Source organism: Xenorhabdus lircayensis (assembly GCF_016306625.1).
Lineage (GTDB): Bacteria > Pseudomonadota > Gammaproteobacteria > Enterobacterales > Enterobacteriaceae > Xenorhabdus > Xenorhabdus lircayensis.
Genome location: NZ_JACOII010000028.1, coordinates 115,343 through 157,524, shown reverse-complemented (window position 1 = coordinate 157,524; position 42,182 = coordinate 115,343). Strand labels below are relative to the sequence as shown.

General features: G+C 42.3%; 39 protein-coding genes and 1 other annotated feature. Of the genes, 12 read left to right on the top strand and 27 right to left on the bottom strand.

Going from position 1 to position 42,182, the window contains the following annotated elements:
- Both H8A87_RS07505 and H8A87_RS07500 read right to left on the bottom strand, forming a co-directional pair.
- Positions 1-1,053, bottom strand: a 1,053-nt coding sequence (locus H8A87_RS07505) for a phage tail protein (RefSeq protein WP_198689353.1), incomplete at its 3' end; no start/stop codon positions are given.
- Between the two features lie 413 nt (positions 1,054-1,466).
- On the bottom strand, positions 1,467-3,047 hold the full coding sequence (locus tag H8A87_RS07500; protein WP_198689352.1) for a TerC family protein: 1,581 nt from the start codon (positions 3,045-3,047) through the stop codon (positions 1,467-1,469).
- A gap of 282 nt (positions 3,048-3,329) precedes the next feature.
- Here H8A87_RS07500 and gndA point away from each other — a divergent pair, with 282 nt between their 5' ends.
- Complete coding sequence (gene gndA / locus H8A87_RS07495; RefSeq protein ID WP_198689351.1) at positions 3,330-4,736, top strand: NADP-dependent phosphogluconate dehydrogenase; 1,407 nt, start codon at positions 3,330-3,332, stop codon at positions 4,734-4,736.
- A 317-nt stretch (positions 4,737-5,053) separates the two neighbouring features.
- On the opposite strand, the gene H8A87_RS07490 is transcribed toward gndA, so the two are convergent.
- Complete coding sequence (locus H8A87_RS07490) at positions 5,054-5,548, bottom strand: YbaK/prolyl-tRNA synthetase associated domain-containing protein (protein WP_198689350.1); 495 nt, start codon at positions 5,546-5,548, stop codon at positions 5,054-5,056.
- A gap of 169 nt (positions 5,549-5,717) precedes the next feature.
- Here H8A87_RS07490 and yiaY point away from each other — a divergent pair, with 169 nt between their 5' ends.
- Complete coding sequence (gene yiaY, locus H8A87_RS07485) at positions 5,718-6,878, top strand: L-threonine dehydrogenase (RefSeq protein WP_198689349.1); 1,161 nt, start codon at positions 5,718-5,720, stop codon at positions 6,876-6,878.
- A gap of 438 nt (positions 6,879-7,316) precedes the next feature.
- Positions 7,317-8,231, top strand: a complete 915-nt coding sequence (locus H8A87_RS07480; protein ID WP_198689348.1) for a YopJ family acetyltransferase — start codon at positions 7,317-7,319, stop codon at positions 8,229-8,231.
- 383 nt (positions 8,232-8,614) lie between these two features.
- On the opposite strand, the gene hisIE is transcribed toward H8A87_RS07480, so the two are convergent.
- From hisIE to hisL, 9 genes are all read right to left on the bottom strand, one after another.
- Entirely contained in the window at positions 8,615-9,250 is a 636-nt protein-coding gene (gene hisIE / locus H8A87_RS07475; protein ID WP_198689347.1) for a bifunctional phosphoribosyl-AMP cyclohydrolase/phosphoribosyl-ATP diphosphatase HisIE, read from the bottom strand.
- Positions 9,244-10,020, bottom strand: coding sequence for an imidazole glycerol phosphate synthase subunit HisF (gene hisF, locus H8A87_RS07470; RefSeq protein WP_198689346.1), 777 nt, complete (start codon positions 10,018-10,020; stop codon positions 9,244-9,246). The genes hisIE and hisF overlap by 7 nt, the downstream gene beginning before the upstream one ends.
- Entirely contained in the window at positions 10,002-10,739 is a 738-nt protein-coding gene (gene hisA / locus H8A87_RS07465) for a 1-(5-phosphoribosyl)-5-[(5-phosphoribosylamino)methylideneamino]imidazole-4-carboxamide isomerase (RefSeq protein ID WP_198689345.1), read from the bottom strand. Before hisA ends, hisF begins: the two co-directional genes overlap by 19 nt.
- A 4-nt stretch (positions 10,740-10,743) precedes the next feature.
- A complete protein-coding gene (hisH, locus tag H8A87_RS07460; RefSeq protein WP_198689361.1) occupies positions 10,744-11,334 on the bottom strand; it encodes an imidazole glycerol phosphate synthase subunit HisH in 591 nt (196 codons plus the stop codon).
- Between the two features lie 24 nt (positions 11,335-11,358).
- Complete coding sequence (gene hisB / locus H8A87_RS07455) at positions 11,359-12,426, bottom strand: bifunctional histidinol-phosphatase/imidazoleglycerol-phosphate dehydratase HisB (RefSeq protein ID WP_198689344.1); 1,068 nt, start codon at positions 12,424-12,426, stop codon at positions 11,359-11,361.
- The gene (gene hisC / locus H8A87_RS07450) at positions 12,423-13,529 is read right to left on the bottom strand and encodes a histidinol-phosphate transaminase (protein ID WP_198689343.1); all 1,107 of its coding nucleotides are present in this window, start codon (positions 13,527-13,529) and stop codon (positions 12,423-12,425) included. Before hisC ends, hisB begins: the two co-directional genes overlap by 4 nt.
- A gap of 9 nt (positions 13,530-13,538) precedes the next feature.
- Positions 13,539-14,867 carry a histidinol dehydrogenase gene (gene hisD / locus H8A87_RS07445; protein WP_198689342.1) on the bottom strand — a complete coding sequence of 443 codons (1,329 nt, stop codon included), beginning with the start codon at positions 14,865-14,867 and terminating at the stop codon, positions 13,539-13,541.
- A gap of 2 nt (positions 14,868-14,869) precedes the next feature.
- Entirely contained in the window at positions 14,870-15,769 is a 900-nt protein-coding gene (gene hisG / locus H8A87_RS07440; RefSeq protein ID WP_198689341.1) for an ATP phosphoribosyltransferase, read from the bottom strand.
- A 56-nt stretch (positions 15,770-15,825) separates the two neighbouring features.
- Positions 15,826-15,948 (bottom strand) — a sequence feature (His leader region).
- Complete coding sequence (gene hisL, locus H8A87_RS07435) at positions 15,924-15,971, bottom strand: his operon leader peptide (RefSeq protein WP_113967449.1); 48 nt, start codon at positions 15,969-15,971, stop codon at positions 15,924-15,926. Its footprint overlaps the feature before it by 25 nt.
- A gap of 327 nt (positions 15,972-16,298) precedes the next feature.
- On the opposite strand from hisL, the gene H8A87_RS07430 reads away from it, so the two are divergent.
- Entirely contained in the window at positions 16,299-17,129 is an 831-nt protein-coding gene (locus H8A87_RS07430; RefSeq protein WP_198689360.1) for an SDR family oxidoreductase, read from the top strand.
- Between the two features lie 3 nt (positions 17,130-17,132).
- On the opposite strand, the gene H8A87_RS07425 is transcribed toward H8A87_RS07430, so the two are convergent.
- Entirely contained in the window at positions 17,133-17,753 is a 621-nt protein-coding gene (locus H8A87_RS07425; protein ID WP_198689340.1) for a glutathione S-transferase family protein, read from the bottom strand.
- 185 nt (positions 17,754-17,938) lie between these two features.
- Between H8A87_RS07425 and H8A87_RS07420 the strand changes: the two genes are divergently transcribed.
- Positions 17,939-19,144: a serine hydrolase gene (locus tag H8A87_RS07420; protein WP_408646877.1), complete on the top strand. Its 1,206-nt coding sequence runs from the start codon at positions 17,939-17,941 to the stop codon at positions 19,142-19,144.
- Positions 19,145-19,263: 119 nt separating this feature from the next.
- Here the strand turns inward: H8A87_RS07420 and H8A87_RS07415 are convergent, their stop codons facing one another.
- From H8A87_RS07415 to H8A87_RS07405, 3 genes are all read right to left on the bottom strand, one after another.
- Positions 19,264-20,568, bottom strand: a complete 1,305-nt coding sequence (locus H8A87_RS07415) for an HAAAP family serine/threonine permease (protein ID WP_198689338.1) — start codon at positions 20,566-20,568, stop codon at positions 19,264-19,266.
- Between the two features lie 1,015 nt (positions 20,569-21,583).
- On the bottom strand, positions 21,584-22,192 hold the full coding sequence (ybjG, locus tag H8A87_RS07410) for an undecaprenyl-diphosphate phosphatase (RefSeq protein WP_198689337.1): 609 nt from the start codon (positions 22,190-22,192) through the stop codon (positions 21,584-21,586).
- A 499-nt stretch (positions 22,193-22,691) separates the two neighbouring features.
- A complete protein-coding gene (locus H8A87_RS07405; protein ID WP_198689336.1) occupies positions 22,692-22,955 on the bottom strand; it encodes a GrxA family glutaredoxin in 264 nt (87 codons plus the stop codon).
- A gap of 193 nt (positions 22,956-23,148) precedes the next feature.
- Here H8A87_RS07405 and H8A87_RS07400 point away from each other — a divergent pair, with 193 nt between their 5' ends.
- The 3 genes from H8A87_RS07400 (at position 23,149) to rlmC (ending at position 25,212) form a co-directional block, all read left to right on the top strand.
- Positions 23,149-23,466, top strand: a complete 318-nt coding sequence (locus H8A87_RS07400; protein ID WP_198689335.1) for a YbjC family protein — start codon at positions 23,149-23,151, stop codon at positions 23,464-23,466.
- Between the two features lie 78 nt (positions 23,467-23,544).
- Positions 23,545-24,054 carry a type III secretion system chaperone family protein gene (locus H8A87_RS07395; RefSeq protein WP_198689334.1) on the top strand — a complete coding sequence of 170 codons (510 nt, stop codon included), beginning with the start codon at positions 23,545-23,547 and terminating at the stop codon, positions 24,052-24,054.
- A gap of 24 nt (positions 24,055-24,078) precedes the next feature.
- The gene (gene rlmC, locus H8A87_RS07390) at positions 24,079-25,212 is read left to right on the top strand and encodes a 23S rRNA (uracil(747)-C(5))-methyltransferase RlmC (protein WP_198689333.1); all 1,134 of its coding nucleotides are present in this window, start codon (positions 24,079-24,081) and stop codon (positions 25,210-25,212) included.
- Between the two features lie 92 nt (positions 25,213-25,304).
- Here the strand turns inward: rlmC and artM are convergent, their stop codons facing one another.
- The 5 genes from artM to H8A87_RS07365 all read right to left on the bottom strand — a co-directional run bounded on the left by artM (position 25,305) and on the right by H8A87_RS07365 (position 29,456).
- The gene (gene artM, locus H8A87_RS07385) at positions 25,305-25,973 is read right to left on the bottom strand and encodes an arginine ABC transporter permease ArtM (protein ID WP_198689332.1); all 669 of its coding nucleotides are present in this window, start codon (positions 25,971-25,973) and stop codon (positions 25,305-25,307) included.
- Positions 25,973-26,689 (bottom strand): arginine ABC transporter permease ArtQ, encoded by a 717-nt coding sequence (gene artQ / locus H8A87_RS07380; RefSeq protein ID WP_198689331.1) that lies wholly within the window; start codon positions 26,687-26,689, stop codon positions 25,973-25,975. The genes artM and artQ overlap by 1 nt, the downstream gene beginning before the upstream one ends.
- 11 nt (positions 26,690-26,700) lie before the next feature.
- Positions 26,701-27,438, bottom strand: coding sequence for an arginine ABC transporter substrate-binding protein (artJ, locus tag H8A87_RS07375; protein ID WP_198689330.1), 738 nt, complete (start codon positions 27,436-27,438; stop codon positions 26,701-26,703).
- Between the two features lie 160 nt (positions 27,439-27,598).
- Positions 27,599-28,327: an arginine ABC transporter ATP-binding protein ArtP gene (gene artP, locus H8A87_RS07370; RefSeq protein ID WP_198689329.1), complete on the bottom strand. Its 729-nt coding sequence runs from the start codon at positions 28,325-28,327 to the stop codon at positions 27,599-27,601.
- A gap of 226 nt (positions 28,328-28,553) precedes the next feature.
- The gene (locus H8A87_RS07365) at positions 28,554-29,456 is read right to left on the bottom strand and encodes a lysine exporter LysO family protein (RefSeq protein ID WP_198689328.1); all 903 of its coding nucleotides are present in this window, start codon (positions 29,454-29,456) and stop codon (positions 28,554-28,556) included.
- 403 nt (positions 29,457-29,859) lie between these two features.
- Between H8A87_RS07365 and macA the strand changes: the two genes are divergently transcribed.
- Positions 29,860-30,978 carry a macrolide transporter subunit MacA gene (gene macA, locus H8A87_RS07360; RefSeq protein ID WP_198689327.1) on the top strand — a complete coding sequence of 373 codons (1,119 nt, stop codon included), beginning with the start codon at positions 29,860-29,862 and terminating at the stop codon, positions 30,976-30,978.
- Entirely contained in the window at positions 30,978-32,918 is a 1,941-nt protein-coding gene (gene macB, locus H8A87_RS07355; protein WP_198689359.1) for a macrolide ABC transporter ATP-binding protein/permease MacB, read from the top strand. The genes macA and macB overlap by 1 nt, the downstream gene beginning before the upstream one ends.
- A gap of 107 nt (positions 32,919-33,025) precedes the next feature.
- On the opposite strand, the gene cspD is transcribed toward macB, so the two are convergent.
- Positions 33,026-33,256, bottom strand: a complete 231-nt coding sequence (gene cspD / locus H8A87_RS07350; RefSeq protein ID WP_198689326.1) for a cold shock-like protein CspD — start codon at positions 33,254-33,256, stop codon at positions 33,026-33,028.
- A 325-nt stretch (positions 33,257-33,581) separates the two neighbouring features.
- On the opposite strand from cspD, the gene clpS reads away from it, so the two are divergent.
- Both clpS and clpA read left to right on the top strand, forming a co-directional pair.
- The gene (clpS, locus tag H8A87_RS07345; protein WP_198689325.1) at positions 33,582-33,902 is read left to right on the top strand and encodes an ATP-dependent Clp protease adapter ClpS; all 321 of its coding nucleotides are present in this window, start codon (positions 33,582-33,584) and stop codon (positions 33,900-33,902) included.
- Between the two features lie 31 nt (positions 33,903-33,933).
- Positions 33,934-36,219: an ATP-dependent Clp protease ATP-binding subunit ClpA gene (gene clpA / locus H8A87_RS07340; RefSeq protein WP_198689324.1), complete on the top strand. Its 2,286-nt coding sequence runs from the start codon at positions 33,934-33,936 to the stop codon at positions 36,217-36,219.
- 111 nt (positions 36,220-36,330) lie between these two features.
- Here the strand turns inward: clpA and infA are convergent, their stop codons facing one another.
- The 5 genes from infA to trxB form a co-directional block, all read right to left on the bottom strand.
- Positions 36,331-36,552, bottom strand: coding sequence for a translation initiation factor IF-1 (gene infA / locus H8A87_RS07335; protein WP_198689323.1), 222 nt, complete (start codon positions 36,550-36,552; stop codon positions 36,331-36,333).
- Positions 36,553-36,715: 163 nt separating this feature from the next.
- Positions 36,716-37,405, bottom strand: a complete 690-nt coding sequence (gene aat / locus H8A87_RS07330) for a leucyl/phenylalanyl-tRNA--protein transferase (protein WP_198689322.1) — start codon at positions 37,403-37,405, stop codon at positions 36,716-36,718.
- Between the two features lie 8 nt (positions 37,406-37,413).
- Positions 37,414-39,156 carry a heme ABC transporter ATP-binding protein/permease CydC gene (gene cydC / locus H8A87_RS07325; protein ID WP_198689321.1) on the bottom strand — a complete coding sequence of 581 codons (1,743 nt, stop codon included), beginning with the start codon at positions 39,154-39,156 and terminating at the stop codon, positions 37,414-37,416.
- Positions 39,157-39,158: 2 nt separating this feature from the next.
- A complete protein-coding gene (gene cydD, locus H8A87_RS07320; RefSeq protein WP_198689320.1) occupies positions 39,159-40,928 on the bottom strand; it encodes a heme ABC transporter permease/ATP-binding protein CydD in 1,770 nt (589 codons plus the stop codon).
- Between the two features lie 104 nt (positions 40,929-41,032).
- Complete coding sequence (trxB, locus tag H8A87_RS07315) at positions 41,033-41,992, bottom strand: thioredoxin-disulfide reductase (protein WP_198689319.1); 960 nt, start codon at positions 41,990-41,992, stop codon at positions 41,033-41,035.
- Positions 41,993-42,182: the final 190 nt, after the last annotated feature.

The following is a 42,182-nucleotide window of genomic DNA, read 5'->3' as shown; positions in this document are numbered from 1 at the left end:
GTAAGTACCGACATCAGCCGCACTCAGTTCAATGTCTGTGTTCAGCTCTTTGCCATTGACTTTGCGGATGAGAGGGACTTTGCTGTCAGCATGTTGAAAGGCAGTATTCGCTTGCTGATTAGCGGTGTTAGCCAGATTCGTAACTACGTTGATAAGCCCGTCGGTATCCTGCTTGCTGTAGGCATTCACATCAAGCGCGGTCAGTTCGATATCGTTTACCAGTTCCTTACCATTGACTTTACGCGTTGATGGCACTTTGCTATTTGCATTATCATTGGCCGAATTCGCTAATTTCTTAGCTCCATCGACAAGGGAATCTGTTTGGGTTTTGTCATAGGAACCGACATCCGCTGCTGTTAGTACAATGTCTTTGGACAGTTCTTTACCATTAACTTTACGCGTTGATGGCACATATTTATCTGTAGAAGATATTGTATTAGCTAATTCATAGGCTCTATTTGCTAATTCATACGTTGTTTTTATTGCTTTTGGCGTTGCTGCATGAGTATCGCTGTCACTGTTTATCGCATTACTCAATGCAACAAATCCTTTCTCTTGCAAGTTCGCATCAGGATGATCGCGGCTTTCGGCGTGTTCTTTAATCTTTTCTCTCACATATCTGCGCGTTGCGAGGCCGGAAAGTAGCTCACTTATCCAGTCAGTTAGGCTACTGTCGCTAACTGTCAGATCCATGCGAATGGCTTGTTCCTGTGAATCTGGTTTGTAGAGATCGGCACAGTTTCCTACGGCAATTAATGTGCCATCTTTGTCAAATAGCCCCATTTCACGAATCCACCAATTACCTTTACCTTCAGGAATTATCTGCTCGGCAATAATTTGCTTGGATTCTTTGTGAGAGATGGTTAAAGCATCAATTTCAGAACGATGCTTTTCATTAATTAGTTGGGACTGGCTGGCGTTAGGTGTGGGTAAGCTGCCGCCTCCATCGCCCACAGCCATATGGGTAATTTCAAATTTAGTGCCAGATGCAGCCGATTTTTTCAGTTTTTCGGTACCTGCATGTGTCAGTAATGCAAAGTATTTTGTACTCATATAAAACCCTCATTTTATCAACAATAAATAGATGTATTGCTAACTCAGCCACAGGAGACTTTTTGCAAAGTTCCTGAGTTATATGAAGGCGGTGGTGATATCTCCGCCTATGAGTAAGTCATTAAACTTGCTAATTAACACTATGGAACACACCTTGTGCGTGAATGTTCTGCCATGATGTTCAATTGAGTTATGACACTGGCCCACATTAAGTCATACAATAAGTAAATTTTTTTAATGTAAATCCAGTGGTGTGATTTCTGTAGATACCAATGGATTAGCCTGATTGTACTTATGGTAATCACAAGAAAACACCCTAAAAATTAAATCAAACTGATAAAACTTATAGGAATAAAAAAAACCGGCGTTATGCCGGTTTTCCTCAGTAGGTGATGAAACTTCAGGATAGAGGGTTATATTTCTGTTTCTTCTCTGACTTTCAGTGAAGTAATCTTCACTTTATTGATGCGGTGGCTGGTGATTTCCAACGGCTCAAACAGATAATCGCCAATATGTACCTGCTCACCTTGTTGCGGAATATGTTGCAGATGTTCCATCAACAGGCCAGCCAATGTCTGGTATTCACGTTTTTCATCCAATGGCAATGGCACGTAAAGTACCAAATCTTCCAGTGGCATAAATCCGTTAGCGACCCAATATCCATCTTCAGTGACTTGAATATCATGGCGAGCATCGATCTCTCCGCTACCTACGGGCAGATTGCCGGTAATGGTTTCCATTACGTCTGTTACCGTGACCACACCTTCAACAGAACCAAATTCATCGACTACAAAGGCAAAGTGTGTTTGTGCCTGACGGAACTGTTCCAATGCTTGCAGCAAGGAGAGAGACTCCGGGAAAATTAGCGGTTGTTGCACTAACTTCCGTAAATCAAAGGTATTATGGGTCAGTTGTTGATTAAGAATATCAATCACATGTACCACACCGAGAGGCTCATCACTGGTTTGTTCGTCAGTGACGACAATCCTCGTATGTGGTTTTTTCTCCAGCAGCGTAGTCAATTTTGCAGTCGGGGCATGGACATCAAGATAAACTACGTCATGGCGTGAGGTCATAATGCTACTGACGGTGCGCTGTGCCATGCTGAGAACACGGGCGATCATCTGGCGTTCCTGAGGCTCAAAGACTTCTTTGTTATCCGTATGATCCGCGATCAGATTGGAAGTATGATTATCCAGAGCCGCATTTTCACGTTTGCCATTTAAAATGTGAAGAACAGCCTCGGCGGTTCTTTCGCGCAGGGAGCGGGAAGCGCTCAAGAACTTGCGGCGATTGAACTGGGCGAACTGATTCAGCGCTTCAATCATGATGGAGAAGCCAATGGCAGCATAGAGATAGCCTTTCGGAATGCGATAGCCAAAGCCTTCTGCAACCAAGCTGAAACCGATCATCAGTAAGAAGCTGAGACACAAGATAACAATCGTGGGATGTGCATTGACGAACTTTGTCAGAGGCTTACTGGCCCATATCATCAGGATCATAGCGATGATAACGGCGGCAATCATGATACCAATGTGATCAACCATGCCTACAGCAGTAATGACGGAATCCAATGAGAATACCGCATCCAAAACGATAATTTGCACAACAACTGCCCAGAAGCTAGCTTCTTTGCGTTGTTGGTTGGTATGCAGGTTTTTTCCTTCTAACCGTTCATTCAACTCCATTGTGGCCTTGAACAGCAAGAAAATCCCCCCTATCAACATAATTAAATCACGGGCGCTGAAAGGAAGCTCCCACAAGGTAATCAGTGGTTTGGTCAGGGAAATGAGCCAGGATAGGCCGAATAGCAGAAATACCCTCATGACAAGGGCACAGGTAAGTCCTGTCAGGCGAGCTTTATCTCTCTGTTTTTCAGGAAGTTTGTCTGCCAGAATGGCAATAAATATTAAGTTGTCAATTCCGAGAACAATTTCTAAAACGATAAGTGTGGCCAAACCGGCCCATATCGTCGGATCAGCGATCCATTCCATACAATTTATTTTACCTTTATAATATGACGGCTTTTGCCGACTATTGAATAATGCGTATTGAATTTAGAAATATCAATAGGCGATTTATCCCAGTTGGAAATTTTTTCAGCAAAAAAACGTCACGACGGTATCGATTGCATCAATAACTACCCCCTATGACCATTCCTGAGTTAACATGTGACTTCATTAACAAATTGTCCACTCTGTCTTGTTGCATACGGCATATGGCGTTACGTACTGCATCTTGGGTGGGCAGCAGTCATTATTAGACGGGAGTTATTCATGTCCAAACAACAGATCGGTGTTGTCGGTATGGCGGTAATGGGGCGTAACCTGGCGTTGAATATTGAAAGCCGTGGTTACTCTGTATCTATTTTCAACCGCTCCAGCGATAAAACTGATGAAGTTATTGCTGAAAATCCAGGGAAAAAATTAGTCCCAAGTTATTCCATTGAAGAGTTTGTCGATTCGCTGGAAAAGCCACGTCGTATTCTGTTGATGGTTAAGGCAGGTGAAGCTACGGATAAAACTATTGCATCACTAACGCCACATTTGGATAAGGGTGACATTCTGATCGATGGTGGCAACACCTATTTTCAGGATACGATCCGCCGTAATCGAGAGTTGTCTGCTCAGGGTTTTAACTTTATCGGTACCGGGGTTTCTGGCGGTGAAGAAGGTGCATTGAAAGGCCCTTCAATCATGCCTGGCGGTCAAAAAGAAGCCTATGAGCTGGTGGCTCCAATTCTGAAAGAGATCGCCGCTCAAGTTGATGGTGAGCCTTGTGTCACTTATATCGGTGCAGATGGTGCCGGTCATTATGTGAAGATGGTTCACAATGGTATTGAATATGGTGATATGCAGCTAATTGCAGAGGCCTATTCCCTGTTGAAAAATGCATTGAACCTGAGTAATCAGGAATTGGCTGAAGTATTCAGTGACTGGAACCAAGGCGAACTGAGCAGCTACTTGATCGAAATTACTGCCGATATTTTCCGTAAGCAAGATGAAGAAGGGAAATATCTGGTTGACGTAATTCTGGATGAGGCAGCTAACAAAGGTACGGGGAAATGGACTAGCCAAAGCTCGCTGGATCTCGGCGTTCCTGTGACACTGATTACAGAATCCGTATTTGCACGTTATATCTCTTCCCTGAAAGATCAACGCGTGGCGGCATCCAAGGTGCTGTCAGGCCCAGAAGCTCAGACATTCAACGGTGACAAGGCTGAATTTATCGAGAAAGTTCGCCGTGCTCTGTATTTGGGTAAGATCGTTTCTTACGCACAAGGCTTCCAGCAGCTGAAAGCGGCATCGGATGAATATAGCTGGGATCTGAACTACGGTGAAATTGCCAAGATCTTCCGAGCAGGTTGTATCATTCGCGCACAATTCCTACAAAAAATCACTGATGCGTACAATGAAAATCCAGCTATCGCTAACCTGCTTTTAGCTCCTTATTTCAAACAAATTGCAGATGAATACCAGCAAGCTCTGCGTGATGTCATTTCTTATGGTGTGCAGAATGGTATTCCAACTCCAACATTCTCTGCTGCTATTTCTTACTACGACAGCTATCGTTCAGCCGTATTGCCAGCCAATTTGATTCAGGCACAGCGCGATTATTTTGGTGCCCACACTTACAAGCGCACTGATAAAGAAGGTGTTTTCCATACTGAGTGGTTGAGTTAATCGTTAGATATTTTAATTAGATATCAAATGATCAAAAAAAAGGTGCTGAATCTTCAGCACCTTTTTGTTAGATAAAAGTATTAAGGTGGATGTTGCCACTTGAGTAATCTTTGCGCAAATCTCTCTAACCAGTGCGCTATCTCTGCATCATAACAGTAAAGAAAGATAGTGATACTGAGGATAGCAAGACCGAGTATTACCAGAACAAAAATATTATTCATATAATAATCGCCTATTTTCGCCTGGTTAAATTATAGCAAAATGTAAACTTTATTTAAGTTTACTTTAATTAATTGAGTTTTTTCTTAAAGTTAGCTTTAAGCGGCGATTTTACGAAAAGCAACTAATTCTGGTACGGCGATACGGCGGTAATCTTCTGTATTCAAAATAATAGAACGCTCCAGGCTACCTGCATTAAATGCCAATTCATCATAGCGGTCGAATAAGAGAGGATCGGCAACCAATTTTAGATCTGGATGAAAGCTAAACGGTGGGATGGTACCAAAAACACAGCGTGTCAATTCAGAAACCTCTTTCGGGCTTGCGAGTGATGCTCGGCTTCCTCCAACTTGCTTGGCAAGAGCCGCAAGATCGGCCTGTTGGTCAGCAGGTAAGACGGCGAGGATATACTGCCGATAACCATTTCCTTTAACATGACAAACCAAACCTTTGGCGCCTTGCCCGAGATGAGTGCCCCGTATTTTCGCAACTTCTTCAGAACGGCCACCAGTCACGTGCTCCATGACACGATAGCGGGCATTCTGTGTATCTAATAAAGTGGTAAGGCGTTCGAAAATATCATTTTCTAGCAAAATTTTCTCCTACATAAACTCAAAATGAAAGTTAGTACCTATTTTTTTACTCTTACATAGGCAATTATTGATTTTGGTCAAAATTAATGCGGTAGATAAGTGTCACATTGTAATTTAATTCTCTTATATTGAGATTTGAAATATTTCAGTAAAACCTAAGGAGTTCCGCATGGCAGTATCAACTTTCTTTATCCCGCCAGTGAATAAAATCGGTATGGGGTGCATGACTGAGGCCGTCGAATTAATGAAAAATTATGGCTACAGGCAAGCTTTGATTGTCACTGACCGCGTGTTAAACGAGATGGGTGTTGTTAAGAAGGTTCAGATTTTACTGGCGGATGTAGGGATAAATAGTGTGTTTTATGATGGAACGAATCCAAACCCGACCACCATTAATATTGAGGAAGGATTGGAAATTCTGCGTCAGCATAACTGCGATTGCGTTATCTCCTTAGGTGGTGGTTCACCGCATGATTGTGCAAAAGGTATTGCGTTGGTGGCGGCCAACGGTGGGGATATTCGTGATTATGAAGGTGTTGATCGTTCGGCTAAACCGCAGTTACCTCTGATTGCCATCAATACTACAGCGGGTACGGCTTCTGAAATGACACGCTTCTGTATTATTACGGATGTTGAACGTCATATCAAAATGGCAATTGTAGATAAAAATGTTACGCCTATTTTGTCAGTCAATGATTCTGCTTTGATGGTAGGTATGCCAAAAGGATTGACTGCCGCAACGGGTATGGATGCTTTGACTCATGCCATTGAAGCTTATGTCTCTACGGCGGCGAATCCTATCACTGATGCCTGTGCGTTGAAGGCGGTGACAATGATTAGCAATTATTTGCGCCGTGCCGTTGAAGATGGCAATGATATGGAAGCGCGTGAGAATATGGCTTATGCTCAGTTCTTGGCGGGAATGGCGTTCAATAATGCGTCGTTGGGATATGTCCATGCTATGGCACACCAGCTGGGTGGATTTTATGATTTGCCACATGGTGTCTGTAATGCGGTTTTACTGCCACATGTGCAGAAATTCAATGCAAAAGTTTCTGCGATGCGCTTGAAAGAGATTGCTACAGCGATGGGAGTTGAGGTGGCAGATTTGAATGATGAGCAAGGTGCTGAAGCCTGTATCCAAGCAATCAGTAAATTGGCACAAGACGTCAATATTCCGGCAGGTTTGTCTGAATTGAATGTAAAAGAGGACGATTTGCCAACATTGGCGACTAATGCGTTGAAAGATGCCTGTGGTTTTACAAACCCGATTCAGGCTTCACATGAAGAAATTGTTGCTATCTTCAAGTCGGCAATGGAAAAACGGTAAGATTTAGTCAAAAGCCACTTCGCTCACTTATTTGATCATGGGCTAAGTGGCTGTTATTTTGCAAACAATGAGAACACGGTGGGTTAATCTGCCCCTGTAATTTGAAACTAAATTCTTATAAAGGTTTTTTATAATAAAAATATATTAATTAATCAATTAAAATCGTTAATGATTTCCCTTATTAGACGAATCCGCTTTTTGCTTTTATTATATGTTTGCAATATTATTGACATGTTTTTTGTTATGTGGTTAAAGTACCGATAAGATTCTAACTATAAAGTCATTAACTTATATCTATCCACATGATTAAATTGATAAAAATGGTTTTAAATGGGGCACCTGAAGTGTGTGGTTTAAATAGATATAAAATCTGATTGAACGGTTTTGGAATTTGTTTTCAAGTTAATTGGGTATGGCCCATTAAATCTGGAGATTATTATGCCAAAAGAAATACGTAAAGGTTGGATGGAGAGTTATCTTTCTGAATATATATCAGGAGTTGAATCAGCATTGAATGCAAATATACAAATGATGCCTAATTATGCTATTGACTATGATAAAAACTATTTTCTTCCTCATTTGGTCTCTATGGAGAACAATGAAAAACCAGGGTTAAATTTATCTATTATTTATGATATTAATTTATTACCTGATCATATAAGAACTGAAGTTAATGTTAATAATCCATCTATAAGGTTAATTGTTTTTAAAGATAAAAACTCTGATCATGCTATTGCTTTTGATTGTCGATACATTAAGGATATGGGGATTTCTATTCTAGGAATTGAATCAGCAAATTCTATCAATGATGTAGGCGCTCGGGAAATAGCAAGGTTTTGTGAAGAACTTGATTTTAAGGCAGTAACTGTTCCTATATCATTGCACATTATTTCCAGTAATCAACAATACAGTTTTAGTGAATGTATTATATATAGCTTTATCTTAGCAAAGAAAATGTTCAAAGAGCAGGAAAGAATGTTATGTCTACACCAGAAAAATCTCAAAAATGAGTTTGAAGTTCATGATGAGTTTAAATCAGTTATCAAACCTGAGTGGGTAGATAGATATTTACTTCCTTTATTTATGAAGCACTGCCAATCAACAAAAAGAATAGATGAGTATCTTTCGGTAGAACTTGATAAAAAAATTTTGGGTGATTTAGATAAGAAAAAATGTTTTGTTAATAAAATGAATGAGACTTTATTGATGCGACATAATCGCTTTAGAGTAAAAGGAAGGTGTATTAAAAATGTAATGGAGATAGAGGAGCGAGAGTACTGTAATTCAATTTTTCTGAAGAGAAAACGTGAGCTAGAGAAATTACTTCTTTATATTAAAAAATATGATTTATGATATCAAAAAGCTATTTTTTAATGAGATTTCAACCAACAGAGTTAGACGATTAATTCTAACTCTGTTTTGTCCTTTTCGAGTTAGCGACAGTCAGTCATTATTTTTTTGACTGTCAGATTAGGTTGTTTACCTCGTCGGACACTTATAGTTTCACCATTTGATGTGAACGACAGATCTACGTCTTTATAAATACCGGATGATTGAATGAGTTGTGCCATATCGTTTGCCTTCTGAGTACAGAAAAATACTGGCTGCATACGTAGTGTATATAACCATATAGCTTTGGTTTCTTGAGCTACAAATGTGTAAGAATATGTTCTCTACACTGACTTCTCGTAGTACAAAATTTCAATGTCTTAAAGCTCCAATGCTTGCGTCTAAAACTATTCTTTGGTTGAGTGCCGTTCACGTAATTGTTGGATGATAGCGCTGAAGTCTAAATCCTGATCTTGCAGCAAAACCAGCAGGTGATAAAGCAAATCTGCGGCTTCATTGGTCAACTCTTCTCTATCATTTACTGTGGCAGCCAACGCCGTTTCCACACCTTCTTCACCCACTTTCTGGGCAATGCGTTTTGTTCCACTGGCGTATAAGCGGGCGGTATAGGAACTGTCCGGTGAGGCATTTTTTCGGCTTGCCAGCAGTTGTTCCAATTGATAAAGAAAACCCCAATCAGTTTGTGCGGAACCAAAACAGCTCTCGGTGCCTTTATGGCAGGTTGGGCCAATAGGATTCACGAGGGCGAGCAGGGTATCGTTGTCACAATCGGGATAGATATCCACCAGATTCAGAAAGTGACCGGAGCTTTCGCCTTTTGTCCATAACCGCTGTTTGGTACGGGAAAAAAAGGTCACTTTGCCAGAATTGAACGTTACATTCAGCGCCTCCTGATTCATGTAGCCCATCATCAACACTGTGCCGGAGATAGCATGTTGGACGATGACGGGCATCAGGTTATCCACTTTTTTCCAATCCAGTTTCTCGATTTCTTGAGTTGTTAATTGCCGTGCTGTCAACATGTTCTAACCTCGATACTCTGTGTAGCCAGATATTGTTTGAGTTCACCGATATTGATGATTTGTTTGTGAAACACGGAGGCTGCTAAAGCACCATCAACGTTTGCGAGTTTAAACGCATCCAGAAAATGCTCTGGTGCTCCAGCACCACCAGAAGCGACCAGCGGCACAGAACAGATATCGCGCACCAATTTCAGTTGAGTGAGGTCATAGCCGTTACGGACACCATCTTGATTCATCATATTCAGAACGATCTCACCGGCACCGTGTTGTTGTACTTCTTTGACCCAATCCAGTGTTTGCCAACGTGTCGCGGTCGTTCGTTTTTCATCTCCCGTGAATTGGTAAACCTGATAGCTGTGACTCTTTTCATCGAACCACGTATCAATACCTACAACGACACACTGGACACCGTAGCGATCAGCCAGACGGCTAATCAAATCCGGATCAGCGAGGGCTGGGGAATTAATGGAAATTTTATCTGCCCCGAACGATAAAATTTGCCCCGCTTCTTCGACGGTTTTAATGCCACCTGCAACGCAGAAAGGGATATCGATTACCTCAGCAACTTTTGCCACCCAGCTTTTATCTACCACGCGACCGTCAGAAGAGGCAGTAATATCGTAAAACACCAGCTCATCGGCTCCCTCTTGAGCATAGCGTTGTGCAAGGGGTACGATATCACCAATAATTTCGTGATTGCGGAATTGTATTCCTTTGACGACTTGCCCATCACGGACATCAAGGCATGGAATTATGCGTTTTGCCAACATTGGATAGCCTCCGTCAGTGTAAATTTACCTTCAAGCAACGCGCGCCCGACAATAACACCCCCCACGCCAGACGCAGGCAAAAGAGAAATATCGGCGAGGTTGCCAATGCCGCCAGAGGCTTGAAACTGGATTTGTGGATATTGTTGGCTGATTTCCTGATAGAGCGCAATATTGGAGCCACTTAATGTGCCATCACGGGAAATATCGGTACATAACACATGTATTAGCCCAACAGGAAGATATTGCTCAATGACATATTCAAGGGTGGTATTGCTGTTTTCCTGCCAGCCACTGATGGCGACTTGTTTAATTCCATCTGCATTGATGCGGATATCCAGTGCCAATACAATCGCTTCTGCTCCGTAACGTTGAAACCACTGCTTGACCAATTCAGGCTGTGTAATTGCGGTGGAGCCAATCACCACCCGGCTTGCTCCTGCCTCAAGAAGTGCTTTGACATCATTCTCTGAACGAATGCCTCCGCCGACTTGAACGGGAACAGTTACACCCGCCAGTAGTTCTTTCAGGAGTGCAATCTGACGCTTGGCGGGATTTTTTGCACCGGTCAGATCCACCAAATGTAGCAATTTGGCTCCTTCCTGTTGGTATTGTTGTAAACGAGAGAGTGGAGAATTACCATAATCCCGGCGTTGGTCGTAATCTCCCTGATGCAAACGCACTACGTTGCCATCGATTAAATCTAATGCAGGTATAATCATGCGCTTACATCTCCAAAAAGTTTTTCAGTAATTGTGCGCCTGCTGCACCTGAACGTTCAGGATGGAATTGCACACCAAAGAAATTATCTTTTGCAATGGCGCTGCTAAATGAATTGCCGTATTCCGTTTGGGCAATCGTATATTCACCAACAGGCAGCGCATAGCTATGAACAAAATAGAAACGGGTATTATCTGTAATATGACGAAACAGGGGATGCTCTCCTTGCGTCTTCACTTGGTTCCAGCCCATATGTGGCAATGGCAGACCTGCGGTTGCCATTTTTTCGACAGATGCGTCAATTAACTTAAGCAGGGGGACGTCATCGCCCTCCATACTGACGGTGGCCAATAATTGCATGCCGAGGCAAATGCCCAATACGGGTTGGGAGAGTGAGCTAATCAATGGAATTAATTGGCGTTGTTTGAGTTGTTCCATCGCAGCGGTAGCTGTTCCCACTCCCGGCAGAAATAATTTATCGGCTGATCGCACAATCTCCGCATCTAAACTGACAATCGGATCATAACCTAATCGGCGGATGGCATAGGCAACAGAAGCAAGGTTGGCACAGCCTGTATCCAGAATAACAACGTTCATCATCGCTTCCTTTATAACATTTCCTTATAAAACACCCTTGGAACTGGGTAAGGTATCGCCTTCTACACGAATGGCTTGCCGCAATGTCCGGCCAAAGACTTTGAACAGGCTTTCTGCCCGATGGTGGTCATTCTTTCCTTTGGTTTTCAGGTGTAAGGTGCATCCCATCGTATAAGAAAGAGAACGGAAGAAGTGTTCGATCATCTCAGTGCTTAAATCCCCGACTCGTTGATGTTTAAACTCGGCTTTATATTCAAGGTGTGGACGACCGGAGATATCTAAGGTACAGCGAGCAAGGCATTCATCCATTGGCAGCATGAAGCCAAACCGGGCAATGCCGCGTTTATCCCCCAGTGCTTGTTTCAATGCTTCACCCAATGTCAGCCCGGTATCTTCAACGGTGTGATGATCGTCAATATAGAGATCGCCTTTGACTTGTATATTCATGCGGAAGCCGCCGTGAGTCGCGATTTGATCCAACATATGATCAAAGAATCCTACGCCTGTATTGATACGACTTTCACCTTCGCGATCCAGCCAAATATGAATATCGATGGTAGTTTCTTTGGTCTTTCGTTCAACATGAGCATGGCGATCTTTATCGAGCAGTTTTTCACAAATGGTTGACCAGCCCAGTGATTCGGGTTGATAGCGAATGCCTTTAATTCCCATGTGTTGGGCTAATTGCAGGTCAGTTTCCCGATCACCGATGACATAACTATTTTGTTTATCAATCGCATCTTCTGTCAGATATTTCTCTACTAAGCCAAGTTTTGGTTTACGGCAGTGGCAGTTCTCTGCGGGTTTGTGCGGGCAGATCAGCACTTCTTCAAAATGGATGCCTTGTGAGGTGAAGATCTGCATCATCAGCGTGTGTGGTGGCTCAAAATCAGTTTGTGGAAAACTGTCTGTACCCAATCCATCCTGATTAGTGACCATGACCAGCTTGTAACCTGCTTTTTGCAGGGATAGCAGGGCTGAGATCACACCAGCTTCAAAGGCCAGTTTATCAAGGCGATCGACTTGATAATCGTTAGGTGGTTCTGTGATCAATGTTCCATCGCGGTCAATAAAAAGCAGTTTCTGGCTCATGGATGCTCAGTTTCCTTGATTTGTTGAGTTTGGCTGGAAAGCGCATTGATGGCACTGACCAACTGTTCACATTCATTTTGGCTACCAACGGTGATGCGTAGGCAATTCTCTAATCCCAATTGTTTTCTCTGATCACGCAAGATGATCCCTTGCTCCCAGAGCGTCTTGAATACGATTTCGGCATCAGTGAATTTCACCAAAATATAGTTGGTTTCGCTTGGAAACACGTTTTCAACCAATGTCAGTTTATTGAGTTCTTGTTGAAGATAACTCCGATTACTGACGATTTCTGCTACGCGATTTCTCATGGTGCGAATACCCGTTTCCGTCAGCGCTTGTGCAGCAATATCTGCAACAGGCGTGGCAAGTGGATAAGGGGCAATCACTTTTAGCATTAGCGCGATGATATCGGCAGAAGCCAACGTAAATCCACAACGCAATCCCGCCAGTGCAAAAGCTTTCGAGAGGGTTCGCAAAATTACCAAGTGAGGATAGTCTTGCAGCCAACGGGTGCTAGTATGTTGCGGACAAAATTCGATGTAGGCTTCATCAATGGCAACAATGGCACGGTTGCGGGAGAGTTCAAGGATCTGGCGTAATGTTGTGGGATCAATCAGGTTGCCAGTCGGATTATTAGGGCTACAGATATAGATCAACTTGACATGATCCAGATTATTTTCGATGGCTGTAATATCTGGCTGCCAGTTAGTGCCAGCAGGGAGTTTTTTTTGCTCTATGCCGAAGGTTTCCGCGCTAACGCTGTACATGCCATAGGTTGGCGGACAAAACAGGACAGCATCGCGCCCCGGCTCGCAAAAAACGCGGGTCAACAGCTCGATAGATTCATCGGCACCGCGGCTGACAAGGACTTGCTCCGGTTTAAGGCCAGCATAATTTGCATAACGTTGAATAACCGTTGCTGGCTGACATTCAGGATAGCGATTGAGCGTGTTTTCGGTAAGTTGGAAATCGGGTGCGATGGGGTATTCATTCGCATTTAACCAAATATCACCATTACCGCCCAGACGACGGGCAGACATATAAGGGATTAATTTACGAATATTTTCTCTTGCCAGTGAATTGATATCAAAAACCGTACTCATGATTGATCCTTAGTTTTGTGATTCCAAATCTGCGTTATTCAGGGCGGCCATGCGTAATGTAACGGCATTTTTGTGCGCAATTAGCTGTTCTGCCTGTGCCAGTGTTTCGATAGTTGGAGCGAGGTTTCTTAATCCTTGTGGCGTGAGCCGCTGAACGGTCATTCTTTTCAGGAAATCTGCCAGACCGAGGCTGGAATAGGTTGAAGTATAGCCATAGGTCGGTAAAACGTGATTAGTGCCAGAAGCATAATCTCCTGCGGATTCCGGCGACCAGTCACCGAGGAAAATAGAGCCGGCGCTGGTAATTTGTTCCACTAATTGTTCAGGCTGGCGGGTTTGAATGATCAAATGTTCTGGGCCGTATTGGTTGCTGATTGCCACGCATTGAACGAGATCTTCAGTAATAATGATCCGGCTAGATTGCAAGGCTTGGATTGCGATCTGTTGGCGTGGTAATACCGCGAGCTGGATTTCAATTTCACGGATGACTTGTTCGGCAAAAGTTTCATCGGGTGTCACCAGTACAACTTGGGAATCGGGGCCGTGTTCCGCCTGAGAAAGTAGATCCGCAGCCGTAAATACGGGATTAGCTCCGCGATCAGCGATGACCAATACCTCCGATGGGCCTGCGGGCATATCGATCGCGGCACCGTCAATAAGCTGGCTCACCTGTCGTTTGGCTTCAGTAACCCATGCGTTGCCGGGGCCGAAAATTTTGTCCACTTTGGGAACAGATTCTGTTCCGAATGCCATTGCAGCAATGGCTTGTGCTCCACCAATTTGGAATATTTCGCTGATTCCGCAGAGCTGTGCAGCATAGAGGATTTCATCGGCAATGGGTGGCGGAGAACATAATGTGGCTTTACGGCATCCCGCAATACTGGCGGGTATGCCCAGCATTAATACCGTCGAAGGCAGGGGAGCTGAACCGCCGGGAATATAGAGTCCAACGGAATCTATTGGGCGCGTTACTTGCTGGCAAAGAACGCCCGGTAGTGTTTCAACTTCAATATCTGCTGGTTTTTGTGCCTCGTGGAATTTGCGGATATTGTTCATGGCTTGCTGTATGGCTTGCTTAATCTCTGGTGTCAGGCGGCCGATCGCTGCATCTACTTCATTTGCAGAAACTTGGATAGTTTCAACCGTTGTTTTGTCGAAGCGTTGGCTGAATTCCTGCAATGCTTGATCGCCACGCGCTTTGACCGTTTCCAGAATTTGTTTAACTGTGTATGAAATATCGTCGGATGCGGCGACAGAAGGGCGTGTCAGCAAAATTTTTTGTTGCTCTGGTGTACATTCTTGCCAGCGAATGATGGTTTTAAAATTAGTGTTCATCAAGGTTACTCCATCATTTTTTCAATTGGCAGAACCAGAATCGAGCTGGCACCTAGGGTTTTGAGTTTTTCCATTGTTTCCCAGAACAACGTTTCACTACTGACCATGTGCATAGCTACGCGATTTTGCGCGCCAGCCAGTGGCAAAATAGTGGGTCGTTCAGCCCCCGGCAGAAGGGAAATGATCTCTTCCAGTTTGTCACTGGGGGCATGTAGCATGATGTACTTGGATTCTCTTGCCTGAATAACACCTTGGATGCGGATCATCAGTTTGTCGATTAGCTGTTGTTTTGTTTGTGGCATCTCTCCATCACGTTGGATTAGACAGGCTTTTGAGCGATAAATGACTTCAACTTCCCGTAAACCATTAGCTTCCAGTGTGGCGCCAGTTGAGACTAAATCACAGATGGCATCAGCCAGCCCTGCACGGGGAGCAACTTCGACTGAACCATTGAGAAGGCAGGATTTGAAACGGATGCCTTTTTGATCTAAATAACGTTTCAATAAATGCGGGTACGATGTGGCGATACGGGAATCTTGCAGGTATTCCGCCCCCGTATAATCGCAATCAAAGGGTGTTGCGAGGGAAAGGCGGCATTCGCCAAAATCGAGACGGCGCAATGTCGAATAACGAGGATCTTCTCCTTGTGCCCGACGTGTCAATAATTCTTCTTCAAGGACGTTTTCACCGATAATCCCTAAATCGACAACACCATCCATAACAAGACCAGGAATATCATCATCGCGGACACGCAGGATGTCGATGGGCATATTTTCTGCAAATGCAATTAAGCGTTGTTGCTGCAAATTGATTTTGATACCGCAGCGGGCCAGCAATGTTCTGGAATCATCACTAAGGCGGCCTGATTTCTGAATGGCTATCCGTAAGCGAGTTTTATCTAGCATGTTGTGTTTTACCCTATATCAATATTCAGTCAGTGTTTAAATCGTATAAATCAGAAATAAAAAAACCCTCGGAAAAATCTTCCGAGGGTTTTTATCGTATTCATTCCACCGGAAGACGGGCTAAATGTCTTCCAGCACACAGCAGCCTGAAAGACTAGTCAGGATGATGGTGGTGGTGATGGTTAAATTGAATACGGTTCATAATATGCAAGCTCTCTAATTTATCTGAGTTTGATGCGACGTTCAGTGCTATTTTTATAAAGGGTATGGATATATTGTGCTTAATGACGACTTTACTTAACGTTATATATTCGCGACTACTTAAGGATTGGTTGCTTGTTGTTTAACCTATACGATTTTATGTATGGAAAGCAAACTTTTTTTTTAAAAAGATATTTATATTGTATTAATTTATTGTTTTTAATAGTAAAAGTGTGTGGTTGTCATTAGGGAAATATACAGGTAATGTTAGTTATGGTCACATATTAGCCTAATAATCAAAATTATGTCGGTCTTGGGGAGAGCCATGGTGAGAAAAATTTCCATTATCGGATTGGGCTGGTTAGGAATGCCCTTGGCGCAAGCACTACAAAGTAGTGGTATGCGGGTAGTTGGCAGTAAAACAACACCGGATGGCGTTGAGGCCGCATGTATGTGTGGTGTGGATTGTTACCGCCTGTATTTAGGCTCTGAGGTTATTTGCAATACGGATGATCTTGAGCAACTGATGCTCGTTGATGTACTGGTTTTGGCTCTGCCCGTTAGTGGTGTTGCTGGTGGTGGGGAAGGATATGTTAAAGCGGTACAACAGATTGTTGATACTGCGCTTTCGTATTCGGTTCCACGAATTATTTTCACCAGCTCAACTTCAGTTTATGGCTCGTCTGTTGGTTATCTCAATGAAGATGAGCCATTATATCCTGAAACACAATCAGCAAAGGCATTAGCCGAGTTGGAAAATTGGCTGCATCAGCTACCCAATACATCGATCGATATATTACGTCTGGCTGGCTTGGTAGGACATGGGCGTCATGCGGGGCGTTTTCTCGCTGGGCGAAAGGCAATTGGCGGAGGAGAAAATGCAGTCAATCTGGTTCATCAGGATGATGTCATTTCTGCTATTAAACTCCTTATCCAGCAGCTGGAAGGCGGACATATCTATAATCTGTGTGCGCCAATACACCCGAAAAGATCAGAATTTTATCCGTTGGTTAGCCGTCAACTTGATTTGATTCCGCCAGTATTTTTACAGTCAGAAAATAAGGAAATTGAAAGTAAAGTGGTCGATGGTAGCCGTATTTGTCGGGAACTAGGATTTGAGTATCAGTTCCCAGATCCCGACAGAATGCCAATGAGCTAATAATCAATTTATTTCGATCATAACAATCTTTTTAAAAGCAGGTCTTTCGGTCAGCAATTGATACCAGCGTTCTAGATTTGGCAGAGATGGGCGCTCTATCTCTGTGTTTAACCACAGATAAGCCAGTGGAGCTAGGGCGATATCGGCCATACCTAATTTGTTACCGGAGAGATATTGTTGGTTACTGAGTGCCTCATCGACAATTTTTAGCAACTTTTCAATTTCTGCTAAAGTTTGGGTGATGATTTTCGGATCACGTTGATTTTCTGGCGTTCGGATAAAACTGATCATGAATTTTTTGATGGGAGGAAATAGATTGCAGCCTACCCAATCCATCCACTTTTCAACGCTGGCTCTTTCTTGAAGATCGGCTGGATAAAGGCTATCTTTGCCAAATTTCGCTGCAATGTAGCGCACAATCGCGTTTGATTCCCATAAGATAAAATCATCTTCCTGCAAACAAGGAATAACCGCATTGGGATTCATGCGCAGGTATTCAGGCTCGTTGAGTTTGCCGAATTTTCCACCGATATCAACTTGTTGATATGGCACGTTTAGTTCTTCCAGGCACCAAAGAACTTTTTTTACGTTTGATGAGTTTTTACGACCCCAGACCGTCAGCATTATTTTCTCCTTATATCAGGTCACACTAAGTTATCGATAATATGACAATAAAATCAGATGAATAACAGGAAAAACTTTACGTTATTGGGGTTGGAGTCTTCTCTTATAGCATCCTATATTAATAGGGTTTTTATGTTTACTTTGTCGATACAAAGTTGGGTAGTAAAGAAAAAGGGTGAGCGATGATGAAAAAAAGACGACAGACACCGGTAATAAAATTTTTTGCTGTTGGTTTGAGTGTTTTTTGGCTGGCAAGTGCCAATGTATATGCAATGGATGAACCCGCAGCACCAGAAATTGATGCGAAAGCCTATGTATTAATGGATTATGCTAGCGGGAAAATTCTGGCCTCAAATAATGCTGATGAGCGGCTAGACCCAGCGAGCTTAACAAAGATAATGACCAGCTATGTGGTTGGACAGGCGATCAAGTCAGGGAAAATTTCCATAGAAGATATGGTAACCATCGGCGAAGATGCTTGGGCAACGGGTAATCCGGTGCTTAAAGGATCATCCCTGATGTTTTTGAAACCAGGTGACAGAGTTAAGGTTATTGATCTGAACCGCGGTATTGTCATCCAATCCGGCAATGACGCCAGTATTGCTCTTGCGGATTATGTGGCAGGCAGTCAGGACACTTTCGTTGATTTGATGAATAAATACTCTCAAACACTGGAGTTAACGAACACCCATTTCAAGACAGTGCATGGTTTGGATGCGGCGGGGCAATATAGTACAGCCCATGACATGGCACTTTTGAGTCAGGCCATGATCCGTGATGTGCCGGAGGAATATGCTCTGAATAAAGAGAAAGAATTCACTTTTAACAATATCCGCCAGCCTAACCGTAATCGTTTATTGTGGAATAAAAACATGAATGTGGATGGTGTAAAAACCGGACACACGAGTGGTGCCGGCTATAACCTTGTTTCATCGGCAACGGAAGGGCCAATGCGCCTGATTTCGGTGGTATTGGGTGCCCCTAGTGATCGGGTGCGTTTTTCTGATAGCGAAAAGCTTTTGTCATGGGGATTTCGTTTTTATGAATCAGCTATGCCACTGAAGGCCAGTGATACGCTGGTGACAGAAAAAGTATGGTACGGAACTCGTTCAGAAGTGGCTTTGGGGGTTGAAAAAGACGCCTCGGTGATAGTTCTTCGTGGGCAGGCGGGTAATTTAAAAGCCAGTTTTACATTGGATCAAACTTCTCTTGAAGCGCCACTGGTGAAAAACCAAGTGGTGGGCACCGTGAATTTTATGCTGAATGATAAAGTTATTGACCAGCGCCCGTTGGTAGTTAAAGAAGCTGTAGAGGAGAGTGGTTTCTTTGGACGTATGTGGGATCTCGTTGTAAAAACTGTGAATGGTTGGTTTAGCTCGATTTTTGGTTAGTGGGAGTTTAGAAGGCGGAAGATGCCCATATAACGACATATAAATGGAAAAGTGCCAGTCAACTTTTTGGTGACTGGCACTTTTTTGCCACAGGCAGCAACTTCTTAACTTAACGTTGGTTACATGACTGAGTAAATTGCCGCAGAAATGGCAATTGAGCCTGTTACAATAACAAAGATATTACTTGGTTTTCCTGCATATTTGCGCATAACTGGAACTTTATGAATGGCGTACATTGGCATGATGAACAGGATCATGGCAATGATTGGCCCACCCAGTGACTGGATGATATCCAGAATACTTGGATTAAGTGTAGCTACGATCCAAGCGCTCACTAACATAAAGAGGCTAGTGATACGATTCAGCGTTTTATGCTGAATAGTTTTGCCTTGAGTGCTCAGTGCCTTGTTCACAATACCGTTGAAACCTTCACGTGCACCCAGATAGTGACCAAGGAAAGATTTGGTAATTGCAATGAAAGCGATGAGTGGAGCAATGTACTCAATCATTGGCACACGGAAGTGGTTAGCCAGATAGGATAGAATGGTAATGTTCTGCGCTTTTGCTTCTGCCAGATTTTCAGGTGATAAGCTCAGTACGCAACTGAAGACAAAGAACATTACTGTCAGCACCATCATGATGTGAGCATAGGCCAGGATGCGTGAACATTTTTTCTCTGCATGTTCACCGTACTCTTCACGTTTTGCCACTGCAAATGCAGAGATGATTGGGGAGTGGTTGAAAGAGAAAACCATGACAGGAATTGCCAGCCACAGAGTGAACAGCAGGCCATGATTACTTGTAGAAGACATGGCGCTGTCCAATGACAGGGTATCAAAAATAGCGGTGTTCCAGTGAGGAATCAAATATACAGCCAACAGCATCAAAACGGTGACAAACGGGAATACCAGTACGCTCATGGCCTTAACGATAGTTTTCTCACCGAAGCGGATAATGCTCATCACGCCGAGAAGCAATACTAGTGCCAGCAGTGCACGTGGTGGCGCATGTATTTGTAGCTGGTGCACGATAAAGCTCTCTACCGTGTTGGTCAGTGCAACGCTGTAAACCAGTAGGATAGGGTAAATTGCAAAGAAGTAGAGGATGGTGATCAGAAAACCTGCAACTTTACCAAAATGTTCTTCTACCACGCCGGTGATATCTTCACCGCTGTTTTTGCCAGATAAAACAAAGCGACACATTCCGCGGTGAGCAAAAAATGTCATGGGAAGAGCGAGTATTGCCATGATAATGAGTGGAATTAAACCACCAATACCGGCATTGATGGGAAGAAACAGAACACCAGCACCAATGGCTGTGCCATATAATCCCAACATCCATACAGTGTCTGATTTACGCCAGGTAGTGTGATCGCTCTTGTCGGAAGCAGAGGATGCGATTGAACCTGATTGAGATGTGTCCATAAATATCTCCGAAATAACGCGGTAAAGTAAAATTTAAAAACTGCTAAACTCGCCCATTAATAAATGCGCGAGTTGGATTTTTATATGAATAATAAGTTGTCAGATATTGCTTTGATGGTTATCTAAACATTTTTATTACTACATTAATAATTTGGTCAAAATATGTTCATTTAAAACAAAGGAGTTGCAACTCTTCTGTACTGTATTTTGATATCTAAATCAAAAAACTTAACTCCAGACTTTTGATAGGGGGAATATAGTTATTTTCAGTGAAATGTACCGTGATCACTCTCGCAATTGCAAGATTTATATAGAAATAGTAATTTGTTATAAATCTTTATAAAAATGTTGATTAAATATTAAATAAAATAGAATGAGAAGATAGCTTAAGGATATATCATTATTTTTATTTTAAATTCTCGTGCCTATTTATATTTATACTCATAATTATTTACATGTTAACATTTCGACTTGTTTGGAACTGATAAGACTTTAGATATAATGATAAATGTCAATTTTTTATTTTTATATAACCTGATATGTGAATGATTTTCAATTAAATAATTGATTGTAAAAGATAATTAACTGATAATTTTTGTCTTTCATGGCATGTTTTACTTGAATGAAATTATGTTTTTTATTGATCATTCATTAATGAATAATTTAATCTCAAACAATTATTGTTTATAAGGCATATTCATTAACTTAGTATTTGTGAAGAAAGAGTAATCATTTCATAGTAATGTATTGTTAAATACAACGAAGGATTTTTTTCTGCTATTTAAGCTATCTACATAGAGTAAAATAAATGTTAAAAAAATAATTCGCACAAAATAACACCTTCAATTTATTAAGGTTATATGACTTAAGGTAAATTCAATTGAATTTAAGACTTAGGAACCAAAATGGGAATATTCACTGGAAATTCATTGTCAGCGTGAATTTCCAGCAATATAACTATATCTTCATTTTCTAAGCACTAGCTTGAAAAATGAAGTTAACTATTTGGATTTGATTAATTTCTTACCCATCCTCTCCGGATCAAAAATGCACAGCAGAATTGGTAAAGACGAGTAAGTTTGTTTTGTAAGCACTTACCATACAGGTTCCAAAATATTTGGGAAAAAGCACATCCCAACAGGCTTACTAAAAACGCACCAACCATATCAAGCGGCCAGTGAACACCTACATAGACACGAGACCAAGCAATGGCGCAAGCGATGGCCATCAGACATAAACCTGACCAAATTCGGTGCCAGAAGATAAATGCCAATGCGAAAGTAAATACTGCTGTACCGTGGTTACTGGGGAAAGACTCTGTAGGCGCGTGATCAAGGAAATTATAGCCAAACCCTTCAACAAATGGTCGGGCATGCGGAACAAGTGTTCCAATGATATATGATGTAGCCATTCCAAAAGTGAAAGCAATACAGGATTTACTGACGACAATGCGTTGATGTGTGACGGTGCCTTCTTTTCCCCAAAGCCAGCAAAAGGCTAATGTGATGGGATAAATAAATACGAAATATTTCGCGATAAAGACTGCGATTAAGATCACTGCTGGTGATGAATCTGGAGTTGCATTGATAAAAGTAAACAAATTGTGGTTAAGTTGTTCTAGCAAAGTAAGCCTCACAAGCGCGTCATTTACGTAAAATATGATAAATCTATTTTATCAACTCATTGTTAAAATGAGTAATTCTATAATGCAGAGTCGTAGAAAGAGATTGATTTAATTCATGATTTTATTTAACGATTGTTGATGTTGCATGAGTAGATAATATCTCGATGATAGTAACGAAAGATAGCCTCTAGATCGTAAAAGATAGTCTCTAGATCGTAGATGACATTGTGAACAACAAAAAACCCGATAGTCTTTAACCAAAGTGGATGACTATCGGGCTCCTCAAAATGGGGACATCAAAGAAAAGCAGTGGCAGTAATTAAGACTGCACTATGGTGTGAAAGTTCTCATCATTGAGAAAAAAATCGCAAAATTTTTTTTGTGGAGTGAAATTTGAGGTTGGTCAGTACGGCTAAGATTACCTCTATCCAGTAGAATGAATGTTTCTGGCTGGATAGTGGCTTTTTTGACAAGTTTTTTCTGGCTATTTATTGTTTGACTATTTGTATAGTTCCAGATTTTCTTTAGAGTAAGCTTCAAAATCAGTGCAGCCACCGATATGTTTTTCATCAATGAAGATCTGAGGAACTGTCTCAACGGGTTTACCCACAGTTTTTGATAAGTCGTCTTTAGTGATGTTTTCAGCCCAGATATCCACGTAGCGATAATCAAAGTCGTCGCGCTCTGTTTTTAATTTTTCAGCTAGTTCTTTGGCGCGAACACAGTATGGGCAACCAGGGCGGCCAAAAATGACAGTGTACATACAAACTCCTTAGTGGTAATGATCATGAACTTCATAGATTGCCATCTGGGGTTACTATGCCTGTAAGTGTTGGCAAAAAAAAGAAGGAATTGCCTTTTATTGTAATTAGTCCTGCCAATAGGTGGGATTCAGGTATGATAGTCTTACTATAAGTGACGAAGTCTATTTTTCAGACGGGAAAGGCAGATCAAGAATGAAAACAAACTCATCAAAAGAGATGCGCTCATTGGCTGATATGCCCAAGTTGATCATTTTATTGGAAGTGTTAGGAATGGGGCTATTAGTTCTGGCGTATTTGTCGATAACTGATAGCATAATTCTATCACCTTTATTAATGACGACAGAAGCGCACATTGCTATGATCTTATTGGGTATCGGTTGTTTGATACCAGCAGCTATCCATATTATCTGGCATGCGGTCTATCATCTTTCCTTTTTGGGAATTGATCATAAGAAAGCGGATAAAAGTCATCAGGTTGTCTCTGATACTGAAAAAAATAAAATAGGTTAATTATTGGTCATGCTGCTACTCAGTAGGAAATTTCCCAGTGTAGCATGTGTAACATCTTGGTCATATGAGGTTAATTCGATGGATTCTATGGTTATTCCCAATTTGTCAATATTGCGCACGTGGCTTGAACGGCTCAAAATCTCTTATTTTGAGGATGATTCAAGCTCAGTCTTGCATTTGCCTCATATGCAGAATATCGATGGCCTGTTTGATGCCAAGATCGATCTGTTGGGTAATGTCGTATTGTTTTCTGCTCTGGCAGAAGTCAGACCAACTGCGATCATTCCATTGGTTGCCAATTTGAGCCAAATTAATGCCAGCTCCCTTACTGTTAAGGCATTTCTTGATGTTCAGGACGAAAATTTACCTAAGTTGATTGTTTGTCAGGCATTTCCTATCGCTGTAGGCATGACTTTCACGCAGTTTTCCAATTTTATGCAGCAGGGTGAAGAACAAATTGCTAATGTGATTTTTGAAATTCACAGCAATAATCTTCTCTATGTTAATAATGATATGGAAAGTGAGATGGAAGTAGAAGATGAAGAATCATTGACCTCGACGGAAACATCAACTTTTACTTTGCACTAATATTTTTTGATACGGTTTTTTACAATGCAATGTGTGCAGTATACCGCCGGGCATTGTCACTCCTGCCAGTGGCTCGATAAGTCCTATTCACAGCAATTATCAGATAAACAACAACATTTAAAGCAACTTTTACAGGAAACATCAGTAATACACTGGCTGTCGCCAGTTACCAGCAAGACGAGTGAATTTCGTAATAAAGCCAAAATGGTAGTAAGTGGTAGCGTTGAACGCCCATTACTTGGCATGTTGCATCGTGATGGCAGAACGGTAGATCTTTGTGATTGCCCTTTGTATCCGCAATATTTCCAGCCAGTATTTGAAGTAATAAAAATATTTATCGCTAAAGCTGGGCTAGTTCCGTATAGCGTTGAACGCAAAAAAGGAGAATTGAAATATATTCTTCTGACAGAAAGTCGTGCCAATGGTGAAATGATGTTGCGCTTTGTTCTGCGTTCAGAAGCAAAATTGGCTCAGTTAGAGCGAGCTTTGCCTTGGTTGCAGGAGCAATTGCCGCAATTAACAGTGATTTCTGCGAATATCCAACCGACTCATATGGCGATTCTGGAAGGTGAAAAGGAGATCATTTTCACTGAACACCAGATGTTGAAGGAAACCTTTAACGGTATCCCGTTGTATATTCGTCCGCGCAGTTTTTTCCAGACAAATCCAGATATTGCCTCAGAGCTGTACGCTACAGCGGGGCGTTGGGTCAGGGAATTGAATATCAGCAATATGTGGGATCTGTTTTGTGGTGCTGGTGGCTTTGGTCTGCACTGTGCAGATAAAGAGACCAAGTTGATGGGGATTGAGATCAGTGCTGAAGCTATTAATTGCGCTAAAAATTCAGCTAAAAGTCTTGGATTGGAACATGTGGAATTTCAGGCTCTGGATTCTACCCATTTTGCCCTTGATAAAGCACAAATACCTGAGTTAGTACTGGTAAATCCTCCTCGCAGAGGTATTGGCAAAGAGCTCTGTGAATATCTTAGTCGGATGGCTCCTAAGTTTGTTCTCTATTCAAGTTGTAATGCTCAGACGATGGCGAAAGATATAGCTATGTTCAAACAATATCGAATAGAAAAAGTACAGTTATTCGATATGTTCCCGCATACTGAACATTATGAAACATTAGTATTGTTAGTTCTTGATGTAAATTAACTATTTGATTTTATGTGCTTACTCCTGTGATAACTCATGGTTATCTCGGGAGTAAGCAAAATACATGTCAAGCAATTGAATATAAAATGTGATTAATTGCGATGCTCAAATGATAAGGCCCGTTGTTCTAGCATGCGCATCAAGAGTGTCAAAAGACCGTTTATGCAAAGGTAAATGATACCTGCGGCAACGAATACGGTTACATCATAACTACGTCCGAATTGAAGCTGACTGTACCCCATGATATCCAATAAGGTGATCGTACTGGCAAGTGAAGTACTCTTGAAAATCAGCACGACTTCATTGGAATAGGAAGAGAGCGCTCGCTTAAAAGCATAAGGTAGCAGAATGCGCATAGAATGTGCTTTGGACATCCCAAGAGCCTGACAAGATTGCCATTGCCCCGCTGGAATCGCTTTAACAGCCCCATAAAACAGCTGGGTTGAATAGGCTGCACTATTCAATGCCAGAGTGATCATTGCACATAGCCACGGTTCTGACATAAGTTGCCATAACCACGGATACTCTTTTATCAATGGAAACTGCCCCGGCCCGTAGTAAATCAAAAAAAACTGGACGAGGAGAGGGGTTCCGGTAAATAACGTGAGATAGCCTTTTACTAATTGGGAAAGCACTGGCAATTTCATTGCCAGAATCATAGTTAAGATAACAGACAGCAAAAATGCAGCCAGTAGTGCCGTGAAAGTCAAACTGAGACTGGTTTGCAGGCCCGGTAAAATTTCCTTGATATACGCAAACATTATGAAGCACTCCGTTCAAAATGGGTGGTGCGTATTTCAAGCCGTCTGAGGATAAATTGGCTTACTAGTGTAATTACCAGATAGATAGCAGCGACAATTGCATACCATGTGAATGGCTCCTGTGTGCGGGTCGCGATACTTTTTGTTTGTAACATCAAATCATTAACACTGATCAGTGAAACCAAAGCAGTATCTTTTAGTAGAACCAACCACTGGTTACCTAGCCCAGGCAGGGCATGACGCCACATTTGCGGCATAATCAGGCGAAAAAATATTCGACTTTGACTCAACCCCAATACTTGACCTGCTTCCCACTGCCCCACAGGGACTGCTTTCAATGCTCCCCGCAGTGTTTGTGAAGCATAAGCGGAATAAAGCAGCGAAAGGGCGATAACACCACAAAGGAAAGGGCTGACATCAAAATTGTCAATTTCCATCTGCACTTTAAACTGCCAGACAATAAGATTGACTTCAAAACCCTCTGACAGTGTTATTAGAAGCTGTGAACTTCCGAAATAGATGAAGAGAACCACTAAAATTTCAGGTAATCCCCGGATCAATGTAACCCAACAAAAGCCTAAGAATGCGATAGGCTTCCAGCGAACGGATTCCCATGCAGCAAAAAGCATGGCTAGAACTAAGCCAATCATAAGCGAGGAAATGGCAAGGCCTACGGTAATACCGGCGGCGCTGATTAACGATTGAAGTTCACTCATTAGGGTTCAGTTTATTGTTCAAACCATTTTTTATAGATGATGTCATAAGAACCATCTTGTTTAATTTCAGCCAGTGCTTTGTTCAGTTTGTTTAGCAATTCTGCATTGCCTTTACGAACTGCAATCCCTAAACCTGTACCAAAGTAATTTTTGTCTGTCACTTTATCACCAACAGTGCCTAATTCTTTATTCTTTTTCAGCCATTCATTGACGACCGCGGTATCACCAAATATGGCATCAATACGGCCATTTTTCAGATCAAGGATTGCATTCTGGTAGCTATCATAAGGCACGGTCTTGATATCTTTATGCTGTTCCATCAAGTACTTCTGGTGTGTGGTGCCGTTTTGGATCCCTACTTGTTTACCTTTCAGGTCGGCAATGTGGGTGGATTTCCCTTTGATAGCAATGAAAATGGCCGAGTTATCATAATAAATATGGGTGAAATCAACTTGCTTCTGGCGATCTGGCGTAATATCGATACCTGCCATAAGCACATCAAAGCGGCGAAATTTCAGGCTGGGAATGAGGCTATCGAAAGCCTGATTGGTGAATGTGCACTCTGTGTTGAGTTTTGCACATATGGCATTTGCCAAATCGACATCGAATCCCTGAATTTTATTGTTTTCATCAATAAATTCAAATGGAGGATAAGTTGCTTCTGTTGCAAAACGGAGGGTTGCTTTCTCTGCTGCGGTTGCTGATAAGGTCATTGCACTCAACAAGACTGCAAACAATAATTTTCTCATAGCCATATCCTGTCGTTCATGAACGTTGTGGTTGATAACTGTCGTTGATGTTTGTTTTCTGCTCGATTATCGATATATAACTTTCATCTTTTAAGTTGCGACCTTGTTGGTTGTGCAGCAACTTGAAACCCATCGGGTATAACAGATTCAGTGTGGTATATCAGTGTGATAAATAATGAGCAAAGGCTTCTGTTTGAGGCCGCATAAAATGAGTTGCATCACCATTTTCGATAATGTTTCCTTGTTCCATATATACAACCTGACTCGCTGTTTTACGAGCCAGTTCCACTTCATGAGTCACAATAACTTGGGTGATACCGGTTTCTGCCAGCTCTTTGATAATATCAACAACTTGAGAGGTGATTTCGGGATCAAGTGCAGCCGTGGGTTCATCAAACAACAGAATTTTGGGTTCCATCATCAACGCCCGAGCAATGGCGACACGCTGTTGCTGTCCACCAGAAAGATGCAGTGGAAAACGGTCGGAAAATTCATCCAAACGGAGACGGGAGAGCAGTTTTGCCGCTTTTTCCCGTGCTTGCTGTTTAGACTGCTTTAATACTCGACAAGGTGCTTCAATCAAATTATCCATGACGGTTAAATGTGGCCATAGATTGTATTGTTGAAAAACCATGCCAACTTTTTGCCGCAATGCCAGGATCTCTTTGTGATTAGGTTGTTGTTTGAAATCAAATTGATGAGTTGCCACATTGAGTTGCCCAGAGCGAGGCATCTCCAGCAGATTCAATACACGTAGCAAAGAACTTTTGCCAGCACCACTGGGGCCTAGCAATACCACAGTTTCTCCCGATGTACATTCAAAATTGATATCGAACAGAGCCTGATGTGTACCATAGAAACAATTTATGTTTTTTAATTGAATGCTCATGCGAAAAATATGAATAGTTAATGGTTTGATGGGATATTAATCTCATGAACATAACTATGCAATAATATCTGCATAAAATTGTTATTTTCATCAAATAATTGAATTATCTAATCATCTAGCTGGTATTTTTTTAGATCGTTTTTTGTTCTTCTCTCGGAAAAATAGATTTATATTTATACCGAAAAAGTTTTTTTAGTCAGCTTGTAAGCCAAACTAAGATTGCTCCTTATGGGGTAAAAAATGCGATGAATAAAGGGGTCATTAGGCTCAATATAAAACCATGAACGATGGCAGCAGGTACGATACCTACACCACCACAGCGTTGTAAGATCGGTAAGGTAAAGTCGATTGAAGCCGCTCCTGTTAAACCTAATGCAGTTGAGCGATAGCGATTAATTAGCATAGGGATGAGCATAATGGATGCCAGTTCGCGAGCTAAGTCATTGAAAAACGCTGTACTACCAAGAACTGGCCCATAAGCGTCGGAAATTAAAATGCCGGAAAGGGAGTACCAACCATACCCAGATGCAATGGCAAGACCCGTTTTGGTCGGTAATCCCAGCAAAAATGCAGCCAGTACACCGCCTAGCAGGGAACTAATGGCAACCACTACAGCGATAATCGTGCCGCGTCGATTCAACAGCGTTTGTTTTAAGCTCATACCGTTATTGCGCAGTTGAACCCCAACCAGAAATAGTAAAAGAATCAGGGTAATTTTACTGGCATGGTCGGAAAAGTGGAACCATGACCAGCCTGTTAACCCAATAAGAAATCCCAATACTAATGCGCCACATAATTTGATGGAATCTAACGCCATGTGTAATCGAGAAGGCGGCTTTTCCTGTTTATGTGCATTAATAATCCACGGATCTCGTTTATCCACGAGGAAAAGCGCTAGCATATTAATGATAAAGGTGCATAGGAAAAACGTCGTCGCATACAGAAGAATAGAAAGTAAATTACCGCTCAAGTTTTCTAGCATGGCAAGGCTAATGCCCATCAGAATGAGAATGATATAAACCATGACATTGAGTAGCTGGTGAACTAAGACCAGCATCGATTTATTATTCAAATGAATAAGGTAGCCTAGAATTAAAGGCAGGAGAATAATTAACAATCCTGAATACATGATCCACATCCTGATCCAATAAGAAACATCTTTTGTCTAAATAACAATTCATAATTATGCTACACATAGACTCTTTCAACTCATTGTTATACATGTAATTATGAGTGCATGAGGTGTAGCGCTATTTTGGAAAGTTATTTAGTTCTAATAACTTAAACCAGTCGTAAAGGCTAATAAATACATAGAAACAAAATATTTACACTAAGACAACAAATAGGATAAAGGGAAACATACTGAAACTCAACGCATTTTTAATTCTCTAATAGAGTGAGTGTGTTTAGACAAGAAGAGGATAAATTAGACATTTTTCTTATCAGAAATATCTCGTTGATAGGATTCGTTGATGTCGTCTACAGTAAACTGAAATGATTAGATGGTATTTTCTAATGGTGGGTATTTGTTGATGAATCTTTTTTATACCAAGTATCGTTGGATTACTGTAGGGCTTATCGTCATAGCCATTGTAGGTGTATTGAGCTATTTCTTTTACCTGCCGAAGCCTGTCACATATCAGACTAATACAGTTATGAAGGGTAACTTCGAAAAAAGTGTTCTGGCGATAGGTAAGCTGGATGCGGTCAGTAAAGTTGATGTAGGTGCTCAGGTTAGTGGTCAGTTGAAAGAGCTCTATGTGAAATTGGGGGATAAGGTTAAAAAAGGTCAATTACTGGCGATGATTGATCCGCAGACAGCGAAAAATGCAGTGTCAGAAATGCAGGAAACCGTCAAATCACTGGAGGCTAATCTCCGTGGGGCACAATCAGAGCTGAAACTTGCTCAACTTAAAGTGAGCCGCCTGAAGCGTTTGTTTAAATTAAATGCAACGTCTCATCAAGAATTGGATGCAAGCATAACAGATATGCAATCTAAGGCCGCCAGAATTGATGATCTAATGGCTCAAATTAAGCAAAGTAAGGCCAAACTTGATACCGCCAGAACGAATTTTCAATATACCAGTATTACCGCCCCAATAGGGGGTATTGTGACAGACATCAAAACATTTCAGGGACAAACCGTAATTGCGGCACAACAGGCACCAACTATCCTGACACTCGCAAATCTCGATACCATGATTGTTAATGCAGAAATATCAGAAGCGGATATCATCAATCTGAAACCTGGGCAAAACGTATCTTTTACCATTTTAGGGGCTCCTGAAAAACAGTTTTATGGTGTTTTAAAAGATATTCTGCCAACCCCACAAGTTTTGAATAATGCCATCTTCTATTACGCCCGCTTTGAAGTACCTAACCCTGAACATATTTTACGTTTGCAAATGACTGCTCAAATTAAAATAGAACTTCAGTCGTTGCACAATGTATTGATGATTCCAATTTCAGCCTTGGAAAAACAGATATCTTCCACTCAATACGAAGTTAGTGTCCTGCATAATGGCAAAGAAGAAAAACGCAAAATTGCGATAGGTGCTTTTAATAACGTTAACGTGCAGGTTATCTCGGGATTGAAAGAAAACGAACTTGTGATCACCAGTCGCAGCGATAGTAGCGCAAAGGAATCATGATGAGGACGTTACTAGAACTGAAAGGGGTCAGTCGTAGCTACTTTGCCGGAGAAGAGCAAGTTAATGCCTTGGATAATATCTCATTATCTATTCAGGCTGGCGAAATGGTGGCGATTGTTGGCGTTTCTGGTTCAGGTAAGTCTACTCTGATGAATATACTCGGTTGTCTGGATAAACCCAGCAGTGGAGAATATTGGGTTGCCGGGAGAAATATCGCTGATTTGAGTAGCGATCAGTTGGCGGAGTTACGTAGGGAAAACTTTGGGTTTATTTTTCAGCGCTATCATTTACTGACTCATCTGACAGCCGAACAGAATGTTGAAATTCCGGCAATTTATTCTGGTACTTCCAAAATACAACGTCGTGATCGAGCCATTGAGTTGCTCAAGAGCCTTGGATTGGAAAATCGCATTAATTATCGGCCAAGTCAGCTTTCAGGGGGGCAGCAACAGCGGGTCAGTATTGCCAGAGCACTTATGAATGGTGGTCAAGTCATTCTTGCTGATGAACCGACGGGAGCACTGGACAGTGTTTCCGGTCAGGAAATGATGGATATCTTGAAACAGCTTTGCCGACAAGGGCATACGGTCGTTATTGTTACTCATGATCCGAACATTGCGGCGCAGGCCCAAAGAGTCATTGAAATTAAAGATGGGTGTATCATGAGTGACTCACGCTCTTCTGAATATCAAACATCGACTCACTTTTTGCCTGTGGATGCAAAAACTTCTTCAGTTCAACAAATCTGGGGACGTTTTAATGAAGCATTGTTGATGGCGTGGCGTGCCATGACTGTCAATAAATTGCGTACCTTGCTGACGATGCTTGGCATCATTATTGGTATTGCTTCTGTCGTAACAATTTTAGTGATTGGTGATGCAGCAAAATCGATGGTGTTATCACACATTAAAGCCATTGAAACCAACTCCATCACGATTTACCCAGGAACCGATTTTGGCAGTGATGATGCTTTGGATATGCAGGCACTAAAACTTGCCGATCTCCCCGCAATAAAATCCCAGCACTATATTCAGGCCGTTTCACCTGAACTCATGAAAAGTGAACGCGTGCGTCAAGGTAGTATTGATGCTAATGCACAGATATATGGTGTAGGAAATGATTTTTTTCAGGTATATGCCATGAAGTTTGCCCAAGGCATGCCTTTTACTCCCGAAATGATTCATCGTCAGGCCCAAGTAGTTATCATTGATGAGAATACACGTAAAAAATTCTTTCCTTACCAGAATGATGTAATAGGTAAAGAGTTACTTCTGGCAAATATGCCCTTGACAGTGATTGGGGTAATTGCCAGAGGACAAAGTTTTTATAGTAGTAGTTCATTACAAATTTGGTTGCCTTACAGCACGATGAATAGTCGTGTGATAAACCAGAGCTACTTGGATTCGATTGTGGTCAGAGTGAAAGATGGTTATTCAGCCAATGAGGTGGAAGAAAAACTTAATCGGCTGTTGACATTCCGTCATGGTAAAAAAGACTTTCATACCTACAATGCGAACAAAACAATTGAAGCAATGGATAAAACAACACGGACTCTGCAAATATTCTTAACGCTGGTGGCGGTAATATCCTTGATTGTTGGGGGGATTGGCGTAATGAATATCATGCTAGTATCAGTCACAGAACGTACCCGAGAGATTGGTATTCGTATGGCAGTTGGCGCCAGAACCAGTGACATTATGCAGCAATTTCTTATCGAAGCCGTATTGGTCTGTTTGATAGGGGGAGGATTGGGGATAACTCTGTCATACAGCTTGTCTTTGATTGCTCAGTGGATGTTGCCGAGATGGGACTTCGTTTATAACCCCAGTGCATTTATTATCGCCTTTGGTTGTTCAACGGCAATTGGCATGATCTTTGGTTTCCTGCCAGCACGAAACGCTGCCCATCTCGATCCTATAGAGGCGCTTGCCAGAGAATAGTGATGAGTGAAAGTTGAATCGTAGAATGAAGTGGGCTGTGCTGATAGCACGCCACAAGTAAGCCCATTGTTTATTTGTGGCGTGGGAATTATGAATTTTTTATAGGGTCACTCTTTTTTTGATTTTGAGCCATCTTCCAGAGGTACAATAAGGCTGGCGTGATTACCTTTGGGGCCTTGATGAACACTGAAATTCACTTTCTGTCCAGCTTTCAGCGTCCTATAACCATCCATCTGAATGGTTGAATAGTGAGCAAATATGTCATCACCCCCGCTCGCTGGGCAAATAAATCCAAAGCCCTTTGCATTATTGAACCATTTAACAGTACCTGTTTCCATACTTCTCTATCCCTCGTATCACGATTTCGGATTTAGGAGTCACTAAGAATTTCAAAATATGAACAGACGCCCAGACAGGATGCGGTGTTCATAAAATATACTGTAGTGAAATTCATTACGTCGTCAAGCATATAAATAACGTCGAGCTGTCTCAAATGGCTAAAGTTTGATATAGATAACGGTATCTGATTTTTAGGCAAAATCTTTACTTGGTGATCAAAGAGGGGAGAAGCAGAGTGCTGTATGAAGTGATAAAATATATAGCAGTGGAATGAATTAGTTCATACTAAAATTCAGTGGAAAGTTTATACCCAGCGGAAGAATAATGACCGAGTTTTATAACGATTTGAAAGTTAAAGAATTTATTAAGGATGATACAAAACAAAAACTACAACCTCCATCGATGTATAAGGTTGTTCTTAACAATGACGATTATACCCCTATGGAGTTTGTGGTTGACGTATTGCAAAAGTTCTTTTCTTATGATGTTGAACGAGCAACGCAACTAATGCTGGATGTCCATCACAAAGGGAAAGCAGTTTGCGGAATTTATACGGCAGAGGTCGCAGAAACTAAAGCTGCGCAAGTGAACATGTATGCTAAGGAGCACGAGCATCCGTTACTTTGCACGCTGGAAAGGGTTTGATCTGGCTTACTGATTTTAGGAGGAGGTGCTTATGCTCAATCAAGAACTGGAGCTTAGTCTCAACATTGCTTTTGCCAAAGCAAGGGATAACAGACATGAATTTATGACTGTAGAGCACCTGTTGCTGGCGTTGTTAAGTAACACATCAGCGCGAGAAGCAATGGAGGCTTGTAAAGTTGATCTGGCGATGTTACGCCAGGAATTGGAAAGTTTTATTGTACAAACCACTCCCTTGTTATCTGAAAATGATGACAGGGATACACAACCCACCTTAAGTTTTCAGCGTGTTTTACAGCGCGCGGTATTTCACGTTCAGTCCTCGGGGCGTTCAGAAGTCTCTGGGGCGAATGTCTTGGTCGCCATTTTCAGTGAACAGGAATCTCAAGCCGCTTATTTGCTGCGTAAGCACGATGTCAGTCGCTTGGATGTCGTGAATTTCATTTCTCATGGAACGCGTAAAGATGAATCTGATAACGATTCTCACCACAGTATTAATCCAGTTCAGGAAGAGCAGGTCGTAAATGAAGATCGGTTGGAGAATTTCACCACCAACTTGAATCAATTGGCACAGAAGGGTCAAATTGATCCGCTTGTCGGGCGTCAGAATGAATTGGAGAGAACAGTTCAGGTACTATGCCGCCGCCGCAAAAATAATCCTCTATTTGTTGGGGAGTCTGGTGTTGGTAAGACCGCCATTGCCGAAGGACTCGCATGGCGTATTGTGCAAAAGAATGTCCCCGAAGTTATGCAGGGTTACACTATCTATTCCTTAGATATTGGTTCACTGCTGGCAGGTACAAAATATCGCGGTGATTTTGAGAAGCGCTTCAAGTCGTTGTTAAAAACCTTAGAGCAAGACAGAAAAAGCATTCTCTTTATTGACGAAATCCATACTATTATTGGTGCCGGCGCCGCTTCAGGTGGGCAGGTTGATGCTGCTAACCTCATTAAGCCACTGTTGTCCAGTGGGCGTATTCGGGTCATTGGTTCGACGACTTATCATGAGTTCAGCAATATCTTTGAAAAAGATCGGGCTTTGGCTCGTCGGTTTCAGAAAATTGATATTCTTGAGCCTTCGCCTGAGGAGACGGTACAAATTATCAATGGACTACGTGCTAAATATGAGGCACACCATGATGTCCGTTATACAGCAAAAGCCATTCGTGCTGCGGTTGAGTTATCGGTGAAATACATTACCGATCGCCATTTGCCAGATAAAGCCATTGATGTTATCGATGAAGCTGGTGCGAGGACAAGGTTAGTTCCATCTAGTCGTCGTAAAAAGACGATTAACGTTGCTGATATTGAATCCGTTGTTGCTCGCATAGCCCGCATCCCAGAAAAAACAGTGTCGGCCAGCGATAAAGATGTATTGAGAACACTGGATGATCGTTTGAAGATGCTGGTCTTTGGTCAAGATAGAGCCATCGGAGCATTGACGGAAGCCATTAAAATGAGCCGTGCTGGGTTGGGTCAGGATCATAAACCAGTAGGGTCTTTCCTATTTGCAGGGCCTACGGGAGTGGGCAAAACAGAAGTAACAGTTCAACTTGCTAAGGTATTGAATGTCAAATTACTGCGATTTGATATGTCGGAATATATGGAACGCCATACTGTCAGTCGTTTAATTGGCGCACCACCGGGTTATGTAGGATATGATCAGGGAGGGTTATTGACTGATGCTATTATCAAACATCCGCATTCTGTTCTACTGCTGGATGAGATTGAAAAAGCCCACCCCGATGTATTTAACTTATTGTTGCAGGTTATGGATAATGGAACATTGACCGACAATAATGGCCGCAAGGCGGATTTTCGCAATGTTATTTTGGTGATGACAACCAATGCGGGGGTACGTGAGATACAGCGTAAATCCATTGGTTTTACTGAACAAGATAATAGCACGGATGGAATGGAAGAAATCAAACGGACTTTCACGCCTGAATTCCGCAATCGTCTTGATGGCATCATTTGGTTTGATGCACTATCTTCTGAAGTTATTCAGCAAGTTGTTGATAAATTTATCGTCGAGTTACAAGCTCAACTGGATGAAAAAGGTGTTTCTCTGGAAATCAGTGCAGATGCTCGTCAGTGGTTATGTGATAAAGGTTACGATAAAGCGATGGGAGCACGTCCTATGGCTCGCGTAATTCAGGACACCCTCAAAAAACCATTAGCGAATGAGTTGTTGTTTGGTTCTCTGGTGCATGGAGGATCGGTCAAGATTAATCTTGATAAAACTAAACAGGCATTAACATACGATTTTAAGGGTGCACAAAAATCGAGTAAAAAGAAATCAGAAGATGCTGTATTGTAAGTAATGTATTGTTAAGTAAGTGATAACGTAGAAACTGGCGGTAAAGCCTAAAGCCACACCACAGGTTGATGCTGAAAATACCATCACCTGTGGTGTTAAAAGGTATCTTAATCAGCGGCTACGGAAGGTGATACGGCCTTTTTCTGGATCATATGTAGTTAGCTCGACTGTTACCTTGTCTCCAGTCAGGATACGGATATAGTTCTTACGCATTTTTCCTGAGATGTGAGCGGTGACAACGTGCCCGTTGTCTAATTCAACACGAAACACGGTGTTTGGCAGTGTTTCTAACACAGTACCCTGCATTTCAAAATTATTGTCTTCTTTGGCCATCTAATCCTCTAAATGTAACAACCATAGTTTTTAATCGGCAAGATAATGCCGAAAAACCATCATTATGTAAAGGAATGTCGTATTTTAAACCATCATTTTACGAATGATAGTATGATGGATAGTGACATTCCCACCGTGAACAGCATTAATTCCTAAGTGATGATTATACATCCAGCATCTGCGCAGACCAGCAGCCTGATAGTAATGGCTGCTCTCTTAATTGATAAAGATACTGAAGAAACTCTTCCCTTGGGATATTTTTGGCGCCCAATGATTCTGTGTGGTGATTTAATACCTGACAGTCAAACAGTCGACCACCATGACGTAAAAAGTGGTGATAGAATGCTATAAAAGCGCACTTGGATGCATTCTCCATTCTGCTAAACATCGATTCACCACAAAATAGTGTACCTATACAAACGCCGTATAAGCCACCCACAAGTTGGCGGTCATGCCAAACTTCCACTGAATGAGCTAAACTTTCCTTATGCAGGGTTTGATAACCTCGCTGAACATCCAACCCGATCCAAGTGCCCTCTTGTCGTTGGGCGCAATGATATATCACTTCGTCGAAAGCATAGTTTACCGTAATTTGGTAAATATGTTTGCGAATAAAACGACGTAGTGTTCGGCCAGTATACAATTCTCCGGGAATTAATACCGCCCGGGGATCGGGAGACCACCATAAAGGAGGCTCATTGGGCGAATACCACGGAAAAATTCCCTCATGATACGCTACTCTTAAACGTTCTGCACTAAGATCTCCTCCAAACGCCAGTAAACCATTGGGTTCAGTCAACGCATTGGTTGGATGGGGAAATTCATATGAGTTATCCAGTTGAGCTATCGACATAAAATGAATCACTCCTGCTCAGGATAGCTCTGTCGCTGATAAAATTGATAATAACGCCCCAGTTGAGCTAGTAACACATCATGTTTGCCTTGCTCAATAATGTGTCCCTCATCCATAACACAGATTCGATCCATATGCTGTAAACCTGTTAGCCGATGGGTAACAATAATCAGTGTCTTGTGCTGGCAACTGTGGTGTAAAAGTGACAGAATCTGTTGTTCAGTATCTGCATCAAGTCCTTCAGTCGGTTCATCCAGAAGCATTAAAGGGGCATTGTGCAACAACGCTCTGGCAATACCCAAACGGCGTTGTTCTCCACCAGAAAGTTGACGCCCGCCTTCGCCCATCCAACAGTTTAGCTTTTTATCAGTGCCTAGCAAGTTTCCTAAACCTACTTGTTGCAGTACGGTTGCTAATTCATCATCGCTGGCATCCGGTTTTGCTAATAAAAGGTTTTCACGCAGGGTATGGCTGAATATATGTATCCGCTGGGGAATGATAGACATCATTGAGCGCAGCGTTGCTTCATCATAGTTGGAAATAGGTTGCTGATTGAGTTGAATCTCACCGCTATTGACGTCCCATGCGCGGGTCAATAATTGTAAGAGCGTTGACTTACCACATCCTGTTTTTCCCAATAAAGCAATATGCTCACCTGATGTCAGAGATAGAGAAATATTTTTCAATACTGGCAGCGGTTGGCCAGGGTAGGTGAAATCAATATTTTTTATCTCAAGGCTGAGAGCGTTATTCGCTTGTGGCCCATTGGCAGGGAAAGTAACTTCCGGTTTTTGGTGCATTAACTGGGAAACACGAGTTGCAGATGAAATAACTTGCCCCATGTGTTGGAATGCTACGGTAACTGGCCCAAGGGCCTCAAAGGCAGCGAGAGCACAGAATGTAAACAGCGCTATTAATGCGCCTGGTTGATTATTTTCTCCAACACCAGCCGCAGCTAACCAAATCATCAGAGTTACTGTCATCCCTGTAGAGAAAATCATGATGGCTTGTGAGAGCCCAGTTAAATTAGCCTGTTGTTGTTGGTTTTTTAACCAATTGCATTCAGTTTCTGTCATGGATTGACGAAAATGCTTAAGTGCACCAAACACGGTTAATTCAGCCTGCCCCTGCAAGGCGCTGGTGAGTAATGTTCGATATTGACCGCGCAGTAGGGTGATGTTTCTGCCGTAGGGTTTTCCGGCATGGTAAAACACGAAAGGTAATACCAGCAGTAGCCCTAACATAATACCGCCGAGAGTATAGGCGAGGGCGATATCAAGGAATCCCAAGCCAAATGTTAGTACTAAAATCACAACAAATGCGGCGAGGACAGGAGAAATGACTCGTAGATAAAGGTGATCCAATGTTTCGACATCAGCAACGAGCCTGTTTAACAGTTCACCTTGACGAAAACGGGCAATACCTCCCGGAGAAAGTGGCATAATTTTCTGAAAAGTAAAAACACGCAAATGCGCCAATACACGGAATGTCGCATCGTGGCTGACAATCCGCTCACCATAACGACCAGCAGTACGGAAAATGGCAGCGCCACGGACGCCCGCAGCAGGCAGCATATAGTTAAACGTATATAATCCCGCGAATCCAGCCAAGGCAGTACCGGCAAGGAACCAACCGGAAAGTGTTAACAAGCCAATACTGGCTAGCAGGGTCACAATCGCCAATACCATACCTAAGCTAATGAGAAACCAATGGCGGCGGTAGAGTGCGAGAAATGGGAGTAATACACGCATGATTAGAGCTCCACACTACGGTGAGACAACAGACGGGAAAATGCACCTTGAGACTGACGTAAGCTCTGATAATCACCTTTCTCAATCAGTAACCCATTCTCCATTACCCAGATTTGATCATATGCCAGTGTTTCTTCCAGCAAATGAGTTACCAGCAATGTGGTTTGCTGATGGGAGGCTTGATTTAAGGCCATCATCACACGTTGTTCGCTATGTGCATCAAGACTAGCGGCTGGCTCGTCCAACAGCAGTAATTGGCTGGGATGTAATAACGCTCGTGCCACGGCAATACGCTGAGCTTGCCCGACAGACAGACGAGCAGCATTGTCGCCAACTACCGTATTGACTCCATCTGGCAGATTATTAACAAATTCATTAACATAAGCTCGCTCCATCACATCATTGATTTGCTCTTGTGTTGCATCATATTGACCGAGGCGAATATTATCGAGCAGAGTTTGTTCTGGTAGATGTGGATTTTGCCCAACCCAACTCAGCCGTTCACGCCATTTGGCGAGGTTGAGTTCACGCAGTTCAATACTATTAATTTTCAGGGAGCCGTGATAAGGCAGAAATCCTAGCAATACATTGATCAATGAGCTTTTGCCTGCGCCACTTTTCCCAACCAGAGCGATCCGCTGGTGCTTATCAATTGTGAAACTTAATGGGCCAGCAAGGCGATGACCATCGTGGGACAGAATTTCCAGTTCGCTGGCCTCAATCGTCGCGGGGTCTTTATCTGATAGTGTTTTCTCACCGTTGGTTTCTGCCTGTTCTCCATCACTGTTGAGTAGGGTGAAAAGCGATTCAGCCGCCCCTACTGCCTGAGCTTTTGCATGATAAAACGTTCCTAAATCGCGTAGTGGCTGAAAAAACTCAGGTGCGAGGATCAAGGCAAGGAAGCCAGCAAACAACGTAACACCCATTCCGTAACTGCCAAAGTGTAATTCCCCTAGATAGGAAAAACCGAAATAAACGGCAACAACGGCAATGGAAACTGCGGCAAAAAACTCTAATACGGCTGAAGATAAGAATGCCATACGTAGTACTTCCATCGTTCTATGACGAAAATTATCTGTTGATTCAGATATTTGTTCAACTTCAGATTTTCCTCGATGGAATAGGCGCAACGTTTCCAGCCCCCGTAAGCGATCGAGGAAATTACCGCTTAACCTGCTGAGAGCAACAAAATTGCGTTGGTTGGCATCTGCGGCCCCTAATCCCACCAGAGCCATAAACAGAGGAATCAATGGCGCAGTGACAAGCAAAATCAATCCTGCGGCCCAATTAATTGGAAACACGGTAATCAGGATTAAGATAGGGATTATGGTAGCAAGAGTCATTTGGGGCAGATAGCGAGAATAAAAATCCTGCATGTCTTCGATTTGCTCTAGGATAATAGTCGCCCAGCTTCCTGCAGGTTTTCCCTTAACCCATACCGGCCCTAGTTGTTCCAGTTTATCCAATACCATACTGCGGATTTGCTGGCGCACCACCTTGCCACAGATAAACCCGACACGTTCCCGAATAGCATTAATTATTGCCCGCAATGTAAAGGTGGCGGCCAGCATCAGAAACTGATTGATAAGATTTTCACGGGGAACATTGTCCATGATCAGGGCTTGGAGGATTGAAGCTAAGAGCCAGGCTTGAGAGATGATCAGTAATCCACTGATTAGGCCGAGTAGCATCGATAGACGGAGCCACCGACGGGCAGGAGCACTTTGTTGTCTCAGCCATCGAACAAGTTCAGATTGTCTTGTTTTATCCATAAGAAAAATTTCTGATTAGCAGGTGATGATACGGAATATCAAAACACGCTTTATGTTACCTGTTAAAAAGCGCTATTTCGATAGCGCTTTTAAGGAAAGATGGATTATTTGGTTGCCAATCCGTCAAGGAAACGTTCAGCATCCAGTGCAGCCATACAGCCTGTACCTGCTGAAGTGATGGCTTGACGATACACATGATCCATAACATCTCCGGCAGCAAAAATCCCCGGAATGGAGGTCTGGGTGGCATTACCATGTAATCCAGATTGGACTTTAATATATCCGTTTTCCAGTTCAAGCTGGCCATTAAAAATGCCAGTATTCGGGCTGTGGCCGATGGCGATGAAAACGCCAGTGACATCCAGTTCTTCAGTATTGTCACTTTTCGTATCACGAATACGGATACTCGTAACCCCCATATCATCACCTAACACTTCATCCAGAGTTCGATCGGTATGCAGGATGATATTGCCGTTCTTGACCTTCTCCATCATACGGTCAATCAGGATCTTCTCCGAACGGAAAGTATCACGGCGGTGAATCAAATGAACTTCAGAGGCGATATTTGCTAAATACAGAGCTTCTTCAACGGCAGTATTACCTCCACCGACTACGGCAACTTTTTGTTTGCGATAGAAAAAACCATCGCATGTTGCGCAAGCAGACACACCACGACCTTTGAAATCTTCTTCGGAAGGCAATCCGAGATAACGGGCTGAAGCACCTGTTGCGATGATTAAAGCGTCACAGGTATATTCTTGGGTATCCCCATATAAATAGAATGGTCTTTTTGAAAAATCAACTTTCTGGATATGGTCAGAAATAATTTCTGTTTGAAATTTTTCAGCGTGTTGGAACATACGCTCCATCAAGCCTGGGCCAGTCAGCCCTTCAGGATCACCAGGCCAGTTTTCAACCTCAGTCGTGGTGGTCAATTGGCCGCCTTTTTCCACCCCTGTAATGAGAACAGGGTTTAAATTAGCGCGGGCCGCGTAAACAGCAGCGGTATAACCAGCAGGACCTGAACCAAGAATGATGAGTTTACTGTGTTTGGCTGTGCTCATGAATACCTCATTTCCATTATCTCGTATTGCGAATTTAGGGATTGTAGGAGAAATAATAAGTTAAAAAAAGCGATTATCAGATAAAATATTCATGTTATTAACGATTTTACCGATAGATAGTAACTATGATGTAATCGAAATGTAAGAAGAGATTGTTTAACCTTCTGAATCGAACATCATTTATACATTT

Excerpts from the sequence above, each read along its gene's own strand:
- H8A87_RS07500 (WP_198689352.1), bottom strand. The coding sequence starts at position 3,047 with ATGGAATGGATCGCTGATCCGACGATATGGGCCGGTTTGGCCACACTT.
- gndA (WP_198689351.1), top strand. The coding sequence starts at position 3,330 with ATGTCCAAACAACAGATCGGTGTTGTCGGTATGGCGGTAATGGGGCGT.
- yiaY (WP_198689349.1), top strand. The coding sequence starts at position 5,718 with ATGGCAGTATCAACTTTCTTTATCCCGCCAGTGAATAAAATCGGTATG.
- H8A87_RS07480 (WP_198689348.1), top strand. The coding sequence starts at position 7,317 with ATGCCAAAAGAAATACGTAAAGGTTGGATGGAGAGTTATCTTTCTGAA.
- hisIE (WP_198689347.1), bottom strand. The coding sequence starts at position 9,250 with ATGTTGACAGCACGGCAATTAACAACTCAAGAAATCGAGAAACTGGAT.
- hisF (WP_198689346.1), bottom strand. The coding sequence starts at position 10,020 with ATGTTGGCAAAACGCATAATTCCATGCCTTGATGTCCGTGATGGGCAA.
- hisA (WP_198689345.1), bottom strand. The coding sequence starts at position 10,739 with ATGATTATACCTGCATTAGATTTAATCGATGGCAACGTAGTGCGTTTG.
- hisH (WP_198689361.1), bottom strand. The coding sequence starts at position 11,334 with ATGAACGTTGTTATTCTGGATACAGGCTGTGCCAACCTTGCTTCTGTT.
- hisB (WP_198689344.1), bottom strand. The coding sequence starts at position 12,426 with ATGAGCCAGAAACTGCTTTTTATTGACCGCGATGGAACATTGATCACA.
- hisC (WP_198689343.1), bottom strand. The coding sequence starts at position 13,529 with ATGAGTACGGTTTTTGATATCAATTCACTGGCAAGAGAAAATATTCGT.
- hisG (WP_198689341.1), bottom strand. The coding sequence starts at position 15,769 with ATGCTAGATAAAACTCGCTTACGGATAGCCATTCAGAAATCAGGCCGC.
- H8A87_RS07425 (WP_198689340.1), bottom strand. The coding sequence starts at position 17,753 with ATGCTGACGGTCTGGGGTCGTAAAAACTCATCAAACGTAAAAAAAGTT.
- H8A87_RS07420 (WP_408646877.1), top strand. The coding sequence starts at position 17,939 with ATGAAAAAAAGACGACAGACACCGGTAATAAAATTTTTTGCTGTTGGT.
- H8A87_RS07415 (WP_198689338.1), bottom strand. The coding sequence starts at position 20,568 with ATGGACACATCTCAATCAGGTTCAATCGCATCCTCTGCTTCCGACAAG.
- H8A87_RS07405 (WP_198689336.1), bottom strand. The coding sequence starts at position 22,955 with ATGTACACTGTCATTTTTGGCCGCCCTGGTTGCCCATACTGTGTTCGC.
- H8A87_RS07400 (WP_198689335.1), top strand. The coding sequence starts at position 23,149 with ATGAAAACAAACTCATCAAAAGAGATGCGCTCATTGGCTGATATGCCC.
- H8A87_RS07395 (WP_198689334.1), top strand. The coding sequence starts at position 23,545 with ATGGATTCTATGGTTATTCCCAATTTGTCAATATTGCGCACGTGGCTT.
- rlmC (WP_198689333.1), top strand. The coding sequence starts at position 24,079 with ATGCAATGTGTGCAGTATACCGCCGGGCATTGTCACTCCTGCCAGTGG.
- artM (WP_198689332.1), bottom strand. The coding sequence starts at position 25,973 with ATGTTTGCGTATATCAAGGAAATTTTACCGGGCCTGCAAACCAGTCTC.
- artQ (WP_198689331.1), bottom strand. The coding sequence starts at position 26,689 with ATGAGTGAACTTCAATCGTTAATCAGCGCCGCCGGTATTACCGTAGGC.
- artJ (WP_198689330.1), bottom strand. The coding sequence starts at position 27,438 with ATGAGAAAATTATTGTTTGCAGTCTTGTTGAGTGCAATGACCTTATCA.
- artP (WP_198689329.1), bottom strand. The coding sequence starts at position 28,327 with ATGAGCATTCAATTAAAAAACATAAATTGTTTCTATGGTACACATCAG.
- H8A87_RS07365 (WP_198689328.1), bottom strand. The coding sequence starts at position 29,456 with ATGTATTCAGGATTGTTAATTATTCTCCTGCCTTTAATTCTAGGCTAC.
- macA (WP_198689327.1), top strand. The coding sequence starts at position 29,860 with ATGAATCTTTTTTATACCAAGTATCGTTGGATTACTGTAGGGCTTATC.
- macB (WP_198689359.1), top strand. The coding sequence starts at position 30,978 with ATGAGGACGTTACTAGAACTGAAAGGGGTCAGTCGTAGCTACTTTGCC.
- cspD (WP_198689326.1), bottom strand. The coding sequence starts at position 33,256 with ATGGAAACAGGTACTGTTAAATGGTTCAATAATGCAAAGGGCTTTGGA.
- clpS (WP_198689325.1), top strand. The coding sequence starts at position 33,582 with ATGACCGAGTTTTATAACGATTTGAAAGTTAAAGAATTTATTAAGGAT.
- clpA (WP_198689324.1), top strand. The coding sequence starts at position 33,934 with ATGCTCAATCAAGAACTGGAGCTTAGTCTCAACATTGCTTTTGCCAAA.
- infA (WP_198689323.1), bottom strand. The coding sequence starts at position 36,552 with ATGGCCAAAGAAGACAATAATTTTGAAATGCAGGGTACTGTGTTAGAA.
- aat (WP_198689322.1), bottom strand. The coding sequence starts at position 37,405 with ATGTCGATAGCTCAACTGGATAACTCATATGAATTTCCCCATCCAACC.
- cydC (WP_198689321.1), bottom strand. The coding sequence starts at position 39,156 with ATGCGTGTATTACTCCCATTTCTCGCACTCTACCGCCGCCATTGGTTT.
- cydD (WP_198689320.1), bottom strand. The coding sequence starts at position 40,928 with ATGGATAAAACAAGACAATCTGAACTTGTTCGATGGCTGAGACAACAA.
- trxB (WP_198689319.1), bottom strand. The coding sequence starts at position 41,992 with ATGAGCACAGCCAAACACAGTAAACTCATCATTCTTGGTTCAGGTCCT.